At 60.6% G+C, this 55021-nt stretch carries 56 protein-coding genes (1 of these 56 only partly in view); 31 read left to right on the top strand and 25 right to left on the bottom strand.

The features are described 5' to 3' along the window. Nucleotides 1–99: 99 nt before the first annotated feature. The 8 genes from AC3ISR_RS24980 (at nucleotide 100) to AC3ISR_RS24945 (ending at nucleotide 6546) form a co-directional block, all read left to right on the top strand. Nucleotides 100–681: a YjfI family protein gene (locus AC3ISR_RS24980; RefSeq protein ID WP_192299064.1), complete on the top strand. Its 582-nt coding sequence runs from the start codon at nucleotides 100–102 to the stop codon at nucleotides 679–681. 17 nt (nucleotides 682–698) lie between these two features. Then, the gene (locus tag AC3ISR_RS24975; protein ID WP_192299063.1) at nucleotides 699–1397 is read left to right on the top strand and encodes a PspA/IM30 family protein; all 699 of its coding nucleotides are present in this window, start codon (nucleotides 699–701) and stop codon (nucleotides 1395–1397) included. Between the two features lie 148 nt (nucleotides 1398–1545). Next, on the top strand, nucleotides 1546–2106 hold the full coding sequence (locus AC3ISR_RS24970; RefSeq protein ID WP_192299062.1) for a rhomboid family intramembrane serine protease: 561 nt from the start codon (nucleotides 1546–1548) through the stop codon (nucleotides 2104–2106). A gap of 163 nt (nucleotides 2107–2269) precedes the next feature. Next, nucleotides 2270–2932 carry a DUF2491 family protein gene (locus tag AC3ISR_RS24965; protein WP_192299061.1) on the top strand — a complete coding sequence of 221 codons (663 nt, stop codon included), beginning with the start codon at nucleotides 2270–2272 and terminating at the stop codon, nucleotides 2930–2932. 15 nt (nucleotides 2933–2947) lie between these two features. After that, nucleotides 2948–3376 carry a DUF350 domain-containing protein gene (locus AC3ISR_RS24960; protein ID WP_192299060.1) on the top strand — a complete coding sequence of 143 codons (429 nt, stop codon included), beginning with the start codon at nucleotides 2948–2950 and terminating at the stop codon, nucleotides 3374–3376. Nucleotides 3377–3394: 18 nt separating this feature from the next. Next, nucleotides 3395–4108, top strand: a complete 714-nt coding sequence (locus AC3ISR_RS24955; RefSeq protein WP_192299059.1) for a DUF1190 domain-containing protein — start codon at nucleotides 3395–3397, stop codon at nucleotides 4106–4108. Between the two features lie 12 nt (nucleotides 4109–4120). Next, on the top strand, nucleotides 4121–5278 hold the full coding sequence (locus AC3ISR_RS24950) for a glutathionylspermidine synthase family protein (protein ID WP_226455822.1): 1158 nt from the start codon (nucleotides 4121–4123) through the stop codon (nucleotides 5276–5278). Nucleotides 5279–5496: 218 nt separating this feature from the next. After that, a complete protein-coding gene (locus AC3ISR_RS24945; RefSeq protein WP_463983909.1) occupies nucleotides 5497–6546 on the top strand; it encodes a DNA adenine methylase in 1050 nt (349 codons plus the stop codon). A gap of 45 nt (nucleotides 6547–6591) precedes the next feature. Here AC3ISR_RS24945 and AC3ISR_RS24940 read toward each other — a convergent pair whose 3' ends face one another. The 10 genes from AC3ISR_RS24940 to exaC form a co-directional block, all read right to left on the bottom strand. After that, nucleotides 6592–7341 carry a type II restriction endonuclease gene (locus AC3ISR_RS24940; RefSeq protein WP_192299056.1) on the bottom strand — a complete coding sequence of 250 codons (750 nt, stop codon included), beginning with the start codon at nucleotides 7339–7341 and terminating at the stop codon, nucleotides 6592–6594. Between the two features lie 414 nt (nucleotides 7342–7755). After that, nucleotides 7756–8529, bottom strand: a complete 774-nt coding sequence (locus AC3ISR_RS24935) for a LexA family transcriptional regulator (RefSeq protein ID WP_463983905.1) — start codon at nucleotides 8527–8529, stop codon at nucleotides 7756–7758. A gap of 213 nt (nucleotides 8530–8742) precedes the next feature. Further along, a complete protein-coding gene (ppa, locus tag AC3ISR_RS24930; RefSeq protein WP_003219382.1) occupies nucleotides 8743–9270 on the bottom strand; it encodes an inorganic diphosphatase in 528 nt (175 codons plus the stop codon). A gap of 109 nt (nucleotides 9271–9379) precedes the next feature. Then, a complete protein-coding gene (locus AC3ISR_RS24925) occupies nucleotides 9380–10195 on the bottom strand; it encodes a M90 family metallopeptidase (protein ID WP_226455819.1) in 816 nt (271 codons plus the stop codon). A gap of 6 nt (nucleotides 10196–10201) precedes the next feature. Continuing rightward, the gene (locus tag AC3ISR_RS24920) at nucleotides 10202–10858 is read right to left on the bottom strand and encodes a DedA family protein (RefSeq protein ID WP_463983904.1); all 657 of its coding nucleotides are present in this window, start codon (nucleotides 10856–10858) and stop codon (nucleotides 10202–10204) included. 297 nt (nucleotides 10859–11155) lie between these two features. Then, the gene (locus AC3ISR_RS24915) at nucleotides 11156–11614 is read right to left on the bottom strand and encodes a GNAT family N-acetyltransferase (RefSeq protein ID WP_192299052.1); all 459 of its coding nucleotides are present in this window, start codon (nucleotides 11612–11614) and stop codon (nucleotides 11156–11158) included. A 92-nt stretch (nucleotides 11615–11706) separates the two neighbouring features. Beyond that, nucleotides 11707–12540 (bottom strand): ethanolamine ammonia-lyase subunit EutC, encoded by an 834-nt coding sequence (gene eutC / locus AC3ISR_RS24910; RefSeq protein WP_226455818.1) that lies wholly within the window; start codon nucleotides 12538–12540, stop codon nucleotides 11707–11709. Continuing rightward, complete coding sequence (locus tag AC3ISR_RS24905; RefSeq protein WP_124525118.1) at nucleotides 12537–13931, bottom strand: ethanolamine ammonia-lyase subunit EutB; 1395 nt, start codon at nucleotides 13929–13931, stop codon at nucleotides 12537–12539. Before AC3ISR_RS24905 ends, eutC begins: the two co-directional genes overlap by 4 nt. Before the next feature lie 53 nt (nucleotides 13932–13984). Next, a complete protein-coding gene (gene eat / locus AC3ISR_RS24900) occupies nucleotides 13985–15418 on the bottom strand; it encodes an ethanolamine permease (protein WP_192299050.1) in 1434 nt (477 codons plus the stop codon). A gap of 210 nt (nucleotides 15419–15628) precedes the next feature. Further along, nucleotides 15629–17149, bottom strand: coding sequence for an acetaldehyde dehydrogenase ExaC (exaC, locus tag AC3ISR_RS24895; RefSeq protein WP_305391592.1), 1521 nt, complete (start codon nucleotides 17147–17149; stop codon nucleotides 15629–15631). A 271-nt stretch (nucleotides 17150–17420) separates the two neighbouring features. On the opposite strand from exaC, the gene AC3ISR_RS24890 reads away from it, so the two are divergent. The 5 genes from AC3ISR_RS24890 to AC3ISR_RS24870 all read left to right on the top strand — a co-directional run bounded on the left by AC3ISR_RS24890 (nucleotide 17421) and on the right by AC3ISR_RS24870 (nucleotide 22917). Next, nucleotides 17421–19322 (top strand): sigma-54-dependent Fis family transcriptional regulator, encoded by a 1902-nt coding sequence (locus tag AC3ISR_RS24890; protein WP_226455816.1) that lies wholly within the window; start codon nucleotides 17421–17423, stop codon nucleotides 19320–19322. 185 nt (nucleotides 19323–19507) lie between these two features. Beyond that, entirely contained in the window at nucleotides 19508–20560 is a 1053-nt protein-coding gene (locus AC3ISR_RS24885; RefSeq protein ID WP_463983903.1) for a hypothetical protein, read from the top strand. 104 nt (nucleotides 20561–20664) lie between these two features. After that, nucleotides 20665–22014 (top strand): UDP-N-acetylmuramate:L-alanyl-gamma-D-glutamyl-meso-diaminopimelate ligase, encoded by a 1350-nt coding sequence (gene mpl, locus AC3ISR_RS24880; RefSeq protein ID WP_192299047.1) that lies wholly within the window; start codon nucleotides 20665–20667, stop codon nucleotides 22012–22014. Continuing rightward, nucleotides 22011–22640, top strand: a complete 630-nt coding sequence (ubiX, locus tag AC3ISR_RS24875; RefSeq protein WP_017735613.1) for a flavin prenyltransferase UbiX — start codon at nucleotides 22011–22013, stop codon at nucleotides 22638–22640. Before mpl ends, ubiX begins: the two co-directional genes overlap by 4 nt. Continuing rightward, nucleotides 22633–22917: a YceK/YidQ family lipoprotein gene (locus AC3ISR_RS24870; protein ID WP_192299046.1), complete on the top strand. Its 285-nt coding sequence runs from the start codon at nucleotides 22633–22635 to the stop codon at nucleotides 22915–22917. Before ubiX ends, AC3ISR_RS24870 begins: the two co-directional genes overlap by 8 nt. A 123-nt stretch (nucleotides 22918–23040) precedes the next feature. On the opposite strand, the gene AC3ISR_RS24865 is transcribed toward AC3ISR_RS24870, so the two are convergent. The 3 genes from AC3ISR_RS24865 to AC3ISR_RS24855 all read right to left on the bottom strand — a co-directional run bounded on the left by AC3ISR_RS24865 (nucleotide 23041) and on the right by AC3ISR_RS24855 (nucleotide 25990). Beyond that, the gene (locus AC3ISR_RS24865) at nucleotides 23041–23682 is read right to left on the bottom strand and encodes an oxidoreductase (RefSeq protein WP_192299045.1); all 642 of its coding nucleotides are present in this window, start codon (nucleotides 23680–23682) and stop codon (nucleotides 23041–23043) included. A 28-nt stretch (nucleotides 23683–23710) separates the two neighbouring features. After that, nucleotides 23711–25429, bottom strand: a complete 1719-nt coding sequence (locus AC3ISR_RS24860; protein ID WP_463983902.1) for a C13 family peptidase — start codon at nucleotides 25427–25429, stop codon at nucleotides 23711–23713. Nucleotides 25430–25534: 105 nt separating this feature from the next. Then, complete coding sequence (locus tag AC3ISR_RS24855; protein ID WP_003194496.1) at nucleotides 25535–25990, bottom strand: MaoC family dehydratase; 456 nt, start codon at nucleotides 25988–25990, stop codon at nucleotides 25535–25537. A 160-nt stretch (nucleotides 25991–26150) separates the two neighbouring features. Between AC3ISR_RS24855 and AC3ISR_RS24850 the strand changes: the two genes are divergently transcribed. From AC3ISR_RS24850 to AC3ISR_RS24840, 3 genes are read left to right on the top strand one after another with little or no spacing between them, the layout of a single operon-like run. Further along, nucleotides 26151–26504, top strand: coding sequence for a CidA/LrgA family protein (locus tag AC3ISR_RS24850; RefSeq protein WP_192299043.1), 354 nt, complete (start codon nucleotides 26151–26153; stop codon nucleotides 26502–26504). Continuing rightward, nucleotides 26501–27217: an LrgB family protein gene (locus tag AC3ISR_RS24845; RefSeq protein WP_192299042.1), complete on the top strand. Its 717-nt coding sequence runs from the start codon at nucleotides 26501–26503 to the stop codon at nucleotides 27215–27217. Before AC3ISR_RS24850 ends, AC3ISR_RS24845 begins: the two co-directional genes overlap by 4 nt. Nucleotides 27218–27238: 21 nt before the next feature. Further along, nucleotides 27239–27832: an LON peptidase substrate-binding domain-containing protein gene (locus tag AC3ISR_RS24840; RefSeq protein WP_463983901.1), complete on the top strand. Its 594-nt coding sequence runs from the start codon at nucleotides 27239–27241 to the stop codon at nucleotides 27830–27832. On the opposite strand, the gene AC3ISR_RS24835 is transcribed toward AC3ISR_RS24840, so the two are convergent. Next, nucleotides 27826–29142 (bottom strand): bifunctional DedA family/phosphatase PAP2 family protein, encoded by a 1317-nt coding sequence (locus tag AC3ISR_RS24835; RefSeq protein WP_463983900.1) that lies wholly within the window; start codon nucleotides 29140–29142, stop codon nucleotides 27826–27828. The two genes, AC3ISR_RS24840 and AC3ISR_RS24835, sit on opposite strands and share 7 nt — an antisense overlap. Nucleotides 29143–29360: 218 nt before the next feature. Next, complete coding sequence (locus tag AC3ISR_RS24830; RefSeq protein WP_192299039.1) at nucleotides 29361–30044, bottom strand: DNA-3-methyladenine glycosylase; 684 nt, start codon at nucleotides 30042–30044, stop codon at nucleotides 29361–29363. A gap of 175 nt (nucleotides 30045–30219) precedes the next feature. On the opposite strand from AC3ISR_RS24830, the gene AC3ISR_RS24825 reads away from it, so the two are divergent. The 13 genes from AC3ISR_RS24825 (at nucleotide 30220) to AC3ISR_RS24765 (ending at nucleotide 42684) form a co-directional block, all read left to right on the top strand. Further along, nucleotides 30220–31485 carry a glutamate-5-semialdehyde dehydrogenase gene (locus AC3ISR_RS24825; protein WP_192299038.1) on the top strand — a complete coding sequence of 422 codons (1266 nt, stop codon included), beginning with the start codon at nucleotides 30220–30222 and terminating at the stop codon, nucleotides 31483–31485. Further along, entirely contained in the window at nucleotides 31485–32129 is a 645-nt protein-coding gene (gene nadD, locus AC3ISR_RS24820; protein WP_120450098.1) for a nicotinate-nucleotide adenylyltransferase, read from the top strand. The genes AC3ISR_RS24825 and nadD overlap by 1 nt, the downstream gene beginning before the upstream one ends. A gap of 69 nt (nucleotides 32130–32198) precedes the next feature. After that, the gene (gene rsfS / locus AC3ISR_RS24815) at nucleotides 32199–32693 is read left to right on the top strand and encodes a ribosome silencing factor (RefSeq protein WP_192299037.1); all 495 of its coding nucleotides are present in this window, start codon (nucleotides 32199–32201) and stop codon (nucleotides 32691–32693) included. 9 nt (nucleotides 32694–32702) lie between these two features. Further along, complete coding sequence (gene rlmH, locus AC3ISR_RS24810) at nucleotides 32703–33170, top strand: 23S rRNA (pseudouridine(1915)-N(3))-methyltransferase RlmH (RefSeq protein WP_003176297.1); 468 nt, start codon at nucleotides 32703–32705, stop codon at nucleotides 33168–33170. 15 nt (nucleotides 33171–33185) lie between these two features. After that, complete coding sequence (gene mrdA, locus AC3ISR_RS24805; RefSeq protein ID WP_192299036.1) at nucleotides 33186–35084, top strand: penicillin-binding protein 2; 1899 nt, start codon at nucleotides 33186–33188, stop codon at nucleotides 35082–35084. A gap of 31 nt (nucleotides 35085–35115) precedes the next feature. Then, the gene (rodA, locus tag AC3ISR_RS24800) at nucleotides 35116–36219 is read left to right on the top strand and encodes a rod shape-determining protein RodA (protein WP_050572452.1); all 1104 of its coding nucleotides are present in this window, start codon (nucleotides 35116–35118) and stop codon (nucleotides 36217–36219) included. Nucleotides 36220–36236: 17 nt separating this feature from the next. Then, nucleotides 36237–37247 carry a lytic murein transglycosylase B gene (gene mltB / locus AC3ISR_RS24795; RefSeq protein WP_192299035.1) on the top strand — a complete coding sequence of 337 codons (1011 nt, stop codon included), beginning with the start codon at nucleotides 36237–36239 and terminating at the stop codon, nucleotides 37245–37247. Continuing rightward, on the top strand, nucleotides 37247–38245 hold the full coding sequence (locus AC3ISR_RS24790) for a septal ring lytic transglycosylase RlpA family protein (protein WP_463983899.1): 999 nt from the start codon (nucleotides 37247–37249) through the stop codon (nucleotides 38243–38245). Before mltB ends, AC3ISR_RS24790 begins: the two co-directional genes overlap by 1 nt. Before the next feature lie 179 nt (nucleotides 38246–38424). Then, nucleotides 38425–39582 carry a D-alanyl-D-alanine carboxypeptidase family protein gene (locus AC3ISR_RS24785; protein WP_192299033.1) on the top strand — a complete coding sequence of 386 codons (1158 nt, stop codon included), beginning with the start codon at nucleotides 38425–38427 and terminating at the stop codon, nucleotides 39580–39582. Between the two features lie 83 nt (nucleotides 39583–39665). Then, entirely contained in the window at nucleotides 39666–39941 is a 276-nt protein-coding gene (locus AC3ISR_RS24780) for a DUF493 domain-containing protein (protein WP_192299032.1), read from the top strand. After that, nucleotides 39941–40588 (top strand): lipoyl(octanoyl) transferase LipB, encoded by a 648-nt coding sequence (lipB, locus tag AC3ISR_RS24775; protein ID WP_226455805.1) that lies wholly within the window; start codon nucleotides 39941–39943, stop codon nucleotides 40586–40588. Before AC3ISR_RS24780 ends, lipB begins: the two co-directional genes overlap by 1 nt. A 26-nt stretch (nucleotides 40589–40614) precedes the next feature. Then, nucleotides 40615–41616, top strand: coding sequence for a lipoyl synthase (gene lipA / locus AC3ISR_RS24770; RefSeq protein WP_166794335.1), 1002 nt, complete (start codon nucleotides 40615–40617; stop codon nucleotides 41614–41616). Between the two features lie 150 nt (nucleotides 41617–41766). Continuing rightward, a complete protein-coding gene (locus AC3ISR_RS24765) occupies nucleotides 41767–42684 on the top strand; it encodes a S66 peptidase family protein (protein WP_192299030.1) in 918 nt (305 codons plus the stop codon). A gap of 125 nt (nucleotides 42685–42809) precedes the next feature. Here AC3ISR_RS24765 and AC3ISR_RS24760 read toward each other — a convergent pair whose 3' ends face one another. From AC3ISR_RS24760 to leuS, 5 genes are all read right to left on the bottom strand, one after another. Beyond that, the gene (locus AC3ISR_RS24760; RefSeq protein ID WP_463983898.1) at nucleotides 42810–44135 is read right to left on the bottom strand and encodes a lytic murein transglycosylase; all 1326 of its coding nucleotides are present in this window, start codon (nucleotides 44133–44135) and stop codon (nucleotides 42810–42812) included. A 61-nt stretch (nucleotides 44136–44196) separates the two neighbouring features. After that, nucleotides 44197–44361, bottom strand: a complete 165-nt coding sequence (gene arfA, locus AC3ISR_RS24755) for an alternative ribosome rescue factor ArfA (protein WP_003176285.1) — start codon at nucleotides 44359–44361, stop codon at nucleotides 44197–44199. A gap of 220 nt (nucleotides 44362–44581) precedes the next feature. After that, nucleotides 44582–45619 carry a DNA polymerase III subunit delta gene (gene holA / locus AC3ISR_RS24750; protein WP_192299028.1) on the bottom strand — a complete coding sequence of 346 codons (1038 nt, stop codon included), beginning with the start codon at nucleotides 45617–45619 and terminating at the stop codon, nucleotides 44582–44584. Between the two features lie 39 nt (nucleotides 45620–45658). Beyond that, a complete protein-coding gene (locus tag AC3ISR_RS24745; protein ID WP_192299027.1) occupies nucleotides 45659–46264 on the bottom strand; it encodes an LPS-assembly lipoprotein LptE in 606 nt (201 codons plus the stop codon). A gap of 88 nt (nucleotides 46265–46352) precedes the next feature. Next, entirely contained in the window at nucleotides 46353–48959 is a 2607-nt protein-coding gene (leuS, locus tag AC3ISR_RS24740) for a leucine--tRNA ligase (protein WP_192299026.1), read from the bottom strand. A 262-nt stretch (nucleotides 48960–49221) separates the two neighbouring features. Between leuS and AC3ISR_RS24735 the strand changes: the two genes are divergently transcribed. Further along, on the top strand, nucleotides 49222–49539 hold the full coding sequence (locus AC3ISR_RS24735) for a hypothetical protein (protein WP_192299025.1): 318 nt from the start codon (nucleotides 49222–49224) through the stop codon (nucleotides 49537–49539). 97 nt (nucleotides 49540–49636) lie between these two features. Next, nucleotides 49637–50398: a YdcF family protein gene (locus tag AC3ISR_RS24730; RefSeq protein ID WP_192299024.1), complete on the top strand. Its 762-nt coding sequence runs from the start codon at nucleotides 49637–49639 to the stop codon at nucleotides 50396–50398. Between the two features lie 144 nt (nucleotides 50399–50542). Here AC3ISR_RS24730 and lnt read toward each other — a convergent pair whose 3' ends face one another. The 5 genes from lnt to miaB form a co-directional block, all read right to left on the bottom strand. Next, nucleotides 50543–52066 carry an apolipoprotein N-acyltransferase gene (lnt, locus tag AC3ISR_RS24725; protein ID WP_463983896.1) on the bottom strand — a complete coding sequence of 508 codons (1524 nt, stop codon included), beginning with the start codon at nucleotides 52064–52066 and terminating at the stop codon, nucleotides 50543–50545. 8 nt (nucleotides 52067–52074) lie between these two features. Continuing rightward, a complete protein-coding gene (locus AC3ISR_RS24720) occupies nucleotides 52075–52914 on the bottom strand; it encodes a CorC family transporter (RefSeq protein ID WP_017528925.1) in 840 nt (279 codons plus the stop codon). 42 nt (nucleotides 52915–52956) lie between these two features. Further along, nucleotides 52957–53415: an rRNA maturation RNase YbeY gene (gene ybeY / locus AC3ISR_RS24715; RefSeq protein ID WP_017735642.1), complete on the bottom strand. Its 459-nt coding sequence runs from the start codon at nucleotides 53413–53415 to the stop codon at nucleotides 52957–52959. Then, the gene (locus AC3ISR_RS24710) at nucleotides 53408–54412 is read right to left on the bottom strand and encodes a PhoH family protein (RefSeq protein ID WP_192299022.1); all 1005 of its coding nucleotides are present in this window, start codon (nucleotides 54410–54412) and stop codon (nucleotides 53408–53410) included. The genes ybeY and AC3ISR_RS24710 overlap by 8 nt, the downstream gene beginning before the upstream one ends. A gap of 237 nt (nucleotides 54413–54649) precedes the next feature. After that, nucleotides 54650–55021, bottom strand: the final stretch of a protein-coding gene (miaB, locus tag AC3ISR_RS24705; protein WP_192299021.1) for a tRNA (N6-isopentenyl adenosine(37)-C2)-methylthiotransferase MiaB. The gene runs 957 nt beyond the window's last position; 372 of the gene's 1329 nt are visible here — the last part of the coding sequence; the start codon falls outside the window, past its right edge — the gene reads right to left on this strand; it ends in the stop codon at nucleotides 54650–54652.

Here is a 55021-nt window from a genome sequence, read left to right as displayed (position 1 = left end):
AGCTCTCCATCGAGCCCGTCCGCCGGGTCCGATTCCGATTCCGCAAGCTTTCAAGGAGAGCGCTTGAAACCGGCCGCGAAAAAGCCATCGAGCTTCTACATGAAACAGATGCGCGCGGGGCTGGCGGCCGCCGGGTATGTGAAACACGAGACTTGGGTGCTTCCCGAAAACCGAAGCCTGCTCAAGCAGATGGAGAAACAGCTCCGCCAGCCGATCCTGGCTGGCTCATTCATGTCGGAGAATTACATGAGCGCAGGTAACAACTGGAATATCGATCGCCTCTTCACCGCTCTCCAGGCCCTGGACGAAGTGGTCGCCAATGACATTACGCTTTCTCTGGTGCAAGGCTCCGAGTCCAGCATCAAGCTGGAGATGAACGACTTCGGTGGCTTGCCGATTTACATCGCGGTGGTGGGCGAGCAGATCATCGTGGATACCGTGCTGGTCGACGTCGAGTCCATCAACGACGTGCCGAAATTCAATGACGCCGTGTTGCGCAGCCGGGAAATGTTCCCGCTGTCCTCGATCGGCATCGAGTCCATGCCTAATGGGCAAGTTGTCTACAACATGTTCGGTGCGTTGAGCTCCGACTCCAGCCTGACCAACATCGTGACCGAGGTGAAAACCCTGGTCGACAACGTGCAGCGCGCCAGCGAAGCCTTCGAACGTTTCTTCAATTAAGTATTCGGGAGTACCCAATGACTCAGTCCATCTGGAGCAAATTGTTCACCGCGCTGCGTGGCGGTGCGAGCGAAGTCGGCGAGTCGATCGTCGACCAGCAGGCCCTGCGTATTCTCGACCAGGAAATCCGCGACGCCGACACCGCGCTTGCCAATGCCAAGCGTGAGTTGGTCAGCATCATGGCCAAGCACAAACTGGCGACTGATCGCGTCGGTGAGTACGACGCCAAGATCAAGGACCTGGAGTCCAAGGCGATGGCGGCTATCCAGGCCAATCGTGAAGACCTGGCCCTGGAAGTGGCCGAAGCCATTTCGACCCTGACCAACGAGCGGGATGTCGAGCAAAAGCAGGCCGCCGAGTTCGGTGGTTACGCGGACAGCATGCGCAAGGACATCACCAAGGCCGAAAGCCGGATCAAAAGCCTGCGCCAGCAAGTGGACATGGCCAAGGCGCGTGAAAGCGTGCAAAAGGCTCAAGTCAGCGCGTCCATCGCCAGTGGCGGTGCCAACGGCAAGCTGGAGACCGCTGTCGGTACGCTGAATCGCTTGCAGGCCAAGCAGCAGCAACGCGCGGCTGAACTGCAAGCCCAGGATGAACTGGCCGAGGCGTCGACGGGCTCCGACCTGGAGCGCAAGCTGCGTGAAGCCGGCATCACGCCGAATGAAGGCAGTGCCAATGCGATCCTCGAACGCCTGAAGAAAAAGTCAGCCGAGTAAGGCCGACAAGGGCGAACACTGCACCTTTGGTGAGGGCGCTTGCTCCCGCTGGACGGCGCAAACAAAAGCTGGGGGCCGCTTCGCGTCAAGCGCCCTCGCCACAGGTCAATTCTTACCCTATCTGCTTTTTAACGACGTCGAGGTCAGGATGGATGCCTTGAAGGGTTTCAAGATAATCGCAGGCCTGGCCTTGTGCATGGTTGCACTGCAACTGCTCAATGTCGCGACCGGGTACAGCCTCATGGCATTCGGCCTGGTCCCGAGAACGGTGCAGGGATTGCTTGGCATTCTCGCGTCACCGTTCCTGCACGGGTCCTTTGCCCACCTCAGTGCGAACCTGATCGCGTTTCTGGTACTGGGCACCCTGGTCATTATCGAAGGGCTCAACCGGTTCGTCAGCGTCAGCGCGATCATAATTGTGCTGGGCGGCTCATTGGTCTGGCTGTTCGGTTTTGCGGGTATACACGTGGGCGCCAGCGGCTGGGTATTCGGGCTGTGGGCTTATCTGTTGTCTCGGGCCTGGTTTCACCGCAGCTGGGCCAACCTGATAACGGCCGGTGTGGTGGCGGTACTTTATGGTGGCCTGATCCTTGGTTTCCTGCCTCGCCAGGGGGTTTCCTTCGAAGGGCATCTGTTTGGTGCGTTCGCCGGATTTATTGCAGCCAAGGTACTTCTCTCGGCGCCGCGCAGCAGGTTTAATGCCGGCTGACTGCGCTTGAGCATCCTGCTTTCAGGAATCAAGTACCCAAGGAACCAGGGGCAAAAATGTCGACTTTCCTGTTGTTGCGCCAACTCTCTTCTTGCTTCGATCAGCCCGCCCAGTGCCATGCGCATTGAAGGCTGCGCCTCTACCTGCCTCAAGGAAATCTCCAATGGGATGGTTTAAACAGTTGATGGGGCTTGAGGCCCCGCGAGCCAATGCCGAGTCGAAACCGGTCTTGCCAAGCACTGGCCCATTGGGCCTGGCCCCAGGCAAAGGCGTGATGTTCGACACGACCCTGAAGTTGCTGCTCGATGAGAAAACCTCGGTGGTGATTCCCGGCTCCCAGGAAATCTGGAGCAACGGCACCGTGGATCTCGGGCAGTCGACCTGGCTGTCGCGCTATTACATGAACGACGAGGATTACTGGTTGCAGGTCCACACCACGGGCGAGATCGCCGGGCAGGTGGAGTCCGTGATCCTGTTTAACTACCTGAGCTACGTCACCCTCAGTAGCGAAGCCGAACTGCGTCGACTGGCCGGGCCGCAGAGTCTGATCGGGTTGCCGACCTACACCCTCGACGGTGTCGAATACGCCCGTGTGTGGGGCAGCGAAAACGGCCAGACAGAATTGGTGGCGATGAGCGAGCAGGTGATAAGCCCCGAGGATTCCTACAGCGTCGAGCACCGCTCGATGCTATATGCCCGTGACACCGGACTGACCGATCGACGCGAGTTCCTTTTGTTTTCTGTCGAAGAAGACGCTGAAGGCACCATCAGCCTGAGCACGTCGCTGGGCATTTCGCTGTACACCACCGACCTGACCGTGCTCTAAAAAAGGAAGCCATCCATGCTAGAAGCTCTTTCCATTTCCCTGAACAAAGCCGCCGTACTCGGGTTTGTCCTCTACATCCTCGGTGCGGCCGTACTGTTCGTGCTGTTCCAGTTCATCTACACCCGCATCACCCCGCACAAGGAGTTCGAGTTGATCCGTGCGGGCAACGTGTCCGCGGCGGTCGCCCTGGGTGGCGCCATCATCGGTTTTGCCATTCCTGCCAGCAACGTGATTGCCTATTCGATCAGCCTTCTCGACTTCGCCGTTTGGGCGATCATCGCGGCTGTCGTCCAACTGCTGGCGTTTTTGTTGACCAGCCTGGTGCTCAAAGGCACGTCCGAGCGCATCAGGAACGGCGAGCTCGCGGCCGGCATCTACGTGGCTGCAGTGGCCATCAGCGTCGGCATGTTGAATGCCGCGTGCATGACGCCTACCCAGAACTGATCGCGCACGGAGCTCCCGATGAAACGAAGCAAGTATGTCCAGCTTTCGCTGGCAGCGTCGGTCGCCATGGCGATCTCCGGCTGTGGGCCGACGGAAAAAACCTACGATTTGCAGAAGAAGTACAACTTCCAGTCGGTTCAGCAATGTGCCGATGAGAAGCTGCCGGTGGACGTCTGCTCGGACGCCTATATGACCGCCATGGCCGAGCACCGCCGCATTGCGCCGGTGTACGACAGCCAGGCCGATTGCGATGCCGACTTTGTCGCTGACTGGTGCCAACAGGACTCCAGCGGAAAATTCATCCCCAGGCTGGGTGGTTTCGAACTGACCGCCGAAGGCCAGGTGACGCAATCCCAGGTCGATGCGGCCAACGCCCAGGCGGCGGGCGCGCAAGCGAGCAGTGGCGGCTCAGGCTTTTCCACCAGCAGCCTGCTGACTGGGCTGCTGATCGGCAACATGCTGAGCAACAATCGCAACAGCTACCGCTCCGAGCCGGTGTACCGCTATCGCGATGATCGCGGCGATTACGCCTCTTCAACGCTCAACCAACGTGTCTCGAAAGGCGCGACCTTCGGCCGCTCGAACCAGGCCAGGTACGGCAGTAGCAATTACACCAACACGCTGCGTTCCTCCAGCAAGTCCAGCTCCGTTGCGTCGGCCACTTCCCGTGGCGGCTTCGGCAGCAAGGCCAGCGCACGCAGTGGCTGGGGCGGCGGCAGGTCGAGCAGCTAAGGAGGGCTGGCCATGAAGAAAATCCAATGCGCAGAACGTCACGACTGGAAACAAACCGCCGACAGCCTCGGCTTTCTGTTCCACACCATCGACAACGAGCCCTATTGGGACGAGCGCGCGTACTACCAGTTCACGCTCAAGCAAATTGAGCAGGACCTGGAAGACCCGACCACCGAGATCCATGAGATGTGCATGGACCTCGTGGCCCGTGTGGTCCAGAGCGAAGAGTTGCTCGAGCGCCTGAGCATTCCCGCACCGTTCTTTGACATGATTCGCACCTCATGGCTCGAAGGCCACCCGCACCTGTACGGGCGCATGGACTTTTCCTACAACGGCAACGGTCCCGCCAAACTGCTCGAACTCAACTACGACACACCGACCAGCCTCTACGAGGCTGCGGCGTTTCAGTGGGGCTGGCTGGAACAATGCATCGAGCGCGGCCTGCTGCCCAAGCATGCCGACCAGTTCAACAGCATCGACACCAAACTGCACCAGGCCTTTGCCCAATTGCAGGTCAACCAGCCCTTCTACTTCGCCTCGATGAAAGACTCGGTCGAAGACAAAGGCACCACCGACTACCTGCGCCTCGTCGCGGAAAAAGTCGGCATCGAATCCCGTCATATCGACATCGAAGACATCGGCCTTACCAGCGAAGGCCGCTTCGTCGACCTCCAGGATCGCTGGATTCCCCACCTGTTCAAGCTGCACGCCTGGGAGTTCATCTTCCATGAGCCGTTTGGTGCCGCGATTGCCCAGAGCGACACGCAGTTCTTCGAGCCGGCATGGAAATCCATCCTCTCCAACAAAGGCGTGCTTCCCCTGTTATGGGAGTTCAACAGCGGCCATCCAAATTTGCTCGCGGCGCACCTGGATACCGATCCGGGTAAAGCCGTGCCGAAGGGCTGGGTGCGCAAGCCGTTCTTCTCACGGGAAGGGGCGAACATTGAACTGCAAACGGTGGATGGGCTGATCGTGAAAGAAGACGGGCCCTATACGGATGCGCCGTTCATCCTTCAGGAGTTCGCGCCGCTGCCGCGGTTTGGGGACAGTTATACGTTGATTGGTTCCTGGGTGATCGGGGACCAGGCGGCGGGGATTGGCGTGCGCGAGGATAACAGTTTGATAACGAAGGATTCGAGTCGGTTTTTGCCGCATTTGATACTGGATTGAAAACGACGGGCTTCTCGGCAATGTCTGGTGAATGTCAGTCGGTTATTGATTAGGGTTGAAGTTGAGAAGAAAACTTTGTGCGCGTGGGCGTTATATTGAAGTAAAACAGCATGGCTTAAAAATAAGCAGGTTGAGTATTAAAGTTTAATTGTGTTCTGTTTTCGGTGAATTTACCTGCATAAGCCGTTCTGATATAGTGCTCCGCTGAGGAGAGAAATATGCTATTGCCACGTTTTCCCGCAACACGCTTTCAAGGTTCAAAAAGAAAGATTCTTCCGGAAATTGCAGCACTGATAGAAGCTGAAAAGTGCGAGTCAATAATTGATCTGTATTCCGGATCCGGGATCGTGGCATTGTTATTTCGTTATCTGGGCAAAAGAGTTCTGGCAAACGATTACTTGAAATACAATCAAAATACCGCCTCTTTGTTCTTGAATTACTCACAGGAAGAGCTGAGTGCGCTGGATTTGGATGCGGACTTGGATTTCTTGCTGAATCATCGTGCCGTTGATTTTGAATCTATTGTGTCTGACGAGTTTCAAGGGGTTTACTTCAAACCTCATGAAAATAGCGAGATAGACAACTTTTGCCAGAACATACAGCGCTATTGCGGATTAAAGCAAAGCCTTTATATCTACGCAGTGGGGCAGGCGCTCATCAAGAAGAGACCTTACAATCTGTTTCATCGCGCGAATCTGGATATGCGCCTCAAGGATGTCGTCAGGTCCTTTGGCAACGCAAAGACCTGGGAGACCTCAATCAAGGAACATGCCGTAAAGTGCATCAAGGAATTGGCAGCCTTGCCTGCTGTTGATGCACGGCAGCCGATAACAACCTGTGTTGACACGGCCTGCCTGGAAGCGCTTCCTCAAAATTATGATGTTGTGTATATGGACCCTCCCTACATGAATGGGAAGTCTGTGTCGGTTAATTACTCCAACTTTTATCATTTTCTGGAAGGCTTATGTGACTATAGCCTTTTCTCGAAAGGCGATACTCGATACCCGCACAAACCCATCGTAAATATAGAAAGTGCCTGGCATAAAAAAGAGTCTGCGCTCAAGCAATTAAAGTACATATGTGAGTATTTTCATTCGTCGACCATCATCATGAGCTATAGAAGCGACGGTACACCGTCTCCCCTTGAGATCCAGGCGGTCATGCAGGGCTGTGGCAGGCAGGTGGAGATACACACGGCAGGTGAATACAAATATGCACTGAGCAAAAACGCAGACAATGAAGAGATTTTTATCATCGCACGCCTGTAGTTGACGACGGGGCACTCAACTACAGGCATGTGGACGCGCAAAAGTTTACAGAAACCTCTGGAAGTCCGGGTGAGCCAGCAGGTCTTGCTGGGTTTTGATCGCGCCCTTGTAGTGGTCGTAGTTCTGCCAATAAAAGTCGCAGGCTTCTTTTACTTGAGAGAAGTGTGAGAACGGCCCTTTGACTGTCGAGAACTCCTGAGGGCTTTTCAGCTTGATGGAACCAATGTTGGCGGTATTGCCGCTTCCCGCTCTCAATCCTACAACATCAGTCTTTTCTCTGATGAAGATGCTCTGCAAGTCATAAGGGCATTTGATGTCGCCGGCTTTTGGTATGTTGGTTAGATCATACTCTTCAAAGGCCAGGTTTCGCGTGTAGATAAAGCCAATCACCCAATGATGGGTGTAGGTCGAATACGGATGTAAAATGTTTTTGGTGTCATTCCTGATAAACGACTTATAACTTCCCAGGGTCAGGCCCATGGGTTTTCCTTGGGCGTGATAGGTCGTCTTGATGTCGATGGCGATGCGTTGCACGACATTGCCATAGTTATCGAACTTGGTGAAGGTGAAATCGGGATACGTGGTCTGATTAGCGTTGGCTACGATAAAACCGTGATTGAGTGCAATGGTTCTGAGAACAGGGCTGGCAAGCCTTTCGAACACAGTACTGATGACTTTTGTATCGGAGTCGATGGGGTAGACCCGGTTTTGCTCGTCAATAAAACCCTGGATTTCCCAGGTCCAGCCTTTTGTGTAGTTACGAAATTCTTTTTCGAAATCATTGAGTGTGATCACTACTACCTCTTAACTCTGCCCAATCAAAAAACACATCAAGCTCCCTGTCAAAGCGCCTTGCTAGTGTCCGAGTTGTTTCAGACGCAGGATATACTGCGGGTTGGATTGGTGTCCATTTGCGCAGCTCGCTTAAAAGCAGCGCGCGCGACTCTCTCCGAGGACGCGTGAGGTGGGGCCCCTGAAAGTCAATTCGGCCATTTATTGCAGGCATTAAAAAGCCGGCTTGTGGCCGGCTTCTCGGGGACTGCTTCAGCTTGTTTTTGACAAGCCTCACCAGCCTTCAAATCGCTCAGCCAACGTCGCGTCTGGCTGAATGGTAGGGGCATCCGCGGGAACTCCTCCGCATCGCCAGACAGGGGAAACAGCTGAACGCCACCCCTGCCAAATGTGCGGCGCATGATACCCACATTCACCTCAATTGCCCACCTCCGGATCCGATTTAGAGCCTTCCCAGCCCAATAACTGCTCATCCAGCGGCACGGGTGGGCGACGGGTGTTGAGTGTGGCCCACCAGAACACCCACCCCACGATCTGGAAGTTCTGTTCAAAGCGTTGCTCGTAGGTGAGGTATTCGTCGGGATGTTCACCGGCGTTGTGGCTGCGCATACGCAGGCCGCCGCCGGGACGGTTGTAGAGGTATTTGATGCGTAGCATGCCGTCATGTTCGACCGCGTAGATTTCGCCGTCGATGATTTGGGTGCGACCGCTGTCGATGGCGAGTATGGCGCCCTGTTGGATGATGTCGGTCATGCTGTTGTCGACCATGTACGCGCCTACTGCGCGCTCGGGGTTTACTTTGAGGGTTTCGAGGCTGAGCAGGGAGACGCGGATGCATTCGGTGGACGTAAATTTGGGGTGGAGGGGGATTTCCACGTCGGTTTTTTCTGGGGTGCAGGCGGAGCCTGTGAGGTATTTGCCGGTGGTTTCGCGGGTGGGGAGTGCATTCCTTGCGTTCGGACCGTCCAACAGAAAGTTGACCGGTGGGTGTTTAGGGCCCATGCCGGTGTGCAACCACCGACTGGAGACGCACAACAACTCTGCAATCTCGTTGAGTTTGCCCATGGGTACGCCGCGTTTGAACCAGTTGTTCACGTGTTGAGGCGTGACGCCGCGGTTCTTGGCGAAGTCGGAGGCGGAAAGATGAACTTCCCGTAGCAGTGCTTTTAAACGATCACCTGATGTATTCATAAACGCAGAGTTTACTGGCGGGAAAAACAAATCAAATAAACCATGCGTTGAATTGTGCGTGTAGGGTTTTACTTAGTTGTGGCCTGATTTTTCAGTTTTCTTGTATTGTTAAACGTTAGTTTTTGTTTGTTGATCCGAGTGTTTAATTACATGCATAAAAAAGCCCCGAATAGTCGGGGCTTTTTCTATTGCCGGGGTAATACCGGACGGGTATCAGCCTTTGTAGGCGGCAACCGATTTCAGGATCTCGGCGCGGGCGGCGTCTGCATTGCCCCAACCGTCGATCTTCACCCACTTGCCTTTTTCGAGGTCTTTGTAGTTCTCGAAGAAGTGCTTGATCTGTTCCAGCAGCAGTGGCGGCAGATCGGTGTATTCCTTCACATCCACGTACAGCTGGGACAGCTTGTCGTGTGGAACTGCGATAACTTTGGCATCGCCGCCGCCGTCGTCGGTCATGTTCAGGATGCCGACTGGACGGGCACGGATAACCGAGCCTGGGGTCACCGGGTAAGGGGTTACCACCAGCACGTCGAGGGGGTCACCGTCGTCAGCCAGGGTGTTGGGGATGAAACCGTAGTTGGCCGGGTAGAACATCGGGGTGGCCATGAAACGGTCAACGAACAGGCAGTCGCTGTCTTTGTCGATTTCGTATTTGATCGGCGCGTGGTTGGCCGGAATCTCGATGGCGACGTAGATGTCGTTCGGCAGGTCTTTGCCAGCCGGAATCTTGCTGTAGCTCATTGGGCGTTGCCCCCGTTAATTGGCCAAGATACTTGGCCGGATTGGCCTAAAAGTGGCGGCGATTATAGGCACATTCCGCCGCCGATGCCATGCGCCAGACGTCGTACGGTTATTCGCCCTGCGGCTGATAACGCGGGTCCGTGGCTTGCAGCTGGTTCAAGCGGGCCAGGGTGTCCTGGCGATAAAAGCGGCTGAGTTGGGCGTACACCTGTGGATAACTATTGACCAGTAAATCCGGGGCGCTGAAAAAATATTCGCTGGTAACGGCAAAGAATTCCGCCGGGTTTTCCGCCGCGTAGGGGTCGATCTCGGTTTCGGCGTCCGGGTTGGCGTCCAGCTGGCGATTGAGGTCGTCGTAGGCGCTTTGCATCACGCTGGCCCATTCCTGCACGCGCATGTCGCTGTGCAGCGGCGGCAGGCCATTGGCGTCGCCGTTGAGCATGTCGAGTTTGTGCGCCAGTTCGTGGATGACCAGGTTGTAGCCTTCCCAGTTGCCACTGGCCAGCACGCCTGGCCAGGCCAGGATCACCGGACCCTGTTGCCAGGCTTCGCCGCTGTGCTCACCGTCCCACTCGTGCTCGATGCCACTGCTGTCGCGATGGCGTTGGGGGCTGAGAAAATCGTCGGGGTACAGCACGATTTCGTGGAAACCCCGATACCAATCGAGGTCGCCCAGGTTCATCAGCGGCAGTTGCGCCTGGGCGGCGAGCAGCAGGCGTTGTTCCTGATGCAGCTCGACGCCGGGGAGGGCGGTGAGGTGTTTTTCGGCGAGAAATACTACGCAGGCTTCGCGCAGCCATTGATCCTGCTCGGCGCTGATGCCGTCGAGAAAGGTCAGGTGCTGGCGCACCCGCTGCCAGGTGTCATCGGCAATCGGGTGCTTGGCCAGCAGGCGCCGGCGACGCCAGGCGCTGAGGGACCACATTCGCGGTTACTGCGGCTTGGCTTCGGAGGAGGTGCGACCAAAGCGGCTGCGAAACACGCCAATGATCATCGGCACCAGCGACAGCAGGATGATGAACACCACCAGCAGCGAGAGGTTCTTCTTGATGAACGGCACGTTGCCGAAGAAGTAACCCAGGGTCACCAGGCCACCGACCCAGAGGATAGTGCCCAGCACGCTGAAACCGAAGAAGCGTGCGTAAGGCATTTTGGCGATGCCGGCGACAAATGGTGCAAAGGTCCGCAGGATCGGCAGGAAGCGCGCCAGGGTCACGGTTTTGCCGCCGTGCTTGTCGTAGAAGTCGTGGGTTTTCTGCAGGTAGTCGCGTCGGAAGATCTTCGAGTTCGGGTTGCTGAACAGGCGCTCTCCCGCTGTTCGTCCGATGACGTAGTTGGTGCTGTCCCCGAGGATCGCCGCCAACATCAGCAGGCCGGCCAGCAAGACCGGGTCCATGCCGCCGCCTGCGGCGACCGCACCGGCGATGAACAGCAGCGAATCACCGGGCAGGAAGGGCATGACCACCAGGCCGGTTTCGCAAAAAATCACCAGGAACAAAATAGCGTAGATCCACGGACCGTAATTGGTTACCAGCAGGTCGAGGTAGACGTCGAGATGCAGGATAAGGTCGAGCGGGTTGAAATCCATGGATGGCACCTGTGTGAATGGCTCGGCTCAGCAGGCCAGTGCGGAAGCTGGGGTAAGTAAGGCTACAAGTGTATGCCGCGATTCTTACATCCCTGAAAGGTCCGCATTATACGGATCGAGAGGTGAAAAGCCTGTTGGTTTTGTAGCGGGGGATGTCGCGGTTTTCGAAAATATACACCGATCCAAATGTGGGAGCGGGCTTGCTCGCGAAAGCGGCGTGTCAGTCAGCACATCTGAGACTGAAGCACCGCATTCGCGGGCAAGCCCGCTCCCACAGGGGATTTTGAGGGGCAGTGTTCAGTCTTCGCTGATCGGCAGCACGTAGTTCTTGAACTCGGTGTCTTCACGAAACCCGATCGACTCATAGGTCTTCTGCGCCACTTGATTGTCACTGCTGGTAGACACCCGCAGCCGTACCGCATGGGTCTCCTTGGCCATTTTCTTCGCGGTGCGCATCAGGTTGTCGGCCACCAGTTGCCGACGAGCGTCTTCGGCCACATAGATGTCGTTGAGGATCCACACGCGCTTGAGCGACAGCGAAGAAAAGCTCGGATACAGCTGGCAAAAACCGAGCAGCTTTTTATCGTCATCATCGGCCAGGGCCAGGTAGATCACCGATTCCTTGCGGCGCAGGCGCTTTTCGAGGAAGGCCCGCGACGAGTCTGGGAAGGGCAATGCACCGTAGAATTCGCGGTATTTGACGAACAATGGGGTCAACAGGTCCAGGTGTTCCAGGGTCGCTTGAGTAATCCGCATGCCAGGCCTCAACTTCCAAATGGGGTATGACCACACAAGCGGCCGTGACTCGATGCTGCCTAACGGCGCGAAAAAGCGCAATCATGCAGCGTTCAGTCATCCGGTGAACTGAGCAGGAAATTACCTTTCATCAGGTCCGGATCATCCGATTCGATGGTCTGAACCTGCGCCTCATCCTTGAGGTTGACCCCCGACAGTTGCCGGCGACACGCCTCTCGCATCAAGTAAAGCAGGCGATGGGCTGCCATGCCGTAGCTCAAGCCCTCCAGGCGTACGTTGGAGATGCAATTGCGATACGCATCGGTGAGGCCGACCTTGGGGTTGTAGGTGAAATACAACCCCAGGCTGTCCGGCGAGCTGAGCCCTGGCCGTTCGCCGATCAGGATCACCACCATTTTGGCGCCGAGCAATTGGCCGATCTCATCGGCCACGGCCACACGGCCTTGTTCGACCAGGATGACGGGTGACAAGGACCAGCCTTCGGCGTGGGTCTGTTCTTCCATGCGTGTCAGAAACGGCAACGTATGTTTATGCACCGCCAGTGCGGACAAGCCATCTGCCACCACCACTGCCAGGTCCACGCCACCGGGATTGGCCGCCGCATGCGCGCGCAGCGCCTGGGCCGACTCATCGCTCAAGCGCCGCCCCAGGTCCGGGCGTTGCAGGTAGCTGTGCCGGTCAGTTGCGGCGCTGTGCAGCAACAGGCTCTCACGGCCGCGTTCGGCCAGTTGGCCGCTGAGGCCGGCATGGTCGAAGGGCAGGTGCACGGCGTCCCGCGCCTGGGCGTGGGCGAACTGGAAGTCCAGTTGCGCCTGGGTGGGAATGCTGGTGCCGGTACGGCCCAGGGCAATGCGCGCCGGGGTCAGGCGGCGCAGTTCCAGCCACGGGTTCTCAGGTAGGTCGAGTTGCACGGGCGGCTCCTTCATCCCAATTGCGCCAAGGCTTGGCGAAACGCCGGTGGCAGGCTGTTACCGAAGCGCACCTTGCCATCGGCTTGCGTGAAGATACCCATCTTCGCCAGCCACTGTTCAAACTCCGGTGCCGGCTTCAAGCCCAGGGTCTGGCGGGCGTACAGGGCGTCGTGGAACGAGGTGGTCTGGTAGTTGAGCATGATGTCGTCAGAGCCGGGGATGCCCATGATGAAGTTGATCCCCGCCACGCCGAGCAGGGTCAGCAGGGTGTCCATGTCGTCCTGGTCGGCTTCGGCGTGGTTGGTGTAGCAGATGTCGCAACCCATCGGCACGCCCAGTAGCTTGCCGCAGAAGTGGTCTTCGAGGCCGGCGCGGATGATCTGCTTGCCGTTGTACAGGTACTCCGGGCCGATAAAACCGACCACGGTGTTGACCAGGAACGGCTTGAAATGCCGCGCCACCGCATAGGCCCGGGTTTCACAGGTTTGCTGGTCGACCCCAAAGTGCGCGTTGGCCGACAAGGCGCTGCCCTGGCCGGTTTCGAAATACATCAGGTTCTGGCCCAGGGTACCGCGATTGAGGCTCAGGCCCGCGTCGTAACCTTCCTGCAACACGTTCAGGTTGATGCCGAAACTGGCGTTGGCCGCTTCGGTGCCGGCAATCGACTGGAACACCAGGTCCAGCGGCACGCCACGGTTGATCGCTTCGATGGAGGTGGTGACGTGGGTCAGCACGCAGGCCTGGGTCGGGATCTCGTAGCGCTGGATGATTGCGTCGAGCATTTCGAGCATGGCGCAGATCGAGGCGATGCTGTCGGTGGCCGGGTTGATGCCGATCATGGCGTCGCCGTTACCGTACAGCAGGCCGTCGAGAATGCTCGCGGCGATACCGGCCGGCTCATCGGTTGGGTGGTTGGGCTGCAGGCGTGTGGATAAACGCCCGCGCAGGCCCATGGTGCCGCGGAACTGGGTGACGACGCGGATCTTCTGCGCCACCAGCACCAGATCCTGCACGCGCATGATCTTGGACACGGCGGCAGCCATTTCCGGCGTCAGCCCAGGCGCCAGCGCGCGTAGGCTATGTTCGTCGGCCGCGTCGCTCAGCAGCCAGTCGCGCAAGCCGCCGACGGTCAGGTGACTGACCACGGCAAACGCCTGCTTATCATGGGTGTCGATGATCAGCCGGGTGACCTCATCGCTTTCATAGGGGATCAGCGCTTCTTCGAGGAAGTGTTTCAGCGGGATATTCGCCAGCGCCATCTGCGCGGCCACCCGTTCACCGTCGTTTTGCGCGGCCACGCCAGCGAGAAAGTCCCCGGAGCGTGCAGGACTGGCCTTGGCCATCACGTCCTTGAGGCTGTCGAAGCGGTAGGTTTGTGTACCCACCGCGTGGGAAAAGCTTGCCATACAGTGTCTCCTTGACGACGCGGGCACGGCGCTCGCGTCGAGGTTTACGGCAGTCAGTGCAAGGCGGCCTCTGCGGCCTGGATCGCCGCGAATTCCTCTTCGGGCGTGCCTGCTACCAAGTGATGCCGGCTGTAGAAAGCAAAGTAAGCAATTAATACTCCATAGATGATCGCCGCGCCAATCACCACCCGTGGATCGACCAGGAAGCCCGCCACTACGGCCACGCAAGCCAGTACCAAGGCGACGCCGGAGGTGAAGATGCCCCCAGGTGTGCGGTACGGGCGGTCCATTTTGGGGCGACGAATGCGCAGGGTGATGTGCGCGGCCATCATCAGCACGTAGGAAATCGTCGCGCCGAACACCGCCACCAGGATCAGCAAATCACCCTGGCCGGTCAAAGACAGGCCAAAACCGATGATGCCGGGGATGACCAATGCCAGCACCGGTGCTTTGCTTTTATTGGTCTGGGACAGTTTGCGCGGCAGGTAGCCCGCACGGGAAAGCGCGAAGATCTGCCGCGAATAGGCGTAGATGATCGAGAAAAAACTCGCAATCAAGCCGGCCAGGCCGACGAGGTTGACGAAGCTGCCCATCCACGTCGAACCACCGTAGGACAGCGCCAGCGCTTCAACCAATGGGTTGCCCGATTTGATCAGCGCATAGGTCCCCGCACCGCCCGGCGCAATCACCAGGATCAGCAGGGCAAAACTGGTCAGCACCACAATGGCGCCAATCAGGCCGCGAGGGAGGTCGCGTTTCGGATTCTTGGTTTCTTCGGCAGCCAGCGGTACGCCTTCGACGGCGAGGAAAAACCAGATCGCATAAGGAATCGCCGCCCACACGCCGACGTAGCCGAACGGCAGGAACGTGCTGGCGCCCTTGGCTTCGGTCACGGGAATGTCGAGCAGGTTGGCGACGTTGAAGTGCGGCACCATCGACACCAGGAACACACCCAGGGCAATCGCGGCGATAGCGGTGATCACAAACATCAACTTCAGGGCTTCACCGACACCAAAGATGTGGATGCCGATAAAGATGATGTAGAACGCCAGGTAGATCATCCAGCCGCCAACCCCGAAGAGCGACTCGCAATAGGCGCCGATGAACACCGCGATGGCTGCCGGTGCAATGGCATATTCGATCAGGATCGCGGTGCCTGTGAGGAACCCGCCCCAGGGGCCAAACGCACTTCGGGCAAACCCGTAGCCGCCGCCAGCGGTTGGGATCATCGAGGACAGTTCGGCCAGGGAAAAACACATGCACAGGTACATGGTGGCCATCAGCAACGTGGCGAGGAACATGCCACCCCAGCCACCCTGGGCCAGGCCGAAGTTCCAGCCGGCGTAGTCGCCGGAAATAACATAGGCAACCCCAAGGCCAACCAACAGCACCCAGCCGGCGGCGCCTTTTTTGAGTTCGCGTTGTTGGAAGTATTGGGAGTCGACTTTTTCGAAGTCGACAGAAGATCCACTCGGTTCGCTAGGCATGAGGAAGTACCTTTCATTGTTATTGTTCTAATTCGGCATCTGTGTGCCGGATGAAGTTCGCAAGTACTTATGAAACTTCAAGTGTGGGAGCGGGCTTGCTCGCGAAAACGGTAGGTCAGTTGATAAGTCTGTAACTGATACACCGCTTTCGCGAGCAAGCCCGCTCCCACATTTTCAATTGCATTTCAAATGTGGGAGGGAAGTGGTTAGTTAGAAGAAGCCCAACGGATTAATGTCATAACTAACCAGCAAGTTCTTGGTTTGCTGGTAGTGATCCAACATCATCTTGTGCGTCTCACGCCCCACGCCGGACTTCTTGTAACCGCCGAACGCGGCATGCGCCGGGTACAGGTGATAGCAGTTGGTCCACACGCGGCCCGCCTTGATTGCCCGGCCTACGCGATAGGCGCGGTTGATGTCGCGTGTCCACACGCCAGCACCCAGGCCGAACTCGGTGTCGTTGGCAATGGCCAAGGCCTCGGCTTCGTCCTTGAAGGTGGTGATGCTTACCACCGGGCCGAAGATTTCTTCCTGGAACACGCGCATTGCGTTGGTGCCCTTGAGCAGGGTCGGTTGGATGTAATAGCCGCCAGCCATGTCGCCGGTGAGCTTCTCGACCTTGCCGCCGGTGAGCAGCTGCGCGCCTTCACCCTTGGCGATTTCCAGGTAGGACAGGATCTTGTCGAACTGCTGCTCGGATGCCTGGGCGCCAACCATGGTGTCGGTGTCCAGCGGGTCGCCACGTTTGATCGATTCGATCTTTTTCATCACCACTTTCATGAAGTCGTCGTAGATCGACTCCTGCACCAGGGCGCGAGATGGGCAGGTGCACACTTCGCCTTGGTTGAAGAACGCCAGCACCAGGCCTTCGGCGGCCTTTTCGATAAAGGACGGCTCGGCCTTCATGATGTCTTCGAAGAAGATGTTCGGCGACTTGCCACCCAGCTCAACGGTCGACGGAATGATGTTGGTAGCCGCCGCATGCATGATGTGCGAGCCCACCGGCGTCGAGCCGGTGAACGCAATCTTGGCGATGCGCTTGCTGGTGGCCAGGGCTTCACCGGCTTCTTTACCGAAACCGTGCACCATGTTGAGTACGCCCGGTGGCAGCAGGTCGCCGATCACTTCGAGCAGCACGTTGATGCCCAGTGGGGTTTGCTCGGCCGGCTTGAGTACCACGCAGTTGCCGGCGGCCAGGGCCGGGGCGAGTTTCCAGGCGGCCATCAGGATCGGGAAGTTCCACGGGATGATCTGGCCGACCACGCCCAGCGGTTCGTGGAAGTGATAGGCGGCGGTGTGTTCGTTGATCTCGGCGCTGCTGCCTTCCTGGGCGCGGATGCAGCCGGCGTAGTAGCGGAAGTGGTCGGCGGCCAGCGGGATGTCGGCGTTGAGGGTTTCACGCACCGCCTTGCCGTTGTCCCAGGTTTCGGTGATGGCCAGCAGTTCGAGGTTCTGCTCGATACGGTCGGCGATTTTCAGCAGCACCAGCGAGCGGTCCTGCACTGAGGTTTTGCCCCAGGCGTCCGCAGCAGCGTGGGCGGCGTCAAGCGCCTTATCGATGTCCTTGGCAGTGGAGCGCGGGAACTCGGCGATAGGCTTGCCGTTGACTGGCGAGGTGTTGGTGAAATAGTTGCCTTCGACCGGCGGCACAAACTCGCCGTTGATGTAGTTGCCGTACTTGGCCTTGAACGAAACGATCGCGCCTTCAGTACCGGGGTGTGCGTAACGCATGGTGGGTATCTCCTGGCTTTTATGTTTATTTGGAGTGCAGCGCTGCTGCGCTTGATAAGCGTAGAGCAAAGGTTGGGCCACCGCTGCGCAGGCCAGCTAAATCAAGGGCTTGGACTTTGTTGCAAGGCGCTACTGTGGCAGCGTTGACACAGGTGATGTGACAGGTTGTGCCATAAACGGTACAGCCCGTGACCAGTGAGTCTGCCCGGGATTGCATTGGTCGGATGGCTGGGGGATGCTGGGCGCTCTCACGCAGGGAGAATAATAAGAAATGCACAACGATCATTTCAGTCGCCATGCCCAGCAAGTCTTGACCGTGACACGCGGACAAGCACGTTCCCAAGGCCCCGCCAGTGATCCGTCGATCGCCCGGTCCTGGCTGCGTTGCCTGGAGGACTATCATCTCGACCCTGCGCAGACCCTCGCGCCCACCGTGCTTGAGCACGGCCGCTTGCTGGAAAGCCGCGAGCGCCTGCAACAGGTGCTGCACATTGCCGGCAGTGAGATGAACAGCCTGCACCAACAGCTCTCGGGCGCCGGTCATGCGGTGCTGCTGACCGATGCGCGCGGGGTGATCCTCAACTGTGTCACCGCGCCGTCCGAGCGCAAGATCTTCGAGCGTGCCGGGTTGTGGCTCGGTGCCGATTGGAGCGAAGCCTGCGAAGGTACCAACGGTATCGGCACCTGCCTGGTAGAGCGCCAGTCCCTGACCATTCATCGCGATGAGCATTTTCGCGGCCGCCATACCGGGCTGACGTGTTCGGCGAGCCCGGTGTTCGACCCTCATGGCGAATTGCTGGCGGTGCTGGATGTGTCTTCAGCCCGTGAGGCCGTATCGCGCCAGAGCCAGTTCCATACGATGGCGCTGGTCAACCTCTCGGCGAAGATGATCGAAAGTTGCTATTTCCTGCGCCACTTTGAACATCACTGGCTGCTGCGTTTTCATCTGCAAGCCGAGTCGGTGGGCCTGTTCAGCGAAGGACTGCTGGCGTTCGACGGCGATGGGCGGATTTGTGCGGTCAACCAGAGCGCCCTCAACCTGCTGGGGCAAATGCGCGGCAGTTTGCTGGGGCAGTCGGTAGACGCATGCTTCGACTGTTCCCTGGATCAACTGCTCGGACGCGCCAGTGCCAATGCCACTGCCAGTTGGCCTCTGCGCACACGTGACGGCCGGCACCTGTTCGCCGCGTTGCGCGGTCAGTCGCGCACGGTGCCGGTGTCGATGCCAGTGGCCAAGCCCGCGCCGGCGCGCTTGCCCGGTATCTGCCTGGGCGATCCGGCGCTGCAAAACGAGTTTCGCAAGGCGCTGCGGGTGTTCGAGCGCGATGTGCCCTTGTTGATCAACGGCGAGACCGGCTCTGGTAAAGAAGCCTTCGCCAAGGCCGTGCACCAGGCCAGCCAGCGCGCAGACAAGGCGTTTGTTGCACTCAACTGTGCGGCCATCCCGGAAAACCTGATCGAAAGCGAACTGTTCGGCTATCGTGGCGGCAGCTTCACCGGCGCGCTTAAAGAAGGCATGCGCGGCAAGTTACAGCAAGCGGACGGCGGTACCCTGTTCCTCGATGAAATCGGTGACATGCCGCTGGCGTTGCAGACCCGCTTGTTGAGGGTGTTGGAGGACCGCCAGGTGGTACCCATCGGCGGTGCGCCCCAGGCGGTGAATGTCAGAATCGTCAGCGCGACCCACCGCAATCTGCTGGCGCGTGTGCAGGACGGCAGCTTTCGCGAGGATTTGTACTACCGCCTCAACGGTCTGGAAGTGGCCTTGCCGGCATTGCGCGAGCGCAGTGACAAGCAGCAGTTGCTCGACTTCCTGTTGACCGAGGAGGCGCAAGGACAGTCGATCAGCTTGGAGCCGGCGGCGCGTCAAACGTTGCTGGGCTATGCCTGGCCTGGGAATGTGCGGCAATTGCGCACCGTGTTGCGCACCCTGGTGGCGCTGTGTGATCACGGACGCATCGGGCTGGCCGACCTGCCGGCGCTATTGCACCAGGCCCCGCTGAACCGGGCCAGCGAGTTGCCGCTCGACGATGCCGAGCGCCAGACTTTGTTGGCGGCGCTGGAGCGTCAGCATTGGCGCATGACGCAAACGGCGGAGCATCTGGGTGTCAGTCGCAATACCTTGTACCGCAAGTTGCGAAAACACGGGATTACCCGTTTTGCTTCGGTTTAATTGAAAGTTGTAGGAGGGTGTTCTTTTCAACGGTCAGCTGAATTGATTTTTTATTGTTAAGTGGGAAGTTCCACGCACATTGAGTTGGCCTGTTCCTATAGGAACTGGTCAATGCCATTTATTCACTCAATTAGGGCAACTGCTCAAGGTGTTTTCATTTAATAAAAATCACTCGGGTGAACACGATGATAATTACAACTCCAACGCTTGCGTATATTCCCCAGCTGTCGGCAACTATCGATAAACCTGCGGCGCCGACGGTGGTGCGCAACAGCGATACCACCGCACAGCCTTTGGCGCGCAGCAAGCGCGGTATAAAAGACAAAGGCATTTTTTCGTTGTTCGGCAGTAAGTCGTCGGCGGCGCCACCCGTGGTCGTGCCGCCAAGACCACAGGTCCCTCCCAAGCCTACCGTGTCACCACCCCCTAAGCCGAAGCCGTCGAACAAGCCGTCCGGTTCAGGGCTGCCGACCCCGATCAACCGCTTCCAGAACGTGGCGAGCGCGGTGATTCATGCCAATAAGGTCAAACAAAATGACGCGTTGCTGTTGGCCAGCCTGTCCAAGCAAACGCCGAAAATCAGCGTTGCCGAGGCGGCCAAGCGGCTTATCGATGCGGACAGCCTGGTCAAGGCCGGCGTGATTTCCTCGGCGCCCAAAGCCAGCCAGGTTGCGCGGGATGCCTTTATCAGTGCCGGCATTACCGGCATCGTCAGTGCGCCGGTCAACGTGGGGGCCTATGCTGGCTCCGTGGCCGCCGGGGAGTCGATCAAGGCGACGTACGCTCCGGGCGTGCTGCCGCCGCCGTTTTTGCCGAGCGCCGCGACCGCCCCCAAGGCAGTGCAGTCGCCTGCCCCAGCGGAAACGACCCTCGGCGCGCAACTGGAGGACGCCGAGACCAAACTGTTAGGAATGGCTTCCACGGTGATGTTCATTCTTGGTGATACCAAGAGTGTGTTCACTAAAAATGAAAGTTGGCCAAAAGATGAGCCTGGGCGTCTGGGTAACCTGGAGAAACTGCTCGATGTATCAGAGCAGCAGCTTAAAAAGGCCACTCGTCAGAACGGCATTATTTTCAAACCCTATAAACCTGGCATGACACCTCCAGTCGATGCCAAGGGGCGTCTCGAGCTGATTGAAAAACGCTTTGAGCGGATGGCCGAGTCGTATGAAAAGTTGCGCGTGTTCGCGGCCATCAAACAAAGTGAAAATGAAGAACAGGCGCTAGCCAAGGTCTGAAGTGTTCGCCGCCGGTGGGAGCGCCTGCTGCGCTCCTACCCGTATAAAGAGTGCGATTTCCCCCCTCCTGCGCTAACCTGCCTCGATGTTTTACGAGGTCGACTATGCACATTCATATTCTCGGTATTTGCGGCACGTTCATGGGCTCGATGGCGGTTCTGGCCAAGGAACTGGGCCATCACGTCACAGGCTCCGATGCCAACGTTTACCCGCCCATGAGCACGCAACTGCAGGCCCAGGGCATTGAGTTGACCCAAGGTTACGACCCGGTGCAGTTCGACCCGGTCCCGGACCTGGTGGTGATCGGCAATGCCATGTCCCGTGGCAACCCGGCGGTCGAATACGTGCTCAACAAAGGCTTGCCGTATGTGTCGGGCCCGCAATGGCTGGCCGATCATGTGTTGCAAGGTCGCTGGGTGCTGGCAGTCGCCGGTACTCACGGCAAGACCACTACCAGCAGCATGCTGGCCTGGGTGCTGGAACATGCCGGCATGAGCCCGGGGTTCCTGATCGGCGGCGTGCCCCAGAACTTCTCGGTGTCGGCGCGCCTGGGCGATACGCCGTTCTTCGTGATTGAAGCGGATGAATATGACAGCGCCTTCTTCGACAAACGCTCCAAATTCGTCCACTACCGCCCGCGCACGGCGATCCTGAATAATCTTGAGTTCGATCACGCGGACATCTTCCCGGATCTGCCAGCCATTGAGCGGCAATTCCACCATTTGGTGCGCACCATCCCGAGCGAAGGCCTGGTGATTCACCCCACCACCGAGCCCGCCTTGCAGCGCGTGATCGAAATGGGCTGCTGGACCCCGGTGCAAACCACCGGCGCGGGCGGGCAGTGGCAGGTCAAGTTGCTCAGCGAAGACGGTTCCAGATTTGAAGTGCTGTTCGAAGGCCAGGCCCAGGGCGTTGTCGAGTGGGACATGACCGGCCAGCACAACGTTGCCAACGCCCTGGTCACGCTGGCAGCCGCACGGCACGTGGGCGTGGTGCCGTCGATGGGCATTGCGGCGTTGAGCGCATTCAAGAGCGTGAAGCGGCGCATGGAAAAAGTCGCCGACGTGAATGGGATTACCATCTACGACGACTTTGCCCACCACCCGACGGCGATTGCCACCACCTTGGACGGCCTGCGCAAACGCGTGGGCGATGCGCCGATCATCGCGATTGTCGAGCCGCGCTCCAATTCCATGAAGCTTGGCGCGCACCGCGATGGCCTGCCGGAAAGCGTCAACGATGCCGACGAGGCCGTCTGGTACGCGCCGGCCAACCTCGGTTGGGACCTGCCGGCGATCGCTGCGTTGTGCACCGTGCCGTCGACGGTCTGCGATTCCATCGAAGGCATCATTGAACACGTCAAACAGCAAGCCAAGCCCGGTACCCACGTGGTGGTGATGAGCAACGGCGGCTTCGGCGGCCTGCACGGCAAACTGGCCGAGGCCCTGAAATGAGTGGCCCGGAACGCGTCACCCTGGCGATGACCGGTGCTTCCGGCGCGCCTTACGGCTTGCGCTTGCTTGATTGCCTGGTGCGCGAGGACCGTGAGGTGCACTTCCTGATCTCCAAGGCTGCGCAGTTGGTGATGGCGACCGAGACCGACGTCGCGCTGCCGCCGAAGGTGCAGATGATGCAGGCGTTCCTCACCGAGTACACCGGTGCGGCGGCGGGGCAGATCAAGGTCTACGGCAAGGAAGACTGGATGTCGCCGGTGGCCTCGGGCTCCGGCGCGCCGGCGGCGATGGTGGTGGTGCCGTGTTCCACCGGCACCTTGTCGGCGATTGCCACGGGCGCGTGCAACAACCTGATCGAGCGCGCGGCGGACGTGACCTTGAAGGAGCGTCGCCAGTTGATCCTGGTGCCGCGCGAGGCGCCATATTCGAGCATTCACCTGGAGCACATGCTCAAGTTGTCGAACATGGGCGTGACCATCTTGCCCGCGTCGCCGGGTTTCTATCACCAGCCACAGACCATCGATGACCTGGTGGATTTCGTGGTGGCGCGCATCCTCAATCTGCTGAACATTCCCCAGGACATGCTGCCGCGATGGGGTGAGCATCATCTGAGCAGCGATGAATAAGGCGCTGATGTTGGTTGTCGCGTTGCACCTGACGGGGTGCGCCACGGCGCGCACGTTGGATGCGGCGCAACCCGGCGCGCCGGTGGTGTATGCCGGCACGCGCCTGGATCTGTATGCCATGAACGGCGGCTGTTGCGCCAAGGATCGGTTTGGCGCGCAAGCGCCGAGTTATCCCGGCGTGGATCTGCCGGCCAGTGCGTTGCTCGACACGCTGTTGTTGCCGCTGTCGGTGTTGACGGTGCTGGGGGTTGGCTTCAACGCCACGGGCGGTCTTTAAGAGAAGTGGGTGCCTGTGCTGGCCTCTTCGCGGGCAAGCCCGCTCCCACATTTGAACGGTGTGAACCTGATCCGCTGTGGGAGCGGGCTTGCCCGCGAAGAGGCCCGCCCAGCCACCGCGAAATCACTTGCCGAGTTTGCGCAACTCATCCGACTCCACCACCCGCACACCATCCTGCTCTTCCAGCGCCAGGCGCCACATCGCCCGGGCCAGTTCGCATACTTCAATACCACGGTATTTGCCCGGAATCAGCCGCGACAACGGCCCCGCCAGTTGTTCGGCCAGGCGCGGTTCCAGGCGTTCACCCAGCAACAGCGAGGGCCGCACGATGGTCAACTGCGGCCAGCCTTGGGCTTTCAGCGCCTGCTCCATCTCGCCTTTGACACGGTTGTAGAAGATCGAGGATTTCGCGTCGGCGCCAATCGCGCTGATCACGATCAGGTGGCGCGCGCCCAGTTCCCGTGCACGCTTGGCGAAAGCCACCACCAGGTCCAGGTCAACTGCGCGGAACGCTTCTTCGGAGCCCGCGCTCTTGATGGTGGTGCCCAGGCAGCAGAAGGCAATGTCCACGCGCCCGCTCAATTGCGGCAAAACCACCGCCGGGTCGCCCACTGGGTTTTCCAGGTGCGGGTGTTCGGCCAGTGGCTTGCGGCTGGGCGCCAGCACGCGGGTCACGGTGGGTTCATTGAGCAGGCGATCCAACAGGTGTTCGCCGGTCAGGCCGGTAGCTCCGGCCAGCAGGATATGTTGAGGCGTCAGGTACATGGTGTTTCCCCCTGTTACACGTTACAGCTTAGTTGCCTTTGGCTTCCTTGCTATTCATTGAGACGCTTTCCAGCGCCTTTCGTGCCTGCTGTTTGCGTAATAACTGCCAGTGGGCGATCACGCCTTTCGGCGCCCAGATCTGCGGTTCCGAAGCTTCGAAGTTGTCTGCCTGTTCGCGTTCGCTGACATGCAGTTGCGCCAGTTTGAAGGCTTGCTGCAGGTCGTCGGTCTGGTTGAAGGCCTGGGCGAAGAGGGCGTCGCCGAAATAGGTGAAGTCGGCTTCTTCGGAGCAACCGAAGGACACCCGGTCGGCGCGCGAGGCGGTCATGATCAGGGTACGCTCATCCTTCAGCGTCGGGATAAACCCGCCGGAATAACACGCGGAAATCACGATGACCTTGTCGCGGTTTTTCAGCGGTGCGAGCACGGCGGCCAGTTCGTCGGCCGGCAAGTCAGCCAGCTCCATGCGCGGCTGGTCCAGCACCAGTTCGTGTTCATGGGTACCGTGGCTGGTCATGTAGATAAACACCAGGTCTTCCGGCCCGGTGCGTTCGGCCAGGGTCTGCACGGCGCGGCGCAGGCTTTCACGGGTGGCCAGGGGGCGGTCGGCGATATGGTCACGGTGGTTGACCAGGCGGATCTGCCCGCGCGCGCCGAAGCGGGTGGCGAGCATGTTGCTGACGTAATCGGCCTCACGCAGGAACACGCTTTGTTTACCATCGCCGGCCAGCACCAGGGTGTACAGCTCGACGGCGGGGGTGGAGGCGGGCACGGCGGCGAGGGCGGCATCGAGCAATTGGCCTTGGGCCAGTACGCCGATTTCCAGTGGGTCGGGGAGCAGTTTGCCGTCGGCGTCGCGCACGCGCATGCCGTTGACCCAGGTGCCGGCTTGCACGGTGCCGTCGGTTTGCACGAGAGTGCCGCGGCCCTGGTAGTTGTCGCTGTCGAAGCCGCCGATATAGAAACTGCCGTCGGTGAGGTTCAGGCGGCCCTCGCCGGTAAAGCGCCAATCGCTGAACTGGCCGACATAGTGGCTGCCGTCCACGCCGATCAACTCGCCTTTGCCACTCAGCGCGCCTTCCTTGAACTGGCCGATCCACACGTCGCCGTCGGCGTTTTCATAACGGCCCTTGCCGTTGAGCTGGTTTTGTTTGAACTGGCCCACATAGATGTCGCCGTCGGCGCTATTGAAAGTGCCATTGCCTTCGAGCTGACCATCGACGAAGTGGCCGCTGAACTGGTTGCCGCTGTCGTCGTTGCGCTGGCCTTCGCCATTGGGCTTACCGTGGGCGAACTGGCCCTGGTATTGGCTGCCATCGGCCAACTCCAGGCGCCCGAGGCCGGAGTACTGGTCATCCTTGAATTCGCCGCGATAGGTCATCTGCCCCTCTTTGAGGGTGCCTTCGCCGTTGCGTCGGCCACGCTTGAAACCACCGACATAGCTGCTGCCCGGCGTGGTCAGGCTGCCCTGGCCGTCGAACAGGCCTTGCTGGAACTCGCCTTTGTAGACTTCGCCGTTGCTGCCGTGCCATTCACCCAGGCCGTGCCACTGGCCGTTGTCGAACTGGCCGGCGTACCAGCTGCCATTGGGGTAGTCGACGCGGCCCTGGCCTTGCAGCAAACCATTGACCACATCACCCCGGTAGCGGCCGCCATCGGGCAGGCGCGCATCGGGCGGCAACAGCGATTCGCCGTCTCCGCAAGCGGTGAGCAACAGGGCAAGGGCAAGGGGAGCAAGTGGGCGCATAGCGGGATCCGGATAATTGAGCGCCGAGTATGCCGCAGCCGCGAGGTTCATACATAAATTTACATACCCTGTGATGAGTTTCAGTGCCTCATCACAGGGCCGGGCTTATACGAAGCAGAGTGACAGCGACTCGGCGATGTAAGCGGGTTTTTCCTGGCCTTCGATTTCCAGGGTCGCCGTGGCCTTGAACAGCCATTGGCCGGGTTTTTTCTCGGTGACGTCCGTCAGCGTCACGTTCAGGCGCACCTTGGAATTGACCTTGACCGGCTGGATAAAGCGCACGCTGTCCAGGCCATAATTGACGGCCATTTTCAGGCCTTCGGGCATGATCAGGATGTCTTCCATCAACTTGGGCATCAGCGACAGCGACAGGAAACCGTGGGCAATCGTGCTGCCAAACGGGGTTTGCGCGGCCTTGACCGGGTCGACATGGATGAACTGATGATCGCCGGTGGCCTCTGCGAACAGGTTGATCCGCGCCTGGTCGATGGTGAGCCATTCGGAACGTCCCAGTTCCTTGCCGACATAATCTTTGAGCTGCGCTACAGGTACATAGGGCATTGCGTCTCTCCTTGGTTCATCGGTTTTTATAGGTAGGCGAAATCCATCTTAGATCATCATGGGCAACAGGCTCGGTCAACCCACCATGCTTTTGGCGAATGCCGGAGCATAGGGCGGGCGTGCTTATAATGCGGGCGGGTTTTGACGGGGGAGAGAACGGATGCTGTTACGTGGGCTGACATGGCTGGTGCTGTTCCAATTGATCGGCACGGCGATCAACCATTTGCTGCTGCCGATATTGCCGGGGCCGATTATCGGCTTGCTGCTGCTGCTCGGCTTCCTGATCTGCACTGGCGAAGTCGGCGAGCCCCTGAGCCTGGCGGCCGGCAGCCTGCTGCGTTATCTGCCGCTGCTGCTGGTGCCGCCGGCGGTGGGGGTGATGGTCTATGCCAAGGACATCGCGGCGGACTTCTGGGCCATCGTCGGCGCGCTGGTGCTGTCGCTGGTGATCGCCATGGGGTTTGTCGGTGTGCTGATGCAGCGCATGGTCAAGCGCAAGGAGAAGGATCAATGATCTTCGACTGGCACGGCGCGTGGGCCGCAGTGATTCACCACCCCTTGTTCGGCATTGGTATTACCCTCGGCGCCTATCAGTTGGTGCTGGCCGGTTTCGAGAAAACCCGTTGGATCTTCCTGCAGCCGGTGCTGGTGTCCATGCTGCTGGTGATCGGCATCTTGCTCACCTGTGGCCTGAGTTACGCCGAGTACCGCAAGAGCACCGAGATCATGGGCACCTTGCTCGGCCCCGCGACCGTGGCGCTGGCGGTGCCGCTTTATCTGAACCTGCGGCGCATTCGTCAATTGTTCTGGCCGATTTTTACTACGCTGGTGATAGGCGGGGTGTTGGCCACCGGCCTGTGTGTGCTGCTGGGCTGGTGGTTTGGCGCCGAGCACATGATGCTGATGACCATGGCGCCCAAGTCGGTGACGTCGCCGATTGCCATGCTGGTGGCCGAGCAGATCGGCGGCGTGGCGGCCTTGGCCGCGGTGTTTGTGCTGATCACCGGGGTGGTCGGCGCAATGGTCGGCCCGGCGCTGTTGTCGCGCCTGGGGGTGCACAGTCCCGAGGCGCGCGGCATGGCACTGGGCATGACTGCCCACGCCGTCGGCACCTCGGTGGCATTGCAGGAAAGTGAAGAGTGCGGTGCCTTTGCGGCGCTGGCCATGAGTCTGATGGGCGTGGCTACGGCGGTGTTCCTGCCGCTGGCTGTGTCGGTGATCGTTTAAACCGGGTTTAAGGAAACCTTTATGAGTCTGGCGCTGTTTCCGCTCAATACCGTGTTGTTCCCTGGCTGCACCCTCGACTTGCAACTGTTCGAGGCGCGCTATCTGGACATGATCAGCCGCTGCATGAAAAAGGGCGAAAGCTTCGGCGTGGTGTGCATCCTCGACGGCAAGGAAGTGGGCCTGGCCCCGGATGGCTACGCGTTGATTGGCTGCGAAGCGTTGATCCGCGACTTCAAGCAACAGGACAACGGCCTGCTGGGGATTCGTGTCGAAGGCGGGCGGCGTTTCCGCGTGCTTGATGCCGGGGTGCAGAAGGACCAGTTGCTGCTGGCCGAGGTGCAATGGCTGGACGAGGCGCCGGACCAGCCGCTGGAAGAGGAGGATGCCGACCTGCTGGCGTTGCTCCAGGCGCTGGCCGAGCATCCGATGGTGGCCTCGCTGGACATGGACACCCACGCCGACGGCCAGCAAGTCCTGGGCAACCAGTTGGCCTATCTACTGCCGTTCACCGAGGCCGACAAGATCGACCTGCTGCAACTCGACGATCCGCAGCAGCGCCTGGATGCGATCCAGATGTTGCTCGACGAGTTGCAGGGCGAGCTCTTCACTCAATAGGCGTATCGCAGCAGCGCGTGAGGCGTGCCGGTGAGGGCGATAAAGCTCAGTACCGCGACGATGGCCGGCAACAGTAGCCACCAGGCTTTGCGCGACAAGGCTGGCAGTGGGCTGCGCTGCTGGCTGAGGCTCAGGCTGAAGGCGCAGACGCTCATCGCCAGCAGGGTACCGGCGAGGATGTCGGTCGGCCAGTGCACGCCCAGGTAGACCCGCGACAAGGCGATGAACGCGGCGGGAATGCAGCCCAGCAAGAGCCAGGTCATGCGCAGTCGTGTCGGTTGCCCAAGGCCGGCCAGCATCGCCAGCGCCAGGAAGAATGCGAAAGAACCCGACGCATGGCCGCTGGGCATGCTGAAGCTGGTCAGCGGGTCGGTGAGGATCTCCGGGCGGCCACGGGCGAAAAACAACTTGGCGGCGGTGTTGATCACGGCGGCGCTGGCCAGCGTGGCGCCGACAAACACCGCATGGCGCCATTGCCGGGCCAGCAGCAGCAAGCCGGTGAAGATCGCACTGGCAACGAACATCTTCTTGAATTCACCCAGTTGGGTGATCCGCACCATCACTTCGTCCAGCCATGGGCTGCGGTGCTCTTGTACCAGCGCGATCAGGCCCTGGTCGAAGTCATTGAGGTGGGGGTAGCCGATAAACAGCGCGATCAACAGCGTCAGGCTGGCGCAACCCACCCACAGCGTGGCCCGCCGATGGCCGCGCAGGCTGCTGTTCAGGCTCAGTCCCAGCAATATGGCGATAGATGCCGCGACAACCGCCGCTTCCGGCCAGAATCCCTCCGGCAATGGCAGGCGCAACGCCGCACCGGTCGCCCAGCCGGGCAGCAGGTAGGCCACCGACCAGCCAGCGCCCGCCAGAATACTCACGGCGACGAAGCGGGGGAGCGGCATGTCGCACATGCCGGCAACCATCGGCAGCATAGGGCGCAAGGGGCCGATAAAACGTCCGACCAGCAGGCTGGCAATGCCGTACTTGTGGAAGTAACTCTCGGCAGCGTTCATCCATTCAGGATGATGGCGCAGGCCGGGCAGGCGCCGGATGTTCTGATGGAAGTGTCGGCCAAGGAAGTAGGAAATTGCGTCGCCGAGCAAGCCGCCGAGAAAGCCCAGCAACAGGGTTTCACTCAATGACAGTGCACCGCTGCCGGCGAGTGCGGCGATCGCAAACAGCATCACCGTGCCCGGCACGATCAACCCGGCGATGGCCAGGCACTCCACGCACGCGACGATAAACACTGCCGCCGCCAGCCATTCGGGGTTGAGGGTCAGCCAGCCGGTGATGCCATCGAGCCATTGGCCCATACAAATCCACTCCATCTATTCTATTCAGCTTGCGCGCTTGGTAATGCGTAGCCCGAAACACTGAAGATCAAACTGTGGGAGCGGGCTTGCTCGCGAAAGCGGTGTATCGGTTGATAAAATCGGTGACTGAGCCACCGCTTTCGCGAGCAAGCCCGCTCCCACATGGGGTCTGCTGTGCCTGCGAATTTATGTTCAGCAGGCATAACTGGCCAATCAGTTCACATCAAAAAATAATCGCGACCTTCGACCTGGCCCCTGCGCAGCGGGTTCCGTGTGCAATAAGGCGCGTAGCCCGCATCGACGAAGCGATACATCAGGTGCTCGTCGCGGCCGCTGGGGATGCCCAGGCGGGTGGTCTGGATGGTCTGCGTCGGCACCTGGCCTACGTCTTCAACGTAGAGATTCTGCGGGTCGAAGCGTTTGGCATCCCACATCGGCACCTTCAATCCCAGCGCCTTGCACAACAGCGTCTGGCCCGCACACAGCTTTTGCGCGGCGCGCGGGCTGCCATTGGCATCGGGGTTGTTCAGCAGCATCTGCGCCAGGCTCGCTGGCCCGGACAGTTCATCGACCCATGGATAAGCCGATTTGATCAGCACGGCATTGCCCGGCCCCTGGGCGCTGAAGTTCAGCGAATCACCGCCACGGGCGTAGTACATGTAGATGTGCCCACCGTCCAGAAACAAAGCCTTACGCTTTTCTGTGTAGCCGAGTGAGGCGTGGCTGCCTTTTTCGGCCACGTAATAGGCTTCGGTTTCGATAATTCGCGCCGAAAGCCAGATTTCACCGACACGATGACGTATGACTTTTCCGAGCAATTCCCGCGCGAGAATCTGCGCGTCACGGTCGAAGAAGCTGTCGGGCAGGGCGCTGGCGGGGCGTCGGGTGGCTGAATTGGGCATGGCGGTCAGGGGTTGATACGGCTAAAAGTGACGGAATAGTAACAACTCCCACCTTAATTACCGCTGAACCCCAGGTTTTTACAGTTCATTTCGACCATCCGCCCCTCACCGCTGTCAGTCGAGCGGCGTCACAGCTATAATCTGCCGCTTTCCTCCCTGCCAAGACTCCCTGACTATGACTGAGTCCGTTCTTGACTACATGACCCGCCTGGGTCGCGCTGCCCGTCAGGCCTCGCGGTTGATCGCCCGTGCGAGCACTGCGCAGAAGAATCGCGCCCTCCTGGCGGCCGCCGACGCTCTGGATGCCTCGCGCTCCGAGCTCAGCGCCGCCAACGAACTGGACCTGGCCAACGGCCGCGCCAATGGCCTGGAGCCGGCACTGCTGGACCGCCTGGCGCTGACCCCGGCACGTATCGACGACATGATCGAAGGCCTGCGTCAGGTGGCCAAGCTGCCTGACCCCATCGGTGAAATCCGCGATATGCGCTACCTGCCGTCCGGCATCCAGGTCGGCAAGATGCGCGTGCCCCTGGGCGTGATCGGCATCATCTATGAGTCGCGTCCGAACGTGACCATCGACGCTGCGAGCCTGTGCCTCAAGTCCGGCAACGCCACTATCCTGCGTGGCGGCTCCGAAGCCATCAACTCCAATCGCGCCATTGCTACGTGCATCCAGCAGGGCCTGGCCGTGGCCGAATTGCCGGCCGAAGTGGTGCAAGTGGTGGAAACCACCGACCGCGCCGCTGTTGGCGCGTTGATCACCATGCCGGAATTCGTCGACGTGATCGTGCCGCGCGGTGGCAAGAGCCTGATCGAGCGCGTCAGCCGTGATGCCAAGGTGCCGGTGATCAAGCACCTGGACGGCGTGTGCCACGTGTACATCGACATCGCTGCCGACATCGACAAGGCGATCCGCATCGCCGACAACGCCAAGACCCACCGCTACGCCCCGTGCAACACCATGGAAACCCTGCTGGTGCACGCCGGCATTGCCGAGCGCGTGCTGCCGCCCCTGGCTGCCATCTACCGGGATAAAGGTGTGGAATTGCGTGGTTGCGAGCGTACCCGCGCGCTGCTCGGCGCGGACGTGATCGAGGCGACCGAGCTGGACTGGTACACCGAATACACTGCGCCGATCCTGTCGATCAAGATCGTCGATGACCTGGACGAGGCCATCGAGCACATCAACACCTATGGCTCCAAGCACACCGACGCGATCGTCTCCGAGCATTTCAGCGATGCGCGGCGTTTCCTCAACGAAGTGGACTCCGCTTCGGTGATGATCAACGCCTCGACGCGTTTTGCCGACGGCTTCGAGTATGGCCTGGGCGCCGAGATCGGTATTTCCACCGACAAGCTCCACGCCCGCGGCCCGGTTGGCCTCGAAGGCCTGACCAGCGAGAAGTACGTGGTGTTCGGCGACGGTCACGTGCGCACTTGATGGCTAAACGCATCGGGCTGCTCGGCGGTACTTTCGACCCCGTGCACATCGGCCATTTGCGCAGTGCCCTGGAAGTCGCGGATGCCCTCGCGCTGGATGAGTTGCGCCTGATCCCCAATTTCCGGCCGCCGCACCGCGATACACCGCAGGTGTCGCCGCAGCAGCGCCTGGAAATGGTGCGCCTTGCCGTTGAAGGCATCGCGCCGCTGGTGGTGGACGACCGTGAGCTCAAGCGCGATAAACCGTCCTACACTGTTGACACCCTGGAGCTGATGCGCGCCGAACTGGCCGCCGATGACCAGTTGTTTTTGCTTCTGGGCTGGGACGCATTTTGCGGCCTGCCCTCTTGGCATCGCTGGGAGGAACTCCTCCAGCATTGCCACATCCTGGTTCTGCAACGCCCGGATGCCGACAGCGAACCGCCGGATGCCTTGCGCAACCTGCTGGCCGCGCGGTCGGTAAGTGACCCCTTGGCCCTGACCGGGCCGAACGGGAATATTGCATTCGTCTGGCAGACCCCGCTTGCGGTGTCCGCCACCCAGATCCGTCAACTGCTGGCCAGCGGTAAGTCGGTACGTTTCCTGGTGCCTGACGCGGTCCTGGCCTACATCGATGCGCACGGGCTTTACCGTGCGTCGAACTGAAAAGGCGTGCTTGAACGTACGAACAGTCGTACAGCGAGCACCCGAACATACGAGCAAAACGAGTTTTATATGACGAACAAAGACGTAAGCAAAGTTAAGCGCAAAGGCACCTTCAAAAGCGCCCCGCTGCCGGTTGAAGCCCACGTTGGCCCAGAGCTGGCTGGCGAAGAGCTGGTCAAAGTCGCCGTGGCGGCCCTGGAAGACGTCAAGGCCCAGGACATCCAGGTGCTGGACGTGCGTGACAAGCAAAGCATCACCGACTTCATGATCATCGCCACCGGTACGTCGAACCGTCAGATCGGCGCGATGCTCGATAAAGTCCGCGAAGCCGTCAAAGCCCAAGGCGTCAAGCCGCTGGGTGAAGAAGGCAAGGGCGACAGCGACTGGGTCCTGCTGGATATGGACGACGTGATCGTTCACATGATGACCGCCAGCGCCCGTCAGTTCTACGACCTCGAGCGTCTGTGGAAAGGCGCCGAGCAGAGCCGTGCCGCCGATGGCAAGCACCACAGCCCGGAAGTGGGCCACGCGCACTTCGACAAGCTGAACAAAGACCAGGAATAAGGAACGGCTGTGCGCCTGCGTCTGATTGCTGTCGGTTCACGCATGCCCAAGTGGGTAGAAGAAGGCTGGCACGAGTATGCCAAGCGTCTGCCCGCCGAGCTGTCGCTGGAACTGGTGGAGATACCGCTCAATACCCGGGGCAAGAATGCCGATGTGGCGCGCTTTATCCGTCAGGAAGGCGAAGCCATGTTGGCCAAGGTCGGCCCCAACGAGCGCATTGTCACCCTCGAGGTGCACGGCAAACCCTGGAGCACCGAGCAGTTGGCGGTGGAACTGGATCGCTGGCGCCTGGATTCGCGCACGGTCAACTTCATGGTCGGTGGCCCCGAGGGGCTGGCGCCGGAAGTCTGTGCGCGGGCGGACCAGCGCTGGTCGCTGTCGGCGCTCACGTTGCCGCACCCGTTGGTAAGGATTCTGATCGGTGAACAGCTGTATCGCGCCTGGACAGTCCTGTCCGGGCACCCTTACCACAAATAGCCTGCGCCCCTCCCGATGACCCAGCCGATCCGCATCAAGGACCACGAGAAAGACGCACGTCTGGTACGCGCTCGCGTGGTGTTTGGTGCGTTTCTGGTGGTGGGGTTGATCGGCGTGCTGATCGCGCGCCTGTATTTCCTGCAAGTGATCCAGTACGACTATCACTCCACGCTGTCGGAAAACAACCGGGTGCATGTGCAGCCGATTCCACCGACCCGTGGGCTGATCTTCGACCGCAATGGCGTGGTGGTCGCGGACAACCGGCCCAGCTTCAGCCTGAGCATGACCCGCGAGCGTTCCGGCGATTGGCAGCAGGTCCTCGATGTGATCGTCGAAGTGCTGCAACTGACCCCGGAAGACCGGGTGGTCTTCGAAAAACGCATGAAGCAGGGGCGCCGGCCATTTGAGCCGGTGCCGATCCTGTTTGAGTTGACCGAAGAGCAGATCGCCCGGATCGCGGTGAACCAGTTCCGTTTGCCAGGTGTGGAAGTGGTGGCGCAGTTGGTACGGCATTACCCGCAAGGGCCGCACTTTGCCCACTCCGTCGGCTACATGGGGCGGATCAACGAGAAAGAGCTGAAAAGCCTCGATCCGGTCAATTACAGCGGCACCCACCATATCGGCAAGACCGGCATCGAGCGTTTCTACGAGCCGGAACTGCACGGCCAGGTGGGTTACGAGGAAGTCGAGACCAATGCCCGTGGCCGTGTGCTGCGGGTGCTCAAACGCACCGACCCGGTGCCGGGCAAGGACATCGTGTTGAGCCTGGACATCAAGCTGCAGGAAGCGGCGGAGATGGCCCTGGGCGGGCGGCGTGGTGCCGTCGTGGCGCTGGACCCGGCAACGGGCGAAGTGCTGGCGATGGTCAGCCAGCCGAGTTTCGACCCCAACCTGTTTGTCACTGGTATCAGCTTCAAGGCGTATGCCGAGTTGCGCGATTCGATCGACCGGCCACTGTTCAACCGCGTGTTGCGCGGCCTGTATCCACCGGGCTCGACGATCAAGCCGGCGGTGGCGATTGCCGGGCTCGACGCGGGCGTGGTCACGGCCTCCAGCCGGGTGTTCGACCCGGGCTACTACATGCTGCCCAACTACGATCACAAATACCGCAACTGGAACCGTACCGGTGACGGCTATGTCGATTTGGACACCGCGATCATGCGCTCCAACGACACCTATTTTTACGACCTGGCCCACAAGCTGGGGATCGACCGCCTCTCTGCCTACATGGGCAAGTTCGGCCTTGGCCAGAAAGTCTCCCTGGACATGTTCGAAGAATCCCCTGGCCTGATGCCATCGCGGGAATGGAAGCGCGCGACCCGCCGCCAGGCCTGGTTCCCCGGCGAAACCCTGATCCTCGGGATCGGCCAGGGCTACATGCAGGCCACGCCGTTGCAACTGGCCCAGGCCACCGCGCTGGTGGCCAACAAAGGCATCTGGAACCGTCCGCACCTGGCCAAGACCATCGAAGGCGAGAAACCGGTGGACGAAAACCCGATTGCCGACATCGTGCTGCGCGACCCGTCTGACTGGACCAAGGTCAACCACGGCATGCAGCAAGTGATGCACGGCGCCCGTGGCACCGCGCGCAAGGCGGCGATTGGCGCGCAATACCGCATCGCCGGCAAGAGTGGTACGGCCCAGGTGGTCGCGATCAAGCAGGGCGAGAAGTATGACCGCTCCAAGGTCCAGGAGCGCCACCGTGACCACGCCTTGTTTGTCGGCTTCGCGCCGGCGGATGATCCGAAGATCGTGGTCGCGGTGATGGTCGAGAACGGCGAGTCCGGCTCCGGTGTCGCCGCCCCCGTGGTGCGCCAAGTGATGGACGCCTGGCTGTTGGCCGACGACGGCAGGCTAAAGCCCGAATATGGCGGCCCCCCTTCAAGCACCGAGGTTACGGCCAGTGAAGAGTAATTTTGACCGCATCCTCTCCAGCGAGGATGTGATGCGTCGCCGCGCGACGTTGTTGCAACGCATGCACATCGATGGCCCGTTGCTGATCCTGCTGCTGACCCTGGCGGCCGGCAGCCTGTTTGTCCTGTATTCGGCCAGCGGCAAGAACTGGGACCTGCTGATCAAGCAAGCGTCGTCGTTCGGCCTGGGCCTGTTGTCGATGGTGGTGATTGCCCAGCTGGAGCCGCGATTCATGGCGCGCTGGGTGCCGCTCGGTTATGTGGCCGGTGTGCTGCTGCTGGTGGTGGTGGATGTGATGGGGCACAACGCCATGGGCGCGACCCGCTGGATCAACATTCCGGGGGTGATTCGCTTCCAGCCGTCGGAATTCATGAAGATCCTGATGCCGGCGACCATCGCCTGGTACCTGTCCAAGCGCACCTTGCCGCCGCAGCTCAAGCACGTGGGTATCAGCCTGATCCTGATCGGCATACCGTTCATCCTGATTGTGCGCCAGCCCGACCTCGGCACCTCGCTGCTGATTCTCGCGGGCGGTGCGTTCGTGCTGTTCATGGGCGGCTTGCGCTGGCGCTGGATTCTCAGCGTGCTGGCCGCCGCCGTGCCCGTGGCGATCGCCATGTGGTTCTTCTTTATGCACGACTATCAGAAGCAGCGGATTCTCACGTTCCTCGACCCGGAAAGCGATCCGCTGGGCACCGGCTGGAACATCATCCAGTCGAAGGCCGCCATCGGCTCCGGCGGCGTGTTCGGCAAGGGCTGGCTGCTCGGCACCCAGTCGCACCTGGACTTCCTGCCGGAAAGCCATACCGACTTCATTATTGCGGTGATGGGCGAAGAGTTCGGCCTGGTGGGCATTTGCGCGCTGTTGCTGATCTACCTGCTGTTGATTGGTCGCGGCCTGGTGATCACCGCCCAGGCGCAGACGCTGTTCGGCAAACTGCTGGCCGGCGCCTTGACCATGACTTTTTTTGTTTACGTTTTCGTCAACATCGGTATGGTCAGTGGCCTGCTGCCGGTGGTTGGGGTGCCGTTGCCGTTCATTAGCTACGGCGGAACTTCGCTGGTGACATTGCTGTCAGCGTTTGGGGTTTTGATGTCGATTCATACGCATCGCAAATGGATCGCACAGGTTTGAATAAGGTGAAGATGTCAATGCAAGTAATGCGCGGCTGGGCGACTCGGCACGCGTCCTGGATGGGCCTGATTGGCCTGCTGGGCGCAACGCAAGAGGCGCAGGCCGGTGACTACGATGGTTCACCCCAGGTCGCCGAATTTGTCGGTGAAATGACCCGCGACTACGGTTTTGCCGGCGAACAGCTGATGGGCGTGTTTCGCGAGGCCCAGAAAAAGCAGGCGATCCTCGACGCCATCTCCCGCCCGGCCGAACGCGTGAAGCAGTGGAAGGAATATCGCCCGATGTTCCTCACCGACGCCCGTGTGGCGCGGGGCGTGGACTTCTGGCGCCAGCACGAAGCGGTGCTGGCCCGCGCCGAGCAGGAATACGGCGTGCCAGCCCAGGTCATCGTGGCGATCATTGGCATTGAAACCTTTTACGGGCGCAATACCGGCAGTTACCGGGTGATCGACGCGTTGTCGACCCTGGGCTTCGACTACCCGCCGCGCGCCGAATTCTTCCGCAAGGAACTGCGCGAGTTCCTGCTGCTGGCCCGCGAAGAGCAGGTCGACCCGTTGACCCTCAAGGGCTCCTACGCCGGTGCGATGGGCTTGCCGCAGTTCATGCCGAGCAGTTTTCGCGCCTATGCAGTGGACTTTGACGGCGACGGGCATATCAATATCTGGAGTAACCCGGACGATGCCATCGGCAGCGTGGCCAGCTACTTCAAGCGTCATGGCTGGGTGGCCGGCGAACCTGTGGTGATCCGCGCGGATGTCAGCGGGGAGCGCGCCGATGAAGGCCTGACCCAGGGCATCGAGCCGGCCAAGACGGTCGGGGAGTTGCGGGCGCTGGGCTGGTCGAGTCAGAATGCGCTGCCTGATGATATGCCGGTCACGGCATTCCGTCTTGAGGGCGAAAACGGCCCGGAATACTGGATGGGCCTGAAGAATTTCTACGCAATCACGCGTTATAACCGCAGTGTGATGTACGCCATGGCCGTGCATCAGCTGTCAGACATGCTGGTCCAAGCACGGGGCAACAAGTAATGCGGGTATCGCCGATCAACAAACCGCTCAAGCTGGTGGCGTTTGCCGCGTTGTCCTTGCTGGTTGTCAGTTGCTCCACCAGCCGAGGTCCGGCGCAGAAGTCCGGGGGGGCGGTAGTCCGTTCCCAGCCGGGCCTGGACATCAACCGCGCGCACAAAGACGGCGCGCCGTGGTGGGACGTCGATGTCTCGAAAATCCCGGATGCCACGCCAACCCTGCACACCGGGCCCTACAAGGCCAACCCGTATACCGTGCTGGGCAAGAATTACTTCCCGTTGCAAGATTCCAAGACCTACGTGCAATCGGGCACGGCGTCCTGGTACGGCACCAAGTTCCATGGCCAGAACACCGCCAACGGCGAAGTGTATGACCTGTACGGCATGAGCGCGGCCCACAAGACCTTGCCGCTGCCCAGCTATGTACGGGTGACCAACCTGGACAACAACCGCACGGTGATCCTGCGGGTCAACGACCGTGGGCCGTTCTATTCGGATCGCATCATCGACCTGTCCTACGCCGCCGCGAAGAAGCTCGGCTATGCCGAAACCGGCACGGCGCGGGTGAAGGTCGAAGGCATCGACCCGGCGCAATACTGGGCCCAGCGTGGCAAGCCGGCGCCGTTGATGCTCAATGAGCCGACCACCCAGCAACCGCAAGTCAACGCGTCGGCTGGCAAGATCGAACAGTGGACGCCACCGCCGCAGCAACACGCACCGGACACCGTGGTTGTACCGCGGGCCGCGCCTGGCGCCTCGCTTGCGGGCGGGCAATACCTGCAGGTGGGCGCTTTCGCCAACCCGGATGCGGCAGAGCTGTTAAGGTCGAAACTCAGCGGCATGGTCAACGCGCCGGTTTTCATCAGCTCCATCGTGCGTAACCAGCAGACCCTGCACCGCGTGCGCATGGGCCCGATCAGCTCGCCAAGCGAAGTCGCGCAAGTACAGAACAGTGTGCGTCTGGCCAACCTGGGGCAACCCAGCGTGGTCACCGCCGAATAACAGAGGATTGATGGCTCGGGCGCGCATGCGTGCCTGGGCCGTGGTTGTTGGCTCGTTGAACAATAAAACCCAGGGGCAAGGGGTGAGCGGGCAACCGAACACGCGACAGTCTGGTAGCGGGCTGTCTGAATAAGTTTTGCCCGAGAGGGCAAGTTTCCATAAGCAATTTCGAGAGACGGATGAACATCACCACCTTAGCCAAACGCACGTGCCTGCTTCTTTCGCTGATCATCACCCCGGCCGCCTGGGCGGTCGAAATGGTGCCGGCTTCCCCGCAACTGGCTGCCAAGGCCTGGGTCCTCATGGATGCCGCCAGCGGCAACGTGCTGGTCGAGAGCAACGGTGACCAGCGTCTGCCCCCAGCCAGCCTGACCAAGCTGATGACCGCCTACATCGCGACCCTGGAAATCCGTCGCGGCCAGATCGGCGAAAACGATCCAGTGACCGTCAGCGAAAACGCCTGGCGCACCGGCGGTTCGCGGATGTTCATCAAGGTTGGCTCGCAGGTGACTGTCAGCGACCTGCTGCACGGCATCATCATCCAGTCCGGCAACGATGCCAGCGTGGCCCTGGCCGAGCACATCGCCGGCAGCGAAGATGCGTTCGCCGACATGATGAACAAAACCGTCGCTGACCTGGGCATGACCAACAGCCACTTCATGAATCCGACCGGCCTGCCGAACCCGGAGCACTACTCGTCGGCTCACGACATGGCGATCCTGGCGCGCGCGATCATTCGTGTCGACCCGGTGCACTACGCGATCTACTCCCAGAAAGAATTCTTCTGGAACAACATCAAGCAACCTAACCGCAACCTGTTGCTGTGGCGTGACAAGACCGTCGATGGCCTGAAAACCGGTCACACCGACGAAGCCGGCTACTGCATGGTGTCGTCCGCCGTACGTGATGGCCAACGCCTGATCGCCGTGGTTTTCGGCACCAACAGCGAGCAGGCCCGTGCGGCCGAGACGCAAAAACTGCTGACATACGGTTTCCGTTTCTTCGAAACCCAGACCTTCTACCAGAAGGGGGCCGAACTGGCACAGGCGCCGGTTTGGAAGGGCGCGACCCACCAAGTCAAGGCCGGCCTGGCTGAAGACCTGACCCTGACCATGCCAAAAGGCCAGCTGAAAAAGCTCGCCGCCAGCATGACCATGAACCCGCAATTGGTTGCTCCAATCGCCAAGGGTGATGTGATCGGTAAAGTCGAAGTGAAGCTGGACGACAAGGTGGTGCACAGCGCCGACCTGATCGCGCTGGACGCCGTCGACGAAGGTGGCATCTTCCGCCGCGTGTGGGATAGCATCCGTCTATTCTTCTACGGCTTGTTCAACTGACACTGAGCATCTGCAAAGCCCCGCGTTGATCCGACGCGGGGCTTTGTCGTCGCCAAGGCTTACGCTTACGAGGCCGTTACGCCATGACCGATACCGAAGTAAAGGCGCCAAAGATCGAATTCCCAGTGACGGACTATCCCGTCAAAGTGATCAGCGATACCGGCGTGGGCAACAAAGACAAGATTATCGAGATCGTGCGTAAACACGCGACGATCAACGACAACCGGGTGGACGAGCGTTCGAGCACCAACGGTAAATACACCACGATCCAGTTGCACATCGTTGCGACCGGTCAAGACCAGCTCTACGACATCAACAGCGAACTGCGGGCCACCGGCTTCGTGCACATGGTGCTTTGATGCCAGGCGTCCTGGGCTTTCGCGAGCTCGGCCAGATGGCCTACGAGCCGGTCTGGCATGCCATGCAGCGGTTCACCAACGAGCGCGGTACGTCGGCCCCGGACGAAATCTGGCTGGTCGAACACCCGCCGGTGTTTACCCAGGGCCAGGCCGGCAAGGCCGAGCACCTGCTGGTGCCGGGGGACATTCCGGTGGTGCAGGTCGACCGAGGTGGCCAAGTGACTTACCATGGCCCCGGACAACTTGTCGCATACCTCTTGCTGGATGTGCGCAAGCTGGGGTTTGGCGTGCGTGATCTGGTCAGCCGCATGGAGGCTTGCCTGATCGAGCTTTTGGCCAGCTACGGCGTGAGCGCCGCGGCCAAGCCCGATGCCCCGGGCGTGTATGTGGATGGCGCGAAAATCGCCTCCCTGGGCTTGAGGATTCGCCACGGTTGTTCGTTTCATGGCCTGGCCCTGAACGTGGACATGGACCTCGCACCGTTTCGCCGGATCAACCCGTGCGGCTATGCCGGGCTGGCGATGACCCAGCTGAGCGAACACGCCACACCGATTAAATTTGCCGAGGTAAGTGCCCGGCTGCGTGCGCAGCTCGTCAAACACCTCGACTATGCTGAGCAGACGACCCTTACGGGCGGAATCGACTGATTATGACTACTGATGCAGTGCAAACCATGATCCCGACGGTGGACGTTACCGAACGTCCGGCCCCGGCCCCGCGTGCCAAGGTGGAAGCCGGCGTCAAGCTGCGCGGCGCCGAGAAGGTTGCACGCATCCCGGTGAAGATCATTCCGACCACCGAACTGCCGAAGAAACCCGACTGGATTCGCGTGCGCATCCCGGTTTCGCCGGAAGTCGACCGTATCAAGGCCCTGCTGCGCAAGCACAAGCTGCACAGTGTGTGCGAAGAAGCCTCGTGCCCGAACCTGGGTGAGTGTTTCTCCGGCGGCACCGCCACCTTCATGATCATGGGTGACATCTGCACCCGTCGTTGCCCGTTCTGCGACGTGGGCCACGGCCGACCGAAGCCACTGGACGTCAACGAGCCGGAAAGCCTGGCCATCGCCATCGCCGACCTGCGCCTCAAGTATGTGGTGATTACCTCCGTTGACCGCGACGACCTGCGTGACGGCGGTGCCCAGCACTTTGCCGACTGCATCCGCGAGATCCGCAAGCTGTCGCCGAACGTGATGCTCGAAACCCTGGTTCCGGACTACCGTGGCCGCATGGACGTGGCGCTGGAAATCACCGCCGCCGAGCCGCCGGATGTGTTCAACCACAACCTGGAAACCGTGCCACGCCTGTACAAGGCGGCGCGTCCGGGGTCGGACTATCAGTGGTCGCTGACCCTGCTGCAGAAATTCAAGCAGATGATGCCGCACATCCCAACCAAATCCGGCCTGATGCTGGGCCTGGGCGAGACCGACGAAGAAGTCATCGAAGTCATGAAGCGCATGCGCGAACACGACATCGACATGCTGACCCTGGGCCAGTACCTGCAACCGTCCCGCAGCCACTTGCCGGTGCAACGTTTCGTGCACCCGGACACCTTCGCCTGGTTCGCCGAGGAAGGCTACAAGATGGGCTTCAAGAACGTCGCGTCGGGCCCGTTGGTGCGTTCTTCGTACCACGCTGACGAGCAGGCCAAACTGGTCAAGGCGAGCCTGGTTTCGTAAATACCGCTGCTCAAATTTGGGAGCGGGCTTGTGTGGGAGCTGGCTTGCCTGCGATAGCATCACCTCGGTGCGATTGATACACCGAGGTGCCTGCATCGCAGGCAAGCCCGCTCCCACATTTCGTTCTGCGTTATTTAGGGAGAATTGTGGATGAGCATTGCCGTACCTGCGTTGCGACCAGAAGGCACCATCGCCCTGATCGCCCCCGCCGGCCCTGCCGCACTGGACGTCGAAAAAGCCGGCCAATGGATGCGCGCCCGAGGCTACGACCTGCACATCTTCCCTGGCGTCTACGAGCGCGACGGCTACCTCGCCGGCAGCGATGAAGTGCGCCTGCGCGACCTCCACGCCGCCTTCGCCAGCCCTGAGATCGACGCCATCTTCTGCCTGCGCGGCGGCTACGGTACGCCACGTCTGCTCGATGGCCTGGATTTCAACCTGCTGCGCGCCAATCCCAAACCGTTTGTGGGCTACAGCGACATCACCGCCCTGCACCTGGCGATCAGCCGCTACGCCGGCTTTGTGACCTTCCACGGGCCGATGCTCAATGCCGACCTGCTGGGCGGCAAGCAACCGCCGACCGAGTCTTCGCTACTGGGCCTGCTGCGCGGCGATCTCGGCGCCGGCAGCGTGCTGGCGCACCCGGTGGCCTACCCGTTGACCACGATTGCACCTGGCATCGCTTGTGGGCGCTTGCTGGGGGGGAACTTGTCGATGATCGCAGCGGTGATGGGGACGCCATACGAAATCGATGCCGAGGGCATCATCCTGCTGATCGAGGACGTCAACGAGCCGATTTACCGCATCGACCGCTTGCTCACACACCTGCGCCTGGCAGGCAAGCTGGCCCAGGTGGCGGGGGTGCTGGTGGGCGATGTGGCGGGTGTGGACGGCATGGCGCTGGAGCGGTTGCTCAAGCAGACCTTTGAACCGCTGTGCATTCCAGTGTTGGCCGGTTGGCGCAGTGGGCATTGTGATCCGAACCTGACGCTGCCGATGGGCGCGTTGGTGCGGTTGGATGCGGGGGAGCAGCGGGTGGTGTTGGAGCAGGATGTGGTCTTTAAATAGTTGTTGCTTGTGATGCCGCTATCGCAGGCAAGCCAGCTCCCACATTCAACCGTGTACATCCTTTGGAATGCGGTTGAATGTGGGAGCTGGCCTGCCTGCGATAGCGGCAGTAGCCATAAGCAGATCTAGCGGTTCTGCAAAGACTCCAGCAGTTTCACCGTCGGATACCCATCCGCCGGCCATCCCAGCGCCTGCTGCGCCGCACGGATCGCCTTGCGTGTATTGGCACCGATAATCCCATCCGGGTTGCCCGCGTCATACCCCTTGGCGCTCAGCGCCGTCTGCAGGTCGATGCGCTGGGAGCGGCTCAGTGGCAGCTCATCCTTTGGCCAATCGCCCCGAATCACGCCGCCGCCGCCAAAGCGTTCCGACAACAGGCCTACTGCCAACGCGTAGGACGACGAGTTGTTGTACTTGAGGATCGCGCGGAAGTTATCCAGCACCAGGAACGCCGGGCCACGGTAACCCGCCGGCAACAGCAGGGCGGCAGACAGTTGCTCGACGTTCGGCGGCATGCTTGCGCCAAACGGCAGCTGCAAGCCGAGTTTCATCCATTCGGCCACGGTCTTGCGCACACCGCCGTCGGCCAGGGCGTAATCGAAATTCGTCGGCAGTTGTTTGACCTCGAAGCCCCACGGCTGGCCTTTCTGCCAGCCGGAGCTTTGCAGGTAGTGGGCGGTGGAGGCGAGGGCGTCGGCCGGGCTGTTCCAGATGTCGCGGCGGCCGTCGCCATCGAAGTCGACGGCGTGGGTGTTGTAGGTGGTCGGGATAAACTGGGTCTGGCCCATGGCGCCGGCCCAGGAGCCTTTCATCTGGTCGGCCTGGATGTCGCCGTGCTGGATGATCTGCAATGCGGCCAGCAATTGCGCCTGGGCAAACGCCGGGCGACGACCCTCGTAGGCCAGGGTTGCCAGTGAGCGGATCACCGAGTTGTTGCCCTGGAACTGGCCGAAGTTGCTCTCCATGCCCCACACCGAGACCAGTGCCTGGCGGTCGACGCCGTAGCGTTCTTCGATGCGTTGCAGGATGTCGGCGTGCTTGATCAGCAGCGCCTGACCGTTGCGCACGCGCAGAGCTGACAGGGCGCCGTCGAGGTATTCCCACACCGGACGGGAAAACTCCGGCTGGCTGCGGTCGGCACGGATCACCGCCATGTCCGGCGTGACATTGGCGAAGGCGTTATCAAAGACGGCGGGGGTGATCCCGGCTTTCAACGCTTGCTCGCGGAAAGCGGCCTGCCATTCGGCAAAGGTCTGGGTCGGCTGTATGTCGAGGTTGTCGACGGCCAGGGGCCCCACGACGGCAGGTGCCGCGACCGGTGCGGCCTGGAGTTTGGGCAGGGGTTGAGCGTCCGCGGCGGTGGGTTTCTCCGCGCAGGCGACGAGCAGAATGAGGCTGGAGGCAGCGATCAGCTGGCGAAGGTGCCAACGACGGGAAAGACAAGAGGGCATGCACAGGTCCAGGGATTACAAATCAGGTGCAGACCTTATCATGCCGAAGGGGCGCTTGCCTTCAGGCAGCCAGAAAGTAAGAAGCCTCCCAGCTATTAGACTGGAAGGCTTCGCGGCGGTAGCTGCCTTTGCCCTTGCCGGCGCGTTCCTGACGGCTGCGGAACAGTGGCTGGGCGATGATGGATTTGGCCTTGTTGGGGCCATGCTTGGATGGCTTTTTGCTCATGCTTGATACTCTCTGGGTGGGTTGGAGCGGTGCAAATCATCTGCCGAAGTTACGCTACTGTAAAGCCCGGCGAAATGTAGGAAAGGTAGACACGGTCAAAACTGTGGGAGCGGGCTTGCTCGCGAATGCGGAGTGTCAGTTTATAGACCAAGTGACTGACCCAACGCCTTCGCGAGCAAGCCCGCTCCCACATTGGACTGTGATGTTTTTGAGGGAGGGGTTATTCGGCAGGCAGTGTCAGGCGCTGGCCCGCCATCAACAGCGACAACCGGCTCAAGCTCATCCACGGCGAACCCGCCGCCTGGCCCTTGATCTGTGCATCGATGCGCTGGGCCTCCAGCAACAGTTGCGCCCAGCGTTGCGCCGAGTGCCGTTGCAGGGCTTTGCTCATCAGGGGCTTGCGCTTGTCCCACACGGGCGGTCGGGCCTGGCTGAAGCACTTGTCCAGCGGCGTGCCCTGGCTGTATTGCAGGGCAATATTGGCCAATACCCGCAGCTCCCGGGCCAGGGCCCAGAGAATCACCGGCGGCTCCACGCCTTCGCCGCGCAGGCCTTCGAGCATGCGCAAGGCGTGGGCGGGTTCGCCATTGAGGATCGCATCCACCAGCCCGAACACGTCAAACCGGGCACTGTCAGCCACCGCACCCTGTACGGTTTCGACAGTGATCTGCCCGTCTTCGGCCATCAGCTTGAGCTTTTCGATCTCCTGGGCGGCGGCCAGCAAGTTGCCCTCGACCCGCGCGGCAATCAGCTCCACGGCGTCTTGCGTCGCCGATAGCCCCGACTGGGACAGGCGCTGACGAATCCACTGCGGCAATTGATTGCTGTCCACCGGCCAGATCTGGATGAACTGGGTCTGCGGACCCTCCACCAGCGCCTTGCCCCACTTGGTTTTCTGCGCACTGCCGTCAAGCTTGGGCAGGCTGATCAGCAGCACCGTGTCTTCGGCGGGGCGTGAGCAGTATTCCATCAAGGCTGCCGCGCCTTTGTCACCCGGCTTGCCCGAAGGCAGGCGCAGTTCCAGCAGGCGCTTTTCGGCAAACAGCGACATGCTCGCACCGGCCTGCAGCAACGTGCCCCAGTCGAAACTGGCGTCGGCGGCAAACACCTGGCGTTCGTCGAAACCTTGCTGGCGCGCAGCGGTGCGGATGGCGTCGGCGGCTTCCTGGCACAGCAACGGGTCATCACCGCTGACGATGTAGACAGGCGCAAGGCCACCTTGCAGGTGTTTGGCGAGTTGGGCGGGGGCGAGTTTCATAGGCGGGGCGAACGGGGCGCTTGGGGCGCCCCGTCTGGCTTACTCGACAGGGACTTCAACAGGCGATTGTTTCGGCGTGTTGTCTTCGTATTCCTGCGCCGCTTTCAGGGCGTCGGCTTCAGCCTTGGCCTTGTTGTCAGCGGCTTGCTGCAAGGTTTCGAGTTTTTCCGGGGTCAGCATCTGCAGACGCAGGACGACACGCTGTACCAGCTCGCGACGGATTTCCTTGCGGACCTGGATGGTCTCGGAGTCCGAACCGACCAGGTTGTTGCCGTCGTGGCTGACGATTTTCTGTACCACGATCTTGTCGCCCATCAATGGCAAGTGATCGCGGCCCTGGACTTCGATGTTCAGCTCGGTGGCCAGTTCGATGTCCGACGCGCGGCCAGCGCTGGCGTAGCTCAGGTTACGCTGGGTTTCTTTCTCGTTGACCAGGACCAGCTTGTACGTCGCGCCGGTGTAGACGTGCACGCCGCTGTTTTCCAGAACCTGGCGCAGCTGGGTGACGGTATCGCCGTAGGCATCGCGTGCGCTGACGTCCAGTTCCTTGATTGCCAGCTCGTTGGTGCCGGTGCCGCGCAGCTGGAAGCCGCAAGCGCTCAGCAGTACGGCCAGGCCCATCACCAGCAGATTGCGTTTGATCATTGTGTTGCTCCCCTTGAAACCAGATGGGCCTTATCGAGGCCCTGAAGGTTTAGTTCGGCGCGGGCTCGAGCTCCGCGCCTGATCCGATTTAGCTGGCGACGATGTTGACCAGTTTGCCGGGCACCACGATCACTTTGCGGATCGTCAGGCCTTCGGTGAAGCGCAGCACATTCTCGTTGACCCGTGCGGCGGCTTCGACGTCTTCGCGACTGGCGCTGGCCGGCATGTCGATCTGGCCACGCAGTTTGCCGTTGACCTGGATCACCAGTTGCAGCGTGTCCTGTACCAGGGCGCTGTCATCCTGCTTTGGCCAGCCGGCATCGATGACTGCACCGCTGTGGCCCAGACGGCTCCACAGCTCATGGCTGATGTGCGGTGTGATCGGCGCCAGCAGCAGGGTGACCGTTTCCAGGCCTTCCTGAACCAGCGCGCGGTCCTGTTCGGTTGCCTGTGGTGCTTTTTCCAGCACGTTCATCAGCGTCATCACCTGGGCGATGGCGGTGTTGAACTTGTGGTTCTGGCCCACGTCCTGGCTCGCTTGGCGGATGGCCAGGTGAGTGCTGCGGCGAACGGCTTTCTGCTCGTCGCTCAGGCTCGCAACGTCCAGCTTGCCCGGCAGGCCCTGGCTCACATGGGCGTGCGCCAGGCGCCAGACGCGCTTGAGGAAACGATGCGAACCTTCGACGCCGGAGTCGGACCATTCGGCGCTCATGTCAGGCGGCGACGCGAACATCATGAACAGGCGGCAGGTGTCGGCGCCGAACTGGTCGATCATCGATTGTGGGTCGACGCCGTTGTTCTTCGACTTGGCCATCTTCTCGGTGCCGCCGATTTCTACCGGCAGGCCGTCCGAGATCAGCTTGGCGCTGATGACCTTGGCTTTGCTGTCACGCTCCAGCTCGACGTCCGCCGGGTTGAACCAGGTGTAGGCACCATTGGCTTCGCGACGGTAGTAGGTCTCGGCGATCACCATGCCTTGGGTCAGCAGGTTCTTGAACGGCTCGTCGGAGCTCACCAGGCCTTCGTCACGCATCAGCTTGTGGAAGAAGCGCGCGTAGAGCAGGTGGAGGATGGCGTGTTCGATACCGCCGATGTACTGGTCCACTGGCAACCAATGGTCGGCTGCGGATTTTTCCACCAGGCCACCCTCGTAGTGCGGCGAGGCGTAGCGGGCGTAGTACCACGAGGACTCGACGAAGGTGTCCATGGTGTCGGTTTCACGCTTGGCAGGCTGGCCGCATTTCGGGCAGTTGCACTCGTAGAACTCAGGCATGCGCGCCAACGGCGAACCGGCGCCGTCCGGCACCACGTCTTCGGGCAGGACGACCGGCAGTTGGTCTTCCGGCACCGGCACGTCACCGCAGGTTTGGCAGTGGATGATCGGGATCGGGCAGCCCCAGTAGCGCTGACGGCTGATGCCCCAGTCGCGCAGGCGGAACTGGGTGCGCGAGGCGCCCAGGTTCTTTTTGATCAGCGCAACTTCGATGGCGTCGAACGCGCCCTGGAAGTCCAGGCCGTCGAACTCGCCGGAGTTGATCAGGGTGCCGTGTTCGCCATAGGCGTCTTGCCACGGCGCCGGGTTGGTGTCACCGGAGCTGGTGCGCACCACGGATTTGATCGGCAGGTCGTACTTGGTGGCGAATTCGAAGTCGCGTTCGTCGTGAGCCGGCACTGCCATTACGGCGCCATCGCCGTAGTGCATCAGCACGTAGTTGGCGACCCATACCGGCAGCTTTTCGCCAGTCAGCGGGTGCTCGACGAACAGGCCGGTCGGCAGGCCTTTTTTCTCCTGGGTAGCGACGTCGGCTTCCGCCACGCTGCCGCCTTTGCATTCGGCGATGAACGCCTGCAGCTCAGGGTTGTTCTGTGCCGCCTGGGTGGCCAGCGGGTGCTCGGCGGCCACGGCGACGTAGGTCGCGCCCATCAGGGTGTCCGGGCGGGTGGTGAATACTTTCAGTGCGCCAGCAACGCCGATCGAATCAACGTTGTACGGGAACTGTACTTCCATGCCCTTGGACTTGCCGATCCAGTTGCGCTGCATGGTCTTGACCTGTTCAGGCCAGCCCGGCAGATCGTCGAGGCTCGACAACAGTTCATCCGCGTAGGCGGTGATCTTGAAGTAGTACATCGGGATTTCGCGCTTTTCGATCAGCGCGCCGGAACGCCAGCCGCGACCGTCGATCACCTGTTCGTTGGCGAGTACGGTCTGGTCGATCGGGTCCCAGTTCACGGTACCGCTCTTTTTGTAGATCACCCCTTTTTCGAACAGGCGAGTGAACAGCCATTGTTCCCAGCGGTAGTAGTCCGGCTTGCAGGTGGTCACCTCGCGGGACCAGTCCACCGCCAGGCCCAGGCTGCGCAGCTGGGTCTTCATGTAGGCGATGTTTTCGTAGGTCCACTTGGCGGGGGCCACGTTGTTTTTCATCGCGGCATTTTCCGCCGGCATGCCGAAAGCGTCCCAACCCATGGGTTGCAGAACGTTTTTACCGAGCATGCGCTGGTAGCGGGAAATCACGTCACCGATGGTGTAGTTGCGCACGTGCCCCATGTGTAGCTTGCCGCTGGGGTAAGGGAACATCGATAGGCAGTAGTAAGTCTCCTTGCCTGGCTGTTCACTGACTTCAAAGGACTTTTGCTCGTCCCAGAAGGTTTGGGCGGCATTTTCGATTTCACGGGGCTGATATTGTTCGTGCATGGCTACTTTTGAACTGAATAGGGGTGGCCTAATCCTCTTCGGTGCATGGCCGGGGTTGATCGACACCAAAAAGCGGCGCGTCCGTGCCCAAACCCTGCGGGAAGTGGAGTTACAGGAAGCGCCGTAGCATACATGACCCCACTCTATCGAGGGAAACCCTGATTGCGCAGGCCTGGCCGTCTGTCGCGGCACCGGGCAGGCGCAGCCACGGGGGCTACGCTGTTTATTGGGGAGCAAGAACTTTCTTCAATGAGGTGAGGGGATGGCTGAATCGCAGCGAACTTTAACGAAACCGCAGTTGTACGAAGGACTGATCGACCGTTTGGGTCGTGCATTGGATGCAGCAGATACCGCAGGCCGTTTGTGTGATGAGCGGCCTCAGGAGCTGGAGTTGCGTGGCTTGAGCCAGGCAGAGCTTGAATTGATCAAGGTTTACCTGGAGTCCAATCACCACCGCGCAGCACTTGGGCAGGCCTCCCCGCCAGCCCAGGAGCCCTCGCGCTCGGCTAAGGTGATTTGGCTGAAAGACTTGCCCACCGCCCGCGGCCCGGAAAAGCGCCGGGCCGTACGGTGCAAGTGAAGCACAGCGTTATCCGTTAACCTTCTCAAAATGTGCTGGTAAAGATTGTCGCTAAATCCCGTTGCATCTAGGCTTCGGGCATCTTTGGAGATGCCCGATGCCTTTTCGTTATTTCATTAAACAATTGTTGTTGCCGCCCGGCATTTTCTTGCTGCTGCTCGCACTTGCCTGGTGGTTTCGCCGCAGCCGCCCGCGCCTGGCTGGCGTGTGCTTTGCCCTTGGGTTTGGCGGCATGTGGCTGATCAGCCTGCCGGTGATGGTGGAGTGGGGCGCCCGGGCCCTGGAGACGGAGCCGCCTTTGGCGCAGGAAGACTGGTCGACCCTGGCCCAGCGTGCGGATGCCATTGTGGTGCTGGGTTCGGGGCGTGAGCGCGGCGATCCGGCGTGGGGCACCGACCAGCCGACCGGCGTCGGGCTTGAGCGCCAGCGCTATGCGGCGCGCCTGGCCAAGGCGTCGGGGTTGCCGGTGCTGACCAGCGGCGGGCTGCACTACGGCACGCCGCCCAGTGAGGCCGAGTTGATGGCGGTGTCGATGCGTGACGACTTCGGTGTGACGGTGCGTTGGAAGGAAGAGCGCAGCCGCACCACCTGGGAGAATGCGCAGATGAGTGCCGAGATTCTATTGCCCCAAGGCATCAAGCGCGTGGTGGTGGTGACTCAGGCGTGGCACATGCCGCGTTCGGTGTGGAGCTTTGAGAAGGCCGGTTTCACCGTGGTGCCCGGGCCGGTCGGCTTTCTGGGGGTGGACAACTCCCGGCCGCTCGGTGGCTGGATGCCGGAGTTCGTGTCGGTATGGCGCAGCGGGCAGTTGATCAATGAGGCAGTGGGGCAGGTAGGTTATCGATTGTTTTATAAGTAGCACCGCAGGACAAATGTGGGAGTGGGCTTGCTCGCGAATGCGGTGGATCAGTATCAGATGTGTTGACTGACACGCCGCCTTCGCGAGCAAGTCGCACCGCCGCTCCCACACAAGCCCGTTCCCATATGGGTTTTGTGTTGTCGTTTAGACCGTCTTGGCCATTCTTGCGGCCAGCAGCGCCCAGCCAAACAGCAGTACACACACAATGATCAACGGCCACGACCGCCATTGCAGGTACGGCGTGAGGTTGTGCATCGGCACCACTTCACCATAAAGAATACCGCGCTCGAACTGTGGGATCTGCTCGGTGATCTGCCCGTAGGGGTTGATCAGGCCGGTCACGCCGTTGTTGGTGGCGCGGATCATCCAGCGGCCGGCTTCCAGCGCACGCATCTGCGCCATTTGCAGGTGTTGCAAGGGGCCGATGGACGTGCCGAACCACGTGTCATTGCTGATCGTCAGGAGCAAATCGCTCTGTGCCGAGAGGCCGGCGGCAAACTCCGGGTACACCACTTCGTAGCAAATGAACGGTGCGATCTGATAACCCTTGGCCTGCAACATTGCCTGGTCGGCCGGGCCACGGGCGAAGTCCGACATCGGCAAGTCGAAGAAAGCGATCAGTCCGCGCAGCATGTCTTGCAGCGGCACGTATTCGCCGAACGGCACGAGTTTTTGTTTCAGGTAGGTGCCATCACCTTCGCCCACCACGGTGATGCCGTTGAAGTAGCGCTTCTGGTGATGCACTTCCTGGCGGATCGGCACGCCAGTGATCAGCGCGGTATGCCGGTCCGCGGCAAACTTGTCCATCATCCCCAGATAGCCTTCAACCGACTCCTTGAGCACTGGCACTGCGGTTTCCGGCCAGATCAGCAAGTCGACGCGCTTGGAGGCGAAGCTCATGTCGCGGTACAGCGCCAGCTGTGCGTTGAGCTGTTCCGGGTCCCATTTCATGCTCTGTGCGACGTTGCCCTGGATCGCGGCGACGCTCAACGGTGCGCCGGACGGCGAGGTCCAGGCGTGATGCTTGAGGGCCAGGCCGATGGCCCACGGCGCAACCAGCAAGACCAGGCCCGCGCCGATAAAGGCGTTGCGCTTGCTCGCCAACAGGCGCGGCAAGTTGCACAGCACGGCGGCAGTCAGCGCCAGGGCGAAGGAGATCAGCCACATCCCGCCCAACGGCGCGAGGCCGGTCAGCGGGCCGTCGAGTTGACTGTAGCCGGAGTACAACCACGGGAAACCGGTGAGGAACCAGCCACGAAACGCTTCCTGGCCGACCCACAATGCAGCAAAGGTCAGGGCATCGGCCAGCGGTGCTTCATTGCGGCGCAGCCAGCGGGCCCACAGCCAGGCGGGCAGGGCGAAGAACAGGGCGATGGCGGCGGTAAACAGCAGCATCAGGAAGCCAGCCAGCAGCACCGAGGCGCCGCCGAAATGGTGGATGCTGTAGTAGATCCAGCTGGTGCCGGCACCAAACAGGCCGAAACCGAAACACCAGCCACGGCCCAAGGCCTGGCGTGGGCTCAGTTCCCGCAGGCCGATATAGAACAATCCGACGGCGATCAGCGCAAACGGCCACAGGTCGAACGGCGCCAGCGCCAGGGTAGTGATGGCGCCGGCCACCACGGCCAGCAGGTTACCGGGCCAGCCGGGTGCGGTGAGACGGCGCATGTCAGTCCTTAGCGGGCAATAGGGGTCAAGCGGATCAAGTGGATACGACGACTGTCCGCATTAAGGATGCGGAAGCGGTACGCGCCGATCTCGGTGGTTTCGTTGCGTTTTGGCAGGTGGCCAAACGCATTCATCACCAGGCCGCCAACGGTGTCGAACTCATCGTCGGAGAATTCGCTGTCGAAGAACTCGTTGAAGTTTTCGATCGGTGTCAGCGCCTTGATCAGGAAATCACCGCTGGGCAGCGGCTTGATGTAGCTGTCTTCTTCGACGTCGTGTTCGTCTTCGATGTCGCCGACGATCTGTTCCAGCACGTCTTCGATGGTCACCAGGCCCGCCACGCCACCGTATTCGTCGATCACGATGGCCATGTGGTTGTGGTTGGCGCGGAACTCACGCAGCAACACGTTCAGGCGCTTGGATTCCGGCACGAAGGTGGCCGGGCGCAGCAGGTCCTTGATGTTGAAGCTGTCGCCGTTCTCCTTGAGGATCAGCGGCAGCAGGTCCTTGGCCAGCAGGACGCCCATGACGTCGTCATGGCTTTCACCGATCACCGGGTAGCGCGAGTGCGCCGAGTCGATCACGGCCGGGAGGAATTCCCGTGGGGTCTGGGTCGCCTTGATGCTGATCATCTGCGAGCGCGGCACCATGATGTCGCGTACTTGCAGGTCAGCCACCTGGATGGCGCCTTCGACGATGGCCAGCGCTTCGCTGTCCAGCAACTTGTTCTGGTGGGCCTCGCGCAGCAGCTCCAGCAGCTCCTGGCGGTTTTTCGGCTCGTGGGCAAAAGCCTGGGTCAGTTTACCCAGCCATGACTTCTGCCCGTTGCTCGATCGGTCTTCGCTCATAGCGATTACTCTAAATCCTTTGTTGTTTCAGTTAGGTGTCGATCAGTTTTCGTCGTCTGCGTAGGGGTCAGGGTGACCCAATTCAGCAAGCAACGTTTGTTCCAGTGTTTCCATTTCCTCGGCTTCGTCATCGTCTATATGGTCGTAACCCAAGAGATGCAAGCAGCCGTGGATGACCAGATGAGCCCAGTGGGCTTCAAGGGCCTTGCCTTGTTCCTTGGCCTCGCGCTCGACGACTTCGACGCAGATCACCAGGTCGCCCAGCAGGGGGATGTCCAGCAACTCGTCGGGTACGTCGGCGGGGAAGGACAGCACGTTGGTCGCGTAGTCCTTCTGGCGCCAGGTGTGGTTCAGTTCGCGGCCTTCGGGCTCGTCCACCAGGCGGATGGTCAGTTCCGAGTCAGCGGTGCGCTGGCGCAGGGCCAGGGCACACCATTGACGGAACTGCTCTTCGCTGGGGGCGGGCGCTTCGGTGGCCAGCTGCAGGTCTAGCTCAAGCATCGCGGCGAACATCCCTGGACAAGCCATCGTCACGGTGTTCGAAACGCTCGTAGGCTTCGACAATGCGCTGTACCAACGGGTGGCGGACCACGTCCTTGGGCATGAAGTGGGTGAAACTGATGCCCGGCACGTCCTTGAGCACCTCGATCACCTGGCTCAGGCCCGACTTGGTGCCTTTCGGCAGGTCGACCTGGGTGATGTCGCCAGTGATCACGGCGGTGGAGCCGAAACCGATCCGGGTCAGGAACATCTTCATCTGCTCGACGGTGGTGTTCTGGCTTTCGTCGAGGATGATGAAGCTGTTGTTCAGGGTGCGACCGCGCATGTACGCGAGCGGTGCGATCTCGATGACTTGGCGTTCGATCAGCTTGGCCACGTATTCAAAGCCAAGCATCTCGTACAGCGCGTCGTAGAGCGGGCGCAGGTACGGGTCGATCTTTTGTGCGAGGTCGCCAGGCAGGAAACCGAGCTTCTCGCCGGCTTCGACCGCCGGGCGTACCAGCAGGATGCGGCGCACTTGCTCGCGCTCCAGGGCGTCGACCGCACACGCCACGGCGAGGTAGGTCTTGCCCGTACCGGCGGGGCCGATGCCGAAGTTGATGTCGTTGCCGAGGATTTCCTTGACGTACTTCTGCTGATTCAAGCCGCGCGGGCGAATCATGCCTTTTTTGGTACGCAGGGCCACGCTGGCTTCGGCCACAGGGTTGTTGGCCAGGTCTTGCACGGCCGATTCCTGCAGGTACAGGTGCACGGTTTCCGGCGACAGCTCGCTACCTTTGGTTTCGCGGTAGAGGCGGCGCAGCAGGTTTTCCGCAGACGTGGTGTGCTGGGTTTCACCAATGAGTTCGAATTGATTGCCGCGGTTGCGGATCTCGATGCTCAGGCGTTGTTCGATCAGGCGCAGGTGCTCGTCGAACTGTCCGCACAGATTGGCGAAACGACGAGCCTCAAACGGCTCGAGGATAAAACGATGGGGTTCTGCTATGGGTGCGTTCAAGGTCGCTTTTAGCCGCCCTTTGGCTGTTGAGTTGAAAGAGAGAATAACGCCAGCTGCCTGTGTGCGAAAGCACTTAAATGGACTGACCCCACTCTCCAGAACAATGAAGAACCTTTGTGGGAGCTGGCTTGCCTGCGATGAGGCCGGCACATCCAAAATAGAGGTTGGCTGTTGCATCGCTATCGCAGGCAAGCCAGCTCCCACATTTGAGCTTCATTGGTCTTCAGGTTTTTGCGATCAGTTGATCAACGAGCCCCGCAGCGAGTGCGGTTGCGCCGCGTCGATGTGCACATCGGCGAACTGGCCGATCAAGGTCGGGTTGTCGCAGCGGAAGTTGACGATCCGGTTGTTCTCGGTGCGGCCTTGCAGCTCGCCCGGGTCTTTCTTGGAGTAGTCGGTAACCAGGATGCGCTGGACCGACCCGACCATTTGTCGGCTGATCTCGAACCCTTGCTGGTTCAAGCGGTGCTGCAATGCATTCAAGCGTTCTTTTTTCAGCGCTTCCGGGGTCTCGTCCAGCAAGTCGGCCGCCGGTGTGCCGGGGCGCTGGCTGTAGACGAACGAGTAGGAAAAGTCGAAACCGACGTCTTCGATCAGCTTCATGGTCTG

Source organism: Pseudomonas sp. GL_117 (assembly GCF_057835125.1).
Note: the sequence above shows the minus strand (reverse complement) of the source record. Positions and strands in the feature narration are given on the sequence as shown.

What these genes read in the sequence shown, in the direction of transcription:
- AC3ISR_RS24980 (WP_192299064.1), top strand. Translation starts at nt 100, where the DNA reads ATGAAACAGATGCGCGCGGGGCTGGCGGCCGCCGGGTATGTGAAACAC.
- AC3ISR_RS24975 (WP_192299063.1), top strand. Translation starts at nt 699, where the DNA reads ATGACTCAGTCCATCTGGAGCAAATTGTTCACCGCGCTGCGTGGCGGT.
- AC3ISR_RS24970 (WP_192299062.1), top strand. Translation starts at nt 1,546, where the DNA reads ATGGATGCCTTGAAGGGTTTCAAGATAATCGCAGGCCTGGCCTTGTGC.
- AC3ISR_RS24965 (WP_192299061.1), top strand. Translation starts at nt 2,270, where the DNA reads ATGGGATGGTTTAAACAGTTGATGGGGCTTGAGGCCCCGCGAGCCAAT.
- AC3ISR_RS24960 (WP_192299060.1), top strand. Translation starts at nt 2,948, where the DNA reads ATGCTAGAAGCTCTTTCCATTTCCCTGAACAAAGCCGCCGTACTCGGG.
- AC3ISR_RS24955 (WP_192299059.1), top strand. Translation starts at nt 3,395, where the DNA reads ATGAAACGAAGCAAGTATGTCCAGCTTTCGCTGGCAGCGTCGGTCGCC.
- AC3ISR_RS24950 (WP_226455822.1), top strand. Translation starts at nt 4,121, where the DNA reads ATGAAGAAAATCCAATGCGCAGAACGTCACGACTGGAAACAAACCGCC.
- AC3ISR_RS24945 (WP_463983909.1), top strand. Translation starts at nt 5,497, where the DNA reads ATGCTATTGCCACGTTTTCCCGCAACACGCTTTCAAGGTTCAAAAAGA.
- AC3ISR_RS24935 (WP_463983905.1), bottom strand. Translation starts at nt 8,529, where the DNA reads ATGAATACATCAGGTGATCGTTTAAAAGCACTGCTACGGGAAGTTCAT.
- ppa (WP_003219382.1), bottom strand. Translation starts at nt 9,270, where the DNA reads ATGAGCTACAGCAAGATTCCGGCTGGCAAAGACCTGCCGAACGACATC.
- AC3ISR_RS24925 (WP_226455819.1), bottom strand. Translation starts at nt 10,195, where the DNA reads ATGTGGTCCCTCAGCGCCTGGCGTCGCCGGCGCCTGCTGGCCAAGCAC.
- AC3ISR_RS24920 (WP_463983904.1), bottom strand. Translation starts at nt 10,858, where the DNA reads ATGGATTTCAACCCGCTCGACCTTATCCTGCATCTCGACGTCTACCTC.
- AC3ISR_RS24915 (WP_192299052.1), bottom strand. Translation starts at nt 11,614, where the DNA reads ATGCGGATTACTCAAGCGACCCTGGAACACCTGGACCTGTTGACCCCA.
- eutC (WP_226455818.1), bottom strand. Translation starts at nt 12,540, where the DNA reads ATGAAGGAGCCGCCCGTGCAACTCGACCTACCTGAGAACCCGTGGCTG.
- AC3ISR_RS24905 (WP_124525118.1), bottom strand. Translation starts at nt 13,931, where the DNA reads ATGGCAAGCTTTTCCCACGCGGTGGGTACACAAACCTACCGCTTCGAC.
- eat (WP_192299050.1), bottom strand. Translation starts at nt 15,418, where the DNA reads ATGCCTAGCGAACCGAGTGGATCTTCTGTCGACTTCGAAAAAGTCGAC.
- exaC (WP_305391592.1), bottom strand. Translation starts at nt 17,149, where the DNA reads ATGCGTTACGCACACCCCGGTACTGAAGGCGCGATCGTTTCGTTCAAG.
- AC3ISR_RS24890 (WP_226455816.1), top strand. Translation starts at nt 17,421, where the DNA reads ATGCACAACGATCATTTCAGTCGCCATGCCCAGCAAGTCTTGACCGTG.
- AC3ISR_RS24885 (WP_463983903.1), top strand. Translation starts at nt 19,508, where the DNA reads ATGATAATTACAACTCCAACGCTTGCGTATATTCCCCAGCTGTCGGCA.
- mpl (WP_192299047.1), top strand. Translation starts at nt 20,665, where the DNA reads ATGCACATTCATATTCTCGGTATTTGCGGCACGTTCATGGGCTCGATG.
- ubiX (WP_017735613.1), top strand. Translation starts at nt 22,011, where the DNA reads ATGAGTGGCCCGGAACGCGTCACCCTGGCGATGACCGGTGCTTCCGGC.
- AC3ISR_RS24870 (WP_192299046.1), top strand. Translation starts at nt 22,633, where the DNA reads ATGAATAAGGCGCTGATGTTGGTTGTCGCGTTGCACCTGACGGGGTGC.
- AC3ISR_RS24865 (WP_192299045.1), bottom strand. Translation starts at nt 23,682, where the DNA reads ATGTACCTGACGCCTCAACATATCCTGCTGGCCGGAGCTACCGGCCTG.
- AC3ISR_RS24860 (WP_463983902.1), bottom strand. Translation starts at nt 25,429, where the DNA reads ATGCGCCCACTTGCTCCCCTTGCCCTTGCCCTGTTGCTCACCGCTTGC.
- AC3ISR_RS24855 (WP_003194496.1), bottom strand. Translation starts at nt 25,990, where the DNA reads ATGCCCTATGTACCTGTAGCGCAGCTCAAAGATTATGTCGGCAAGGAA.
- AC3ISR_RS24850 (WP_192299043.1), top strand. Translation starts at nt 26,151, where the DNA reads ATGCTGTTACGTGGGCTGACATGGCTGGTGCTGTTCCAATTGATCGGC.
- AC3ISR_RS24845 (WP_192299042.1), top strand. Translation starts at nt 26,501, where the DNA reads ATGATCTTCGACTGGCACGGCGCGTGGGCCGCAGTGATTCACCACCCC.
- AC3ISR_RS24840 (WP_463983901.1), top strand. Translation starts at nt 27,239, where the DNA reads ATGAGTCTGGCGCTGTTTCCGCTCAATACCGTGTTGTTCCCTGGCTGC.
- AC3ISR_RS24835 (WP_463983900.1), bottom strand. Translation starts at nt 29,142, where the DNA reads ATGGGCCAATGGCTCGATGGCATCACCGGCTGGCTGACCCTCAACCCC.
- AC3ISR_RS24830 (WP_192299039.1), bottom strand. Translation starts at nt 30,044, where the DNA reads ATGCCCAATTCAGCCACCCGACGCCCCGCCAGCGCCCTGCCCGACAGC.
- AC3ISR_RS24825 (WP_192299038.1), top strand. Translation starts at nt 30,220, where the DNA reads ATGACTGAGTCCGTTCTTGACTACATGACCCGCCTGGGTCGCGCTGCC.
- nadD (WP_120450098.1), top strand. Translation starts at nt 31,485, where the DNA reads ATGGCTAAACGCATCGGGCTGCTCGGCGGTACTTTCGACCCCGTGCAC.
- rsfS (WP_192299037.1), top strand. Translation starts at nt 32,199, where the DNA reads ATGACGAACAAAGACGTAAGCAAAGTTAAGCGCAAAGGCACCTTCAAA.
- mrdA (WP_192299036.1), top strand. Translation starts at nt 33,186, where the DNA reads ATGACCCAGCCGATCCGCATCAAGGACCACGAGAAAGACGCACGTCTG.
- rodA (WP_050572452.1), top strand. Translation starts at nt 35,116, where the DNA reads ATGCGTCGCCGCGCGACGTTGTTGCAACGCATGCACATCGATGGCCCG.
- mltB (WP_192299035.1), top strand. Translation starts at nt 36,237, where the DNA reads ATGCAAGTAATGCGCGGCTGGGCGACTCGGCACGCGTCCTGGATGGGC.
- AC3ISR_RS24790 (WP_463983899.1), top strand. Translation starts at nt 37,247, where the DNA reads ATGCGGGTATCGCCGATCAACAAACCGCTCAAGCTGGTGGCGTTTGCC.
- AC3ISR_RS24785 (WP_192299033.1), top strand. Translation starts at nt 38,425, where the DNA reads ATGAACATCACCACCTTAGCCAAACGCACGTGCCTGCTTCTTTCGCTG.
- AC3ISR_RS24780 (WP_192299032.1), top strand. Translation starts at nt 39,666, where the DNA reads ATGACCGATACCGAAGTAAAGGCGCCAAAGATCGAATTCCCAGTGACG.
- lipB (WP_226455805.1), top strand. Translation starts at nt 39,941, where the DNA reads ATGCCAGGCGTCCTGGGCTTTCGCGAGCTCGGCCAGATGGCCTACGAG.
- lipA (WP_166794335.1), top strand. Translation starts at nt 40,615, where the DNA reads ATGATCCCGACGGTGGACGTTACCGAACGTCCGGCCCCGGCCCCGCGT.
- AC3ISR_RS24765 (WP_192299030.1), top strand. Translation starts at nt 41,767, where the DNA reads ATGAGCATTGCCGTACCTGCGTTGCGACCAGAAGGCACCATCGCCCTG.
- AC3ISR_RS24760 (WP_463983898.1), bottom strand. Translation starts at nt 44,135, where the DNA reads ATGCCCTCTTGTCTTTCCCGTCGTTGGCACCTTCGCCAGCTGATCGCT.
- arfA (WP_003176285.1), bottom strand. Translation starts at nt 44,361, where the DNA reads ATGAGCAAAAAGCCATCCAAGCATGGCCCCAACAAGGCCAAATCCATC.
- holA (WP_192299028.1), bottom strand. Translation starts at nt 45,619, where the DNA reads ATGAAACTCGCCCCCGCCCAACTCGCCAAACACCTGCAAGGTGGCCTT.
- AC3ISR_RS24745 (WP_192299027.1), bottom strand. Translation starts at nt 46,264, where the DNA reads ATGATCAAACGCAATCTGCTGGTGATGGGCCTGGCCGTACTGCTGAGC.
- leuS (WP_192299026.1), bottom strand. Translation starts at nt 48,959, where the DNA reads ATGCACGAACAATATCAGCCCCGTGAAATCGAAAATGCCGCCCAAACC.
- AC3ISR_RS24735 (WP_192299025.1), top strand. Translation starts at nt 49,222, where the DNA reads ATGGCTGAATCGCAGCGAACTTTAACGAAACCGCAGTTGTACGAAGGA.
- AC3ISR_RS24730 (WP_192299024.1), top strand. Translation starts at nt 49,637, where the DNA reads ATGCCTTTTCGTTATTTCATTAAACAATTGTTGTTGCCGCCCGGCATT.
- lnt (WP_463983896.1), bottom strand. Translation starts at nt 52,066, where the DNA reads ATGCGCCGTCTCACCGCACCCGGCTGGCCCGGTAACCTGCTGGCCGTG.
- AC3ISR_RS24720 (WP_017528925.1), bottom strand. Translation starts at nt 52,914, where the DNA reads ATGAGCGAAGACCGATCGAGCAACGGGCAGAAGTCATGGCTGGGTAAA.
- ybeY (WP_017735642.1), bottom strand. Translation starts at nt 53,415, where the DNA reads ATGCTTGAGCTAGACCTGCAGCTGGCCACCGAAGCGCCCGCCCCCAGC.